At 65.2% G+C, this 55,517-nt stretch carries 55 protein-coding genes and 1 tRNA gene (1 of these 56 running past the window's edge); 41 read left to right on the plus strand and 15 right to left on the minus strand.

Going from position 1 to position 55,517, the window contains the following annotated elements; all coding sequences use genetic code 11:
- From AC0QTX_RS18830 to AC0QTX_RS18850, 5 genes are all read right to left on the minus strand, one after another.
- On the minus strand, positions 1–761 hold a 761-nt coding region (locus AC0QTX_RS18830; protein WP_474605351.1), incomplete at its 3' end, for an MCP four helix bundle domain-containing protein.
- A 216-nt stretch (positions 762–977) separates the two neighbouring features.
- Positions 978–1,865: a cation diffusion facilitator family transporter gene (locus tag AC0QTX_RS18835; protein ID WP_474605352.1), complete on the minus strand. Its 888-nt coding sequence runs from the start codon at positions 1,863–1,865 to the stop codon at positions 978–980.
- A 212-nt stretch (positions 1,866–2,077) separates the two neighbouring features.
- Complete coding sequence (locus AC0QTX_RS18840; RefSeq protein ID WP_474605353.1) at positions 2,078–4,057, minus strand: CHASE2 domain-containing protein; 1,980 nt, start codon at positions 4,055–4,057, stop codon at positions 2,078–2,080.
- Position 4,058: 1 nt separating this feature from the next.
- Positions 4,059–7,700: a FecR domain-containing protein gene (locus AC0QTX_RS18845; RefSeq protein WP_474605354.1), complete on the minus strand. Its 3,642-nt coding sequence runs from the start codon at positions 7,698–7,700 to the stop codon at positions 4,059–4,061.
- 171 nt (positions 7,701–7,871) lie between these two features.
- Positions 7,872–8,246, minus strand: coding sequence for a response regulator (locus tag AC0QTX_RS18850; protein WP_474605407.1), 375 nt, complete (start codon positions 8,244–8,246; stop codon positions 7,872–7,874).
- 251 nt (positions 8,247–8,497) lie between these two features.
- On the opposite strand from AC0QTX_RS18850, the gene AC0QTX_RS18855 reads away from it, so the two are divergent.
- The 3 genes from AC0QTX_RS18855 (at position 8,498) to AC0QTX_RS18865 (ending at position 10,794) form a co-directional block, all read left to right on the plus strand.
- Entirely contained in the window at positions 8,498–9,445 is a 948-nt protein-coding gene (locus AC0QTX_RS18855) for a glycine betaine ABC transporter substrate-binding protein (protein ID WP_474605355.1), read from the plus strand.
- Between the two features lie 104 nt (positions 9,446–9,549).
- Positions 9,550–10,272, plus strand: a complete 723-nt coding sequence (locus AC0QTX_RS18860) for a glutamine amidotransferase (protein WP_474605356.1) — start codon at positions 9,550–9,552, stop codon at positions 10,270–10,272.
- A 9-nt stretch (positions 10,273–10,281) separates the two neighbouring features.
- Entirely contained in the window at positions 10,282–10,794 is a 513-nt protein-coding gene (locus tag AC0QTX_RS18865) for a GNAT family N-acetyltransferase (protein ID WP_474605357.1), read from the plus strand.
- A 4-nt stretch (positions 10,795–10,798) separates the two neighbouring features.
- On the opposite strand, the gene AC0QTX_RS18870 is transcribed toward AC0QTX_RS18865, so the two are convergent.
- Positions 10,799–12,232, minus strand: a complete 1,434-nt coding sequence (locus AC0QTX_RS18870; RefSeq protein WP_474605358.1) for a helix-turn-helix domain-containing protein — start codon at positions 12,230–12,232, stop codon at positions 10,799–10,801.
- Positions 12,233–12,458: 226 nt separating this feature from the next.
- On the opposite strand from AC0QTX_RS18870, the gene AC0QTX_RS18875 reads away from it, so the two are divergent.
- The 11 genes from AC0QTX_RS18875 (at position 12,459) to AC0QTX_RS18925 (ending at position 24,710) form a co-directional block, all read left to right on the plus strand.
- The gene (locus tag AC0QTX_RS18875; RefSeq protein ID WP_474605359.1) at positions 12,459–12,668 is read left to right on the plus strand and encodes a DUF4170 domain-containing protein; all 210 of its coding nucleotides are present in this window, start codon (positions 12,459–12,461) and stop codon (positions 12,666–12,668) included.
- Between the two features lie 325 nt (positions 12,669–12,993).
- Positions 12,994–13,908 carry a glycine betaine ABC transporter substrate-binding protein OsmF gene (gene osmF, locus AC0QTX_RS18880; protein WP_474605360.1) on the plus strand — a complete coding sequence of 305 codons (915 nt, stop codon included), beginning with the start codon at positions 12,994–12,996 and terminating at the stop codon, positions 13,906–13,908.
- 87 nt (positions 13,909–13,995) lie between these two features.
- Positions 13,996–15,162, plus strand: coding sequence for an ABC transporter permease (locus tag AC0QTX_RS18885; protein WP_474605408.1), 1,167 nt, complete (start codon positions 13,996–13,998; stop codon positions 15,160–15,162).
- Complete coding sequence (locus tag AC0QTX_RS18890) at positions 15,159–16,097, plus strand: ABC transporter ATP-binding protein (protein WP_474605361.1); 939 nt, start codon at positions 15,159–15,161, stop codon at positions 16,095–16,097. The genes AC0QTX_RS18885 and AC0QTX_RS18890 overlap by 4 nt, the downstream gene beginning before the upstream one ends.
- Positions 16,094–16,849 (plus strand): ABC transporter permease, encoded by a 756-nt coding sequence (locus tag AC0QTX_RS18895; protein WP_474605362.1) that lies wholly within the window; start codon positions 16,094–16,096, stop codon positions 16,847–16,849. Before AC0QTX_RS18890 ends, AC0QTX_RS18895 begins: the two co-directional genes overlap by 4 nt.
- Positions 16,846–17,412: a biliverdin-producing heme oxygenase gene (locus tag AC0QTX_RS18900; protein ID WP_474605363.1), complete on the plus strand. Its 567-nt coding sequence runs from the start codon at positions 16,846–16,848 to the stop codon at positions 17,410–17,412. The genes AC0QTX_RS18895 and AC0QTX_RS18900 overlap by 4 nt, the downstream gene beginning before the upstream one ends.
- On the plus strand, positions 17,409–19,673 hold the full coding sequence (locus AC0QTX_RS18905) for an ATP-binding protein (protein WP_474605364.1): 2,265 nt from the start codon (positions 17,409–17,411) through the stop codon (positions 19,671–19,673). The genes AC0QTX_RS18900 and AC0QTX_RS18905 overlap by 4 nt, the downstream gene beginning before the upstream one ends.
- Positions 19,674–20,123, plus strand: a complete 450-nt coding sequence (locus AC0QTX_RS18910) for a response regulator (RefSeq protein ID WP_474605365.1) — start codon at positions 19,674–19,676, stop codon at positions 20,121–20,123.
- An 8-nt stretch (positions 20,124–20,131) separates the two neighbouring features.
- Positions 20,132–21,181 (plus strand): sensor histidine kinase, encoded by a 1,050-nt coding sequence (locus tag AC0QTX_RS18915; RefSeq protein WP_474605366.1) that lies wholly within the window; start codon positions 20,132–20,134, stop codon positions 21,179–21,181.
- Positions 21,182–21,185: 4 nt separating this feature from the next.
- Positions 21,186–23,333, plus strand: a complete 2,148-nt coding sequence (locus AC0QTX_RS18920) for a sensor histidine kinase (protein ID WP_474605367.1) — start codon at positions 21,186–21,188, stop codon at positions 23,331–23,333.
- Between the two features lie 81 nt (positions 23,334–23,414).
- The gene (locus AC0QTX_RS18925; RefSeq protein WP_474605368.1) at positions 23,415–24,710 is read left to right on the plus strand and encodes an amidase; all 1,296 of its coding nucleotides are present in this window, start codon (positions 23,415–23,417) and stop codon (positions 24,708–24,710) included.
- Between the two features lie 12 nt (positions 24,711–24,722).
- Here the strand turns inward: AC0QTX_RS18925 and AC0QTX_RS18930 are convergent, their stop codons facing one another.
- Complete coding sequence (locus AC0QTX_RS18930) at positions 24,723–25,310, minus strand: TetR/AcrR family transcriptional regulator (protein ID WP_474605369.1); 588 nt, start codon at positions 25,308–25,310, stop codon at positions 24,723–24,725.
- Positions 25,311–25,700: 390 nt separating this feature from the next.
- On the opposite strand from AC0QTX_RS18930, the gene AC0QTX_RS18935 reads away from it, so the two are divergent.
- Both AC0QTX_RS18935 and AC0QTX_RS18940 read left to right on the plus strand, forming a co-directional pair.
- A complete protein-coding gene (locus tag AC0QTX_RS18935; protein WP_474605370.1) occupies positions 25,701–25,970 on the plus strand; it encodes a hypothetical protein in 270 nt (89 codons plus the stop codon).
- Positions 25,971–26,240: 270 nt separating this feature from the next.
- Entirely contained in the window at positions 26,241–26,630 is a 390-nt protein-coding gene (locus AC0QTX_RS18940) for a YbaN family protein (protein ID WP_474605371.1), read from the plus strand.
- Positions 26,631–26,969: 339 nt separating this feature from the next.
- On the opposite strand, the gene AC0QTX_RS18945 is transcribed toward AC0QTX_RS18940, so the two are convergent.
- Entirely contained in the window at positions 26,970–27,236 is a 267-nt protein-coding gene (locus AC0QTX_RS18945; protein WP_474605372.1) for a hypothetical protein, read from the minus strand.
- A 226-nt stretch (positions 27,237–27,462) separates the two neighbouring features.
- Here AC0QTX_RS18945 and AC0QTX_RS18950 point away from each other — a divergent pair, with 226 nt between their 5' ends.
- Positions 27,463–28,035: a PRC-barrel domain-containing protein gene (locus AC0QTX_RS18950; protein ID WP_474605373.1), complete on the plus strand. Its 573-nt coding sequence runs from the start codon at positions 27,463–27,465 to the stop codon at positions 28,033–28,035.
- 34 nt (positions 28,036–28,069) lie between these two features.
- A complete protein-coding gene (locus AC0QTX_RS18955; protein ID WP_474605374.1) occupies positions 28,070–28,267 on the plus strand; it encodes a hypothetical protein in 198 nt (65 codons plus the stop codon).
- A 153-nt stretch (positions 28,268–28,420) separates the two neighbouring features.
- On the opposite strand, the gene AC0QTX_RS18960 is transcribed toward AC0QTX_RS18955, so the two are convergent.
- Both AC0QTX_RS18960 and AC0QTX_RS18965 read right to left on the minus strand, forming a co-directional pair.
- Positions 28,421–28,651: an aldehyde dehydrogenase family protein gene (locus tag AC0QTX_RS18960; RefSeq protein WP_474605375.1), complete on the minus strand. Its 231-nt coding sequence runs from the start codon at positions 28,649–28,651 to the stop codon at positions 28,421–28,423.
- A 55-nt stretch (positions 28,652–28,706) separates the two neighbouring features.
- Complete coding sequence (locus tag AC0QTX_RS18965) at positions 28,707–29,420, minus strand: hypothetical protein (protein ID WP_474605376.1); 714 nt, start codon at positions 29,418–29,420, stop codon at positions 28,707–28,709.
- A 460-nt stretch (positions 29,421–29,880) separates the two neighbouring features.
- Here AC0QTX_RS18965 and AC0QTX_RS18970 point away from each other — a divergent pair, with 460 nt between their 5' ends.
- Positions 29,881–30,423: a hypothetical protein gene (locus tag AC0QTX_RS18970; RefSeq protein ID WP_474605377.1), complete on the plus strand. Its 543-nt coding sequence runs from the start codon at positions 29,881–29,883 to the stop codon at positions 30,421–30,423.
- Positions 30,424–31,536: 1,113 nt separating this feature from the next.
- The gene (locus tag AC0QTX_RS18975; RefSeq protein WP_474605378.1) at positions 31,537–31,842 is read left to right on the plus strand and encodes a hypothetical protein; all 306 of its coding nucleotides are present in this window, start codon (positions 31,537–31,539) and stop codon (positions 31,840–31,842) included.
- A 55-nt stretch (positions 31,843–31,897) separates the two neighbouring features.
- On the opposite strand, the gene AC0QTX_RS18980 is transcribed toward AC0QTX_RS18975, so the two are convergent.
- Complete coding sequence (locus AC0QTX_RS18980) at positions 31,898–32,695, minus strand: DeoR/GlpR family DNA-binding transcription regulator (protein WP_474605379.1); 798 nt, start codon at positions 32,693–32,695, stop codon at positions 31,898–31,900.
- A gap of 196 nt (positions 32,696–32,891) precedes the next feature.
- Between AC0QTX_RS18980 and AC0QTX_RS18985 the strand changes: the two genes are divergently transcribed.
- The 6 genes from AC0QTX_RS18985 (at position 32,892) to AC0QTX_RS19010 (ending at position 38,762) form a co-directional block, all read left to right on the plus strand.
- Positions 32,892–33,701 (plus strand): HAD family hydrolase, encoded by an 810-nt coding sequence (locus tag AC0QTX_RS18985; protein ID WP_474605409.1) that lies wholly within the window; start codon positions 32,892–32,894, stop codon positions 33,699–33,701.
- 46 nt (positions 33,702–33,747) lie between these two features.
- Positions 33,748–34,746: an ABC transporter ATP-binding protein gene (locus tag AC0QTX_RS18990; protein ID WP_474605380.1), complete on the plus strand. Its 999-nt coding sequence runs from the start codon at positions 33,748–33,750 to the stop codon at positions 34,744–34,746.
- 82 nt (positions 34,747–34,828) lie between these two features.
- Positions 34,829–36,112 (plus strand): ABC transporter substrate-binding protein, encoded by a 1,284-nt coding sequence (locus tag AC0QTX_RS18995; protein WP_474605381.1) that lies wholly within the window; start codon positions 34,829–34,831, stop codon positions 36,110–36,112.
- A gap of 66 nt (positions 36,113–36,178) precedes the next feature.
- Entirely contained in the window at positions 36,179–37,096 is a 918-nt protein-coding gene (locus tag AC0QTX_RS19000; protein WP_474605382.1) for a carbohydrate ABC transporter permease, read from the plus strand.
- Positions 37,093–37,902 (plus strand): carbohydrate ABC transporter permease, encoded by an 810-nt coding sequence (locus AC0QTX_RS19005; protein WP_474605383.1) that lies wholly within the window; start codon positions 37,093–37,095, stop codon positions 37,900–37,902. Before AC0QTX_RS19000 ends, AC0QTX_RS19005 begins: the two co-directional genes overlap by 4 nt.
- The gene (locus AC0QTX_RS19010) at positions 37,902–38,762 is read left to right on the plus strand and encodes an endonuclease/exonuclease/phosphatase family protein (protein WP_474605384.1); all 861 of its coding nucleotides are present in this window, start codon (positions 37,902–37,904) and stop codon (positions 38,760–38,762) included. Before AC0QTX_RS19005 ends, AC0QTX_RS19010 begins: the two co-directional genes overlap by 1 nt.
- On the opposite strand, the gene AC0QTX_RS19015 is transcribed toward AC0QTX_RS19010, so the two are convergent.
- Together AC0QTX_RS19015 and AC0QTX_RS19020 are read right to left on the minus strand one after the other, a co-directional pair.
- On the minus strand, positions 38,741–40,171 hold the full coding sequence (locus AC0QTX_RS19015; protein ID WP_474605385.1) for a phospholipase D-like domain-containing protein: 1,431 nt from the start codon (positions 40,169–40,171) through the stop codon (positions 38,741–38,743). The two genes, AC0QTX_RS19010 and AC0QTX_RS19015, sit on opposite strands and share 22 nt — an antisense overlap.
- A gap of 291 nt (positions 40,172–40,462) precedes the next feature.
- Positions 40,463–40,538: transfer RNA gene (locus tag AC0QTX_RS19020), tRNA-Ala, on the minus strand.
- A gap of 180 nt (positions 40,539–40,718) precedes the next feature.
- On the opposite strand from AC0QTX_RS19020, the gene AC0QTX_RS19025 reads away from it, so the two are divergent.
- From AC0QTX_RS19025 to folD, 3 genes are read left to right on the plus strand one after another with little or no spacing between them, the layout of a single operon-like run.
- A complete protein-coding gene (locus tag AC0QTX_RS19025) occupies positions 40,719–41,009 on the plus strand; it encodes a YggT family protein (protein ID WP_474605386.1) in 291 nt (96 codons plus the stop codon).
- Between the two features lie 21 nt (positions 41,010–41,030).
- Positions 41,031–41,348: a DUF167 family protein gene (locus AC0QTX_RS19030; RefSeq protein ID WP_474605387.1), complete on the plus strand. Its 318-nt coding sequence runs from the start codon at positions 41,031–41,033 to the stop codon at positions 41,346–41,348.
- Positions 41,345–42,247 (plus strand): bifunctional methylenetetrahydrofolate dehydrogenase/methenyltetrahydrofolate cyclohydrolase FolD, encoded by a 903-nt coding sequence (folD, locus tag AC0QTX_RS19035; RefSeq protein WP_474605388.1) that lies wholly within the window; start codon positions 41,345–41,347, stop codon positions 42,245–42,247. Before AC0QTX_RS19030 ends, folD begins: the two co-directional genes overlap by 4 nt.
- Before the next feature lie 196 nt (positions 42,248–42,443).
- Here folD and AC0QTX_RS19040 read toward each other — a convergent pair whose 3' ends face one another.
- Complete coding sequence (locus AC0QTX_RS19040) at positions 42,444–43,112, minus strand: hypothetical protein (protein ID WP_474605389.1); 669 nt, start codon at positions 43,110–43,112, stop codon at positions 42,444–42,446.
- Between the two features lie 126 nt (positions 43,113–43,238).
- Positions 43,239–44,126 (minus strand): LysR substrate-binding domain-containing protein, encoded by an 888-nt coding sequence (locus tag AC0QTX_RS19045; RefSeq protein WP_474605390.1) that lies wholly within the window; start codon positions 44,124–44,126, stop codon positions 43,239–43,241.
- A gap of 201 nt (positions 44,127–44,327) precedes the next feature.
- Here AC0QTX_RS19045 and sdhC point away from each other — a divergent pair, with 201 nt between their 5' ends.
- The 12 genes from sdhC to AC0QTX_RS19105 all read left to right on the plus strand — a co-directional run.
- Positions 44,328–44,723, plus strand: coding sequence for a succinate dehydrogenase, cytochrome b556 subunit (gene sdhC, locus AC0QTX_RS19050; protein ID WP_474605391.1), 396 nt, complete (start codon positions 44,328–44,330; stop codon positions 44,721–44,723).
- A 12-nt stretch (positions 44,724–44,735) separates the two neighbouring features.
- The gene (sdhD, locus tag AC0QTX_RS19055) at positions 44,736–45,155 is read left to right on the plus strand and encodes a succinate dehydrogenase, hydrophobic membrane anchor protein (RefSeq protein WP_474605392.1); all 420 of its coding nucleotides are present in this window, start codon (positions 44,736–44,738) and stop codon (positions 45,153–45,155) included.
- A 12-nt stretch (positions 45,156–45,167) separates the two neighbouring features.
- Positions 45,168–46,991: a succinate dehydrogenase flavoprotein subunit gene (gene sdhA / locus AC0QTX_RS19060; protein ID WP_474605393.1), complete on the plus strand. Its 1,824-nt coding sequence runs from the start codon at positions 45,168–45,170 to the stop codon at positions 46,989–46,991.
- An 18-nt stretch (positions 46,992–47,009) separates the two neighbouring features.
- Positions 47,010–47,321, plus strand: coding sequence for a hypothetical protein (locus tag AC0QTX_RS19065; protein ID WP_474605394.1), 312 nt, complete (start codon positions 47,010–47,012; stop codon positions 47,319–47,321).
- 30 nt (positions 47,322–47,351) lie between these two features.
- Positions 47,352–48,134, plus strand: a complete 783-nt coding sequence (locus AC0QTX_RS19070; RefSeq protein ID WP_474605395.1) for a succinate dehydrogenase iron-sulfur subunit — start codon at positions 47,352–47,354, stop codon at positions 48,132–48,134.
- A gap of 184 nt (positions 48,135–48,318) precedes the next feature.
- On the plus strand, positions 48,319–48,906 hold the full coding sequence (locus AC0QTX_RS19075) for an AprI/Inh family metalloprotease inhibitor (RefSeq protein WP_474605396.1): 588 nt from the start codon (positions 48,319–48,321) through the stop codon (positions 48,904–48,906).
- Positions 48,907–49,175: 269 nt separating this feature from the next.
- Positions 49,176–50,369: a cell division protein ZapE gene (zapE, locus tag AC0QTX_RS19080; protein ID WP_474605397.1), complete on the plus strand. Its 1,194-nt coding sequence runs from the start codon at positions 49,176–49,178 to the stop codon at positions 50,367–50,369.
- A complete protein-coding gene (locus AC0QTX_RS19085; RefSeq protein WP_474605398.1) occupies positions 50,366–50,995 on the plus strand; it encodes a TetR/AcrR family transcriptional regulator in 630 nt (209 codons plus the stop codon). Before zapE ends, AC0QTX_RS19085 begins: the two co-directional genes overlap by 4 nt.
- 224 nt (positions 50,996–51,219) lie before the next feature.
- Complete coding sequence (gene mdh / locus AC0QTX_RS19090) at positions 51,220–52,182, plus strand: malate dehydrogenase (protein WP_474605399.1); 963 nt, start codon at positions 51,220–51,222, stop codon at positions 52,180–52,182.
- A gap of 71 nt (positions 52,183–52,253) precedes the next feature.
- Positions 52,254–53,453 (plus strand): ADP-forming succinate--CoA ligase subunit beta, encoded by a 1,200-nt coding sequence (gene sucC, locus AC0QTX_RS19095; protein ID WP_474605400.1) that lies wholly within the window; start codon positions 52,254–52,256, stop codon positions 53,451–53,453.
- Positions 53,454–53,465: 12 nt separating this feature from the next.
- Positions 53,466–54,353 (plus strand): succinate--CoA ligase subunit alpha, encoded by an 888-nt coding sequence (sucD, locus tag AC0QTX_RS19100; protein ID WP_474605401.1) that lies wholly within the window; start codon positions 53,466–53,468, stop codon positions 54,351–54,353.
- Positions 54,354–54,412: 59 nt separating this feature from the next.
- A protein-coding gene (locus tag AC0QTX_RS19105) for a 2-oxoglutarate dehydrogenase E1 component (RefSeq protein ID WP_474605402.1) crosses the window boundary here: on the plus strand, positions 54,413–55,517 show its beginning. It continues 1,856 nt past the right edge of the window; only the first 1,105 of its 2,961 coding nucleotides appear in the window; the start codon lies at positions 54,413–54,415; its stop codon lies beyond the right edge, outside the window.

Here is a 55,517-nt window from a genome sequence, read left to right on the forward strand (position 1 = left end):
GAGCGGGCGAGCAGGCCCACCTCATCCCGGCGCTCCGTGCCCGTGACGCTCACGTCCAGATCGCCCTCGGCCAGACGACCCATCGCAGACGTCATCCCGTTCAGGGGACGCGTCACTCCGTAGATCGTGATCGCCGCGAGCAGGACGATCGCCAGGGTCAGGCCGACGCCGGAGGCAACCATCAGCTTGGTGGATGTGAAGGAGGCCAGATCGGCCGCACCGCGCTTCACATTCTCAAGAGCCGCGGCATTGGCGTCGGCACGCTCGTCGAGGGCCTGCGAGGCCTTCTGGCGCAGGGCCCGGCCCTCGCCGCTCGAAAGCTTGAAGGCTGCGTCGCTCTCGTTCAGCTGGGCATGGGCGATGGTCCGGCCCATGATGGCGAAGTAGTCTTCGACGGTCTTCTTCAGCTGCTCGTTGGTCGCGCGGCGCGCCGGCGTATCGGACAGCGCGATCAGCGCATCCAGATCCTTCAGGGCTTCCGCCTTGGCTTCCCGGAAGGCCTGCTCGTAGATGGCCATTTCCTGGAAGCGCGTTTCGATGATCAGGTTCTTCTCCTGGACCGCCGCCTCGTTGACGTGGGCTTTGATGTCCAGGGCCATGCTGCGCCGCGCCGCATGCACATCGACGATCTGCTGGGTTTCCTCGGCAAGGGTGTCGAGACCTGACTTGGCAAAAAGGATAAGGCCAATGGTGACGGCGACCATCACGATGACTGGGATGGCCAGCTTTGTAATGATTTTGAGATTGTTCAAAGCACGCATTGAATTTCAGTGGCCCGCCCGCATCGCCGCGGGAGGCGCGCGCCCCCACGACGCGCTTATCCAGGCTGCCTGTTTGTAGCCCGTAGGACTTGCATGGGCTATTGCGGTTAATACTTATGACTGAAGTAATGATTTGTTAGCTTATTTGCTGATCATAGCAGAGACAAAGATCATTCAGACTTTGTTAATAGATCACTTCCTGAATTTGTCTTCTGGCTAGAGGACTACGATGCCGGAATGCTTGGCCTTGTTGTCCGGCTCCACGTGGATCGTGATGAGCGCATCCTCCACATCGGCCTTGAGGGCGCGTTCCAGCCGGTCGCAGATGTCATGCGCTTCGGTGACGCTCATGGCGCCCGGCACCACGAGATGGAAGTCGATGAAGGTCATCCGGCCCGCATGGCGCGTGCGCAGGTCGTGCGCTTCGATGGCACCTTCCGCATTCAGGGCGATGATCTCGCGCACGCGGACAAGGGTTGTTTCGGGCAGCGCCTCGTCCATGAGGCCGCCGACGCTCTCCTTGATCAGCCCCCAGCCCGACCAGAGAATGTTGACGGCCACCATGGCCGCGAGGGCGGAGTCGAGCCAAGCCCATCCGGTGAGCGGGACGAGCAGGAGACCGACGATGACGCCGGCGGAGGTGAACACATCCGTCAGGAGATGACGCCCGTCGGCCACCAGCGCGGGAGAGCGGAGGCGCCGTCCGCGACGGATCAGAAGCCAGGACCAGACCGCGTTGATCACCCCGGCAACCGCATTGATGGCAAGCCCCTGCATCGGGGCGTCGATCACCTTCGGCGACAGGATCCCGAAATAGGCTTCCCGCAGGATCGCAAGGGCCGCCACGATGATCAGCACGCCTTCGAGAACGGCTGAGAAATACTCCACCTTGTGGTGGCCGTAGGGGTGATTGGCATCCGCCGGTGCGGCGCTCAAGCGAACGGCCATGAAGGCCGCCATCGCGGTTACCACGTTGATGACGCTCTCGAGCGCGTCGGAATAGAGCGCAATGCTTCCCGTGATGTAATAGGCGGCATATTTCAGGACGAAAACAAGGGTTCCGACGAATATGCTGCCGATGGCAAGTTTTTGAATCTTGTCCATGGCACGTCACTTGAAAAGCTGGCTCGGGGGGAAACGACGCGACCTTATAGAGCTTGTGTCTTCAAGCGCAAGAACTCGTTTTTACTTGCTATTCGTTCGCAGGATCACGACGGACGTCGGAACTGTCGAGAGAATGTCAAGACTCATCCGGGTTCCCGAGGCTTCGATTCTCCAGATTGCGCCGTGACTGGACGCGGCTTTCCGACAGGCCATCACTCGGGAATGGCCGCCGCCTTCGCCATCAGCTTCCTGTAATAGTTCGACAGGGAGGGAGAGAGCGTCTGGCAGTGCTGAACGAGGGCCAGGGCTTCCACCCGCTTTCCTGCGCTGATGGTGTCGAGAAGCGTGGGATGCAGCTCCGTCAGTTGCGCAAGCGCCGGGTCCTGCCGCCGCTGCTCGGCCGGAGCCACGATGGTGAAGATCGCGGATTTCTCGCTGCGGCCTTTGACGGCGATGCGGTCGAGTTCGATGAGCACGAAACGCTCCTGCAGGGCCTTTGCCGTGGCAGGGCCCAGCACGATCGAAACGCCGTATTCCTTCGACAGGCTTTCCAGGCGCGAGGCGAGGTTCACCGTGTCGCCGAGCACGGAATAATCGTAGCGCCAGCGCGATCCCACATTGCCGACCACGCAGTCGCCTGTGTTGATGCCGACCCCGATGGCGAAGACCGGCGCGTCCTCGCCCTGCTCCTGCCGCAGCTCCGCATTGAGGGCTTTGACCGCCTCCAGCATGCGCAGGGCGGCGCGTGCGGCCCGCAAGGGGTGATCCGGGCTGGGCAAGGGGGCGTTCCAGAACGCCATCACGCAGTCGCCGATATACTTGTCGATGGTGCCGCCCTCTGCGAGGACCGCTTCCGAGAGCGGATCGAGCAGGCGGTTGATGAGCGTGGTCAGCCGCTCCGGCTCATCCTTCAGCTTCTCCGACAGGGTGGTGAAGCCGCGCACGTCGCAGAACAGGATGGAGAGGTTGCGCCGTTCGCCGCCGAGCTTCAACGCGCTGGGGTCGCGGGCGAGCTGCGCCACGAGATCCGGCGACAGGTAGCGCGAGAAGGCCTCCGACACGGTGCGGCGCAGATGCCGCTCGCGGGCATAGTCGAGGCCGAACCGCGCTCCGAACACCGCCAACGCGGCGGCTGCCGGCAGGGCGGGCGGTGCCCAGACCCGTCCGAAGCGCAGCAGCACCCAGGCTCCGACGATGAAGAAGGCGAGTAGAAAGGTGGCCGCAAGCCCCGTCCTCCATGTGACGCCGCGGGTGGAGAAGGCGGCCGCGAGGAACGCTCCGGCGATCACGAGCAGCACCATGACCAGGCTGGGGAGCGGGAGCGCGTAGAGGTTATGGCGGAGGTTGTCGAGGATCGTAGCCTGGACCTCCACACCGGCCGTGAGCGTGCCCTCGGTCAGCGTATAGGGGGTCGGGAAGGTATCGGGGGCTCCCGCATCGGCAGTCGTGGCGGCCTGGAGGCTCAAGCCCACCATAACAACCTTGTCCTTAAAATAATCAGGGCGAAGGAAAGTCTTTGGATCGAGAGCCTGGTAATAGGATGCGGTCGGATAGGAGCGACGGGGTCCGAAGTACTGGATCAGCGCCCCATCAGGAGCGGCAGCCTGCGGCTCTCCTTTCAGCCGCAGCGCCTCTGCGGCAAAACTGCTCTGGATGGGCGGCATGCGCCGCAGGTAGGCATCGCCGTCGAGATGCATCGAGGCAATGCCGGGCACGGCACCGGCATCCAGGAACTGATCGAGCGGATTGACCCGTGTGACCTGCGTGCCCTGTTCCAGCGGCGTCGTGACATCGTCGGCTGCGAGCACCACATCCGGGCCGAGCGCCCTGGCGAGGGCCGTATCGGCTTCCTCCGTGGAGGGATCGGCGAAGATGACGTCAATGGCAATGACCTTCGCGCCGGCCGCGCGCAAGCTCTCGATCAGTTTCGCGTGGATGTCCCGGGGCCAGGGCCAGCGCTGACCGATCTCGCCGATGGATGGCTCGTCGATGGCGACGATCACGGCTCCGGGCTCCGCTGGCAGCGGCGGCGCGATCACCGAGAGAAGATCGTAGAGCCGCGCCTCGATGAGGCGGATGGGCGGGAAGAACACGAAGGGAATCAGCAGCGCTGCAATGATCCCGGCCATGCCGAAATGGCGCCAGAGAGGCTCTCCGCCGCTTTGGTCTCGCGTCGGCTCGTGCCCCTTCACCTCAGAACCTGGCTTTCACGCTCGCCTCGAAGGTGCGCCCCGGCCCGCGGATGTCGGGGGCCAGTTCGTAATCCTCGTCGAGCATGTTGAGCACGCTGAAGCCGAAGAGGAGGCGGCGATCCGGTGTCTCCCAGCTCAATGCCGCATCGGCCGTCCAGTAGTCGTCGATCTCGCGGCCCTGCAGGTTGCCCGTGATGTCGCCGACGAAGGTGCCGGCAAGGGTGAACTTGAGGCGGCTCGGATGAACGAAGGTGACGCCGGCGCGGGCGAACCTGCCGGCGACGAACGGCACCTCTGCACCCCTGGCCTCCTCCGAGCGCACCTCCGACGAGATCGTCCCGATGGTGCCGAACACGCCGATGCCGTGGGTCAGCCAGAGGTTGGCCGTTGCGGCGAACCGCTCGATGCGGGCCTTGCCGATGCCGATGTCGTCGAAGCTGTAGGCAATCGGAAGGTTCAGGTTCTCCGCATCCTGGCGCTGATACTCGACCGAGGTGAAGACGTGAGGGGACCATTCCGCGTCCCAGCGCAGGGCCAGGGTCTTGGTTTCCGCGCCCAGCTGCGTCGGCAGGGCATTCGGCACCAGGCTGACGGTGGTCACCGGCGCCAGGGTGAAGGCGATGGGAGATCCCGTGTCCTGGCGGTAGGCCGCACGGAGCCATTGTCCCTCGAAGGGCGAGACGCCGACTCCGACCCGGGGCGAAATCTCATCATCGGCCGGCCGGTCCTCGACCTTGACGGTGCTGCGCTCGATGCCCGCCTGCGCCTCGAACCAGTCATAGGGGCGCCAGAAGACATCCGCGTAGAGGCGGGTCGTGCGGAACGTCGCGCTCGACCGCTCGTCGATGTCGGTGAAGTCGAATGTGTCCGTAGCCGTGTTGTAGAGAAACGCACGGCCGATCTCGCGGGTGATCGTGCGGCCCCTTTGCGCCTCGAGCCCGTAATGCAGGGTCAGGTCTCCGAAGCCGATCTTATGGGACAGGGCGGCCGAGGCGCCTTCGGTGCGAGTCCGCTGCCAGTTGTTGCCCCCGATGATGAAACCGGGGACGGTTTCAGCATTCGCCGTGTTCGTGAAGCTACGCTCGATGGCGTTGATGCCGAAAACGGCGCCCGTCAGGACGTTCCGGTCGCTGAAGCTGTGGCTCCAGCCCGCCCCGCCCAGCACGGCCGCATTGTTCTGCGTCCCCTCGGCGAAGTTGGTCCTGGTGTTGGTCGTGGCGATGGCAGGATCGTTGTTCGCTCCGGCGCCGAACACGAGGAAGCGGTCGGCGGCCGAGGGCGCCATGCCGACGAAGAAGGCGCCGCTGTCCGCGTCCTCCCGGTCGATGAGGTCGCGTCCGTTGGTCCTCGTGCGGCTTGCCGTGAGGTTGAAGGAGGTCGGAACCGGCTCGTTCGAGAAGCCCTGCACCGTCGCGTCCGCTCCCCAGCCGATGCGGCCGTTGTGGTGCAGGAGCGAGCCGCCGACCTCCGCGTCCAGGAAGGGGCGGCGGAGCAGGTCGATGCGGCCGATGCGCCCGGAGACGGCGAGCGGATCGAAGAACAGGCCCTGGACCGTGAGGTTGAGCGACGTGAGATCGCTTCCGACACCGCTCTCGATGTTGGAGATGTCGGGCCTGCCGGTCACGAGGTTGGGGCGCTCCACGGCCGCCTGATCGAAATAGGTCGAGGCGCTGAAGGGATCGAAAACCCGATCGCCGTAGAAGCGCGACCACTCGTTGAGGTTCAGGAAGCGGTAGGCCTGGGCCGGATAGGAGCCGCCCTCCTTGTTGATGGCCAGACCGGCGAAATCGCCGCCCCGCTGGCGGTAGCGGCGCACGGCTTCGCGGGCGGCCAGGACGGCCTGGTCGGCCTGATACTGGTCGATGGCAATGGCCGTGCGGAAGCTTGCGACGACGGGATCGTTCGGATCGAGCCGATCCGCGTTGTCGAGGGCTTGGTCGGCCAGTTCCTCGTCGCCGTTCTGGTAATAGGCGATGGCGGCCATGAGCAGGCCCTGCGACAGGCCGGGATTGGCCGCAGAACCGGCCAGGATGGCTTCGAGCCCCTTGGCGGCCTCGCCCTTCTGCAGCAGATAGCGGCCGCGGGCGATGTAGCCTACGGAGAAGGCCGGATCGAGGGACAGGGCCTTGTCGATCAGGGCTCCGGCCTCGTCGACGCGGTTCTGGTCCAGCAGCAGGATCGCCAGGTTGGCATAGGAGACGGGACTGCCCGGATCCGCCTCGATGGCGCGGCGCAGAGCGTCTTCGGCCGCGAGCGGCCGGTCCCGGTCCGACTCGAACAGGCCGAGGCTGTTCCAGACATTGGAATTGCCCGGCGCGATGGCTGCGGCGCGGCGCAGGGACTCGACGGCCGCGTTGACCTCGCCGTCGATATCCCCGCGGATGTTGCTGTCGGCGGCGATCACCTCCGGATCGTCCGGATCGAGGGCCTTGGCGCGCGCGATGGCATCGCGCATCTCCTCGCGCCGGTTGAGCGCATAGGCGATCTGTGCCGCCGTCACGGCGAGGCGGGCATCGTTCGGGAAGCGCCTCTGCCCATCCTTCAGGACCTCGGCGGCGGCCTGCAGATCCTGCCGGAAGGCCACGACATAGGCGTGGGCGAGAACCGCGAAGGGGTCGTTGAGGGCGATCCTGGGTTCCGCATAGACCCGCTTCGGGTCAGCCAGGGACTGGGCGATGTAGCGCCCGTAAGAGGCGAAGATGCGCCGCTTCGGATCGACCCCCCGTTCGGCTCTGGCAAACAGGGCGGCGGCTTCGGGCCAGCGGTGCTGCGAGCCGAGCAGGGCGGCCTCCACCAGATCGGCGCGGGCGCGCTGCCCGGCGCTCAGGGGGCGGCTTCTCGCCTGGGCCAGGGCCTCGGCCGCGGCCGTCCGTCCATCGAGGGACGGAGCCACCTCGGCGAGCCTGAGCCAGTCTTCGGCGCTGCGGGCTTCCGGTGGGACCGCGGCGATCCGGGCGCGTTCGCCCCGCAGGGCAGGGCCCGTCAGGGGCGAGGTGGAGATGGAGGCGAACGTATCGCGCAGGCTCATGTAGAAGAGCATCTGCTCGCGGTCGTTCGAATTCGTGAGGATGAACTTGGTCGGGGCCTGTCCGATGGACACGACGGCGCCTTCGCCCTGACGGACCGTCACCGAGCCCTGGGCGTTGGACAGCTCCACCACGCCCTCGAGGACGATCAGGGACGTGCGGCCGCCCTCGACCGAGAGGGACCAGTCGGTACCGCGGATGGCCGCGACGGCTGCGGGCGTCTTGACGTCGACGCCGGAGCCGCCGCGGGCCGCGCGGGCCCAGATGTTGCCGCCCTGGAGGCTGAGCTGGGTGTTGCCGGCCTGGCCGCCGGCCACGTCATTGACGGTCAGGGTCGAGTTGCGTCCGACTCGGATCTGGGTCTGGTCGGAGAACAGGATCGCAAGATTGCCGATCTCGTTGGTCCGCAGGGTGTCGCCGCCGACCACGTTCTGCTGAATGGCGGCCGAGCGCCACATATCCTCGCGCACGAAGCGCATTTCCTCGCCGCCCTTGGCGGCCACGATGGCGCCCGCCGCCGGGATCGGACGCGGCACGGGAGACTGGGCCTGAGCATGGACGAGACTCAGGGCGAGGGCGCTTGTTGCGGCCAAAAGGCGAAAGGATCGTACAGACATGAAGACCAGCTTGATCGGAAGCTACCTGCTCTAACGTTACCGGAGCTTAGCAGCAAGTGCCTAGGATCAAAGCCGATTCACATCTCGTGCGGTGTGTTTTGGGACACAGGGTGAATCATTGCGGCATATAGGCCACAGATCGGTCCCGTGTTCGCAGGGTGATCGCCGAAGTCAGACCGTCTTGGTCCGAGCCATGAGGAGCTTCTGCTTCAGGTCGTGCTGGGCAAAAGGCTTCTGCAGGACGGGGCGGTCGCGGAAGGCATCGCGGATGCCGGCGCTGCCGTAACCCGTGGAAAACACGAAGGGGATCGAGCGCTGCGCCAGGGCCTCCGCCACCGGATAGATCGGCTCGCCGGCCACGTTCACGTCGAGAATGGCCAGATCGACCTGCTCGCGGGACACGGCTTCGAGGGCCGCAGACAGCCGGGCGGCCGGGCCGATCACTTCGCAGCCGAAGTCGAGGAGCATGTCTTCCAGCAGCAGGGAAATCGCAGCCTCGTCCTCGACGACGAGGATTCGCAGGCCATTGAGATCGCCGTCGCTCATTACGCTATCGGTCACGGTTTTGCTTTCTTTCAGGCAAGGCGCTGGTAGATTATTCCCCAGAACATGGGACACATGCTCTGGATGTTTTGGACTTCAAGCCTTGAGACTCAGACGCTTCTATCACTTTTGCGCCTCCATGCAAAAGGGCCTGGAACGGCCCTGATCCATGATATCATTATAGAACAAGATCTTAGGGCCGGACAGGCTCATTTCCGAGATCAGGAATCTGTTGAGGCAGTTGGCTGACGAGCATGGGAATAACCAGATTGTCCGGCATCCTAAAGCTTTTTGCGCCCCTCGGCGTTCTTCTGACGCTGTCGAGCGCGCCAGGCCTCGCGCACGGGCATCATCCCATCGTCGTCGCCTCGAAGGCGGATACGGAAGGCGCCCTGCTGGGCAGCATGATCGCCCTTGTGCTGGAGCGCGAAGGGGTCCCGGTCCAGACCCGCCTTCAACTGGGGCCGACCCAGCAGGTGCGGACGGCGATCCTTCAGGGGGAAGTCGACATCTATCCCGAATACACGGGCAACGGCGCGTTGTTCCACGGCCTTGAAGGCGATCCGGCCTGGAAGGCGCCGGCCTCAGCCTATGAACGGGTCAAGCGCCTTGATGCGGAGCGGCACCGGCTGGCCTGGCTCGAGCGGGCGCCTGCCAACAACACATGGCTGATCGCCGTCCGGGGCGATCTCGCCCGACGGTCCAACCTCACGACCATGGAGGATTTTGCCCGAGCCGTCGGGGCACCCATGAGCCTGCGGCTGGCCGCTTCCGCCGAGTTCGTCGAGAGCCCGGCGGCGCTTGCGTCCTTCGAGAAGACCTATGGCTTCCACTTTCCCCGGAACGGGATCGCGGTCCAGCCCGGCGGCGACACCATGACCACCATGCGCGCGGCGGCGCAGGGCATCGGCGGGGTCAATGCCGCGATGGTTTACGGCACCGACGGTGCCATCGCCACCCTCGACCTCGTTGTCATGAAGGACACGAGGGGCGCCCAGATCGTCTACGAGCCCGCTCCGGTCGTGCGGATTGAGGCGCTGGAGCGCTTTCCGAAAATCTCAAGAGCGCTCGCCGGCGTCTTCGCCTCCCTCAGCACGGCCAAGCTCCAGGCTCTCAATGCCGAAATCGTGGTCGACGAACGGCCGGCCCGGGATGTGGCCGAGCGCTATCTGAACCAGCTTCATCGCCGTCCGGGAGGCTAGGGCCTCGTCTGCCCCCTTGCGAAAGACAAGGCTTGTCCTGAATAATCCGCCGATGTGCTCGCGTCCTTCCGCCCATCCTCCCGCTTCCGCCTGGAATCGCAACCATGCCTAGGCGGCCGCCAAAGGCACCGGTTCTCATCGTCCTGCACCAGGAGCATTCGACCCCGGGGCGGGTCGGCCGTCTGCTCGTGGAGCGCGGCTATCCCCTCGACATCCGTCGCCCCCGCTTCGGCGACCCGCTGCCGGACACCCTCGCGGAGCACAGCGGCGCCATTGTCTTCGGCGGTCCCATGAGCGCCAATGATCCGGACGACTTCATCAAGCAGGAGATCGACTGGATCGAAGTGCCCCTCAGGGAGAGCAAGCCCTATCTCGGCCTCTGCCTCGGGGCGCAGATGATGGCCAAGCACCTGGGTGCCGGCGTCTGGGCGCATCCGGAGGGCAGGGCCGAGATCGGCTATTACCCGCTCCTGCCGACGCGGGCCGGCGAGGCCCTGAGCGAGAGCTGGGGCGTTCCCTGGCCGAGCCATGTCTATCACTGGCACCGGGAAGGATTCGACTGCCCCTCGGGCGCCGAGACGCTGGCTACCGGCGACGACTTCCCCACCCAGGCGATCCGGGTGGGCGAGAAGGCCTTCGGGCTTCAGTTCCATCCGGAGGTCACGCACGCCATGCTCTGCCGCTGGACGGTGGTCGCCGAGGAGCGCTTGCGCATGCCGGGCGCCCAGGACCGGGTGCGCCAGCTCGAGGGCCGCTATCAGCATGACCCGCACGTGTCACGCTGGCTCGACCGGTTCCTGGATCACTGGCTGTCCGAGAAGCGCTGAGAGCCGCAATTGAAACCTCCCGTTCTGGCGAGCGAGCGTTTGCGCTTTCACCCTTGGGATGCCGAGGACTTTCCGCTGTTTGCATCGCTTCACGGCGATCCCGAGGTGCAGCATTTCCTGCAGATGGGCGACCCGCCCTGGGACGAAGCGTTCCTTCGGGCCAAGTTCGAGGGTTTCCTGGCCGATTATGCCGCCCATGGCTGGACGAAGTTCAAGGTCACCGATCAACATGGGGCCTTTCTGGGCCGTGCGGGCTTCGGATGGTTTTCGGCAACCGGCGAAGTCGAGCTCGGCTACAGCTTCATGCGCGCCTTCTGGGGGCATGGCTATGCCACCGAGGCCGCTTGCGCGCTGCTGAACTGGATCTATAGCGCCAAGCCCATCGATCATGTCATCGGGTTCGCAGTGGCCGAACATGCAGCCTCCCGCCGCGTCCTCGAAAAGGCCGGGATGTCGTTTGCAGGCATCAGGGATGTGGACGGAATTCCCAACGCCTTCTACCGGCACGACCGATCGTCGTAGGAACTCACGTCGCGTCGAACTCGAACGGCGAGATGCCGCGCTTCATCTCGTCCACGATCAGCGCATGCATCAGGGGAGGAGCGGCGCGCTGCGGGCAGGCGACGCGGTCGCACAGGCGGCAGTTGATCCCGATGGGTGTGGCTTCTGTGGACGACAGGTCGAAGCCGCGCGCATAGACCAGGCGGTGTGCGTATTTCAGCTCGCAGCCGAGGCCCACCACGAAGCGCGGATCGGGAGCTCCCCAGGGGTTGAAGGCGCGCTTGACCGTACGGGCCATGGAGAACCAGCGCGATGAATCCGGCAGCTCGATCACTTGCGTCGCCACCTGGCCGGGGGTGCGGAAGGTGGAATGCAGGTTCCACAAGGGGCAGGTGCCGCCGAACTGCGAGAACGGGAAGCGGCCGGACGAGAAGCGCTTCGACACGTTGCCGGCCGAATCCACCCGCACCAGGAAGAAGGGGATGCCGCGCGCGCCGGGGCGGGCCAGGGTGGTCAGCCGATGCGCCACCTGCTCGAAGCTCGCGCCGAAACGGGCGCCGAGCACCTCCACGTCGTAGCCCAGCGCCTCCGCGGCCGCGTGGAACTTCGCATAGGGCATCATCAGGGCGCCGGCAAAGTAATTGCCGAACGAGACCCGAAGCAGGCGCCGGGCCGGGCCGTCGACCGGCTCGAGTCGTGCGGCCAGCGCATCGACGGTCTCGCGCATCTCGGCAAAGCCCAGCTGATAGGCGGCCTGGAAGGTCCTGCCGGAGGGGTCCACCAGCTCCGAGATCAGGAGCTGGCGGCGGTGATGGTCGTAGCGGCGGAGTGCATCCGGCATCACGTCGATGGGCATCACGCGCACCCGGATGCCGTGCTTGGCATGCAGGCGCTCGCTGATCGCGAAGAACAGGTCGTGCCCCGTCAGGGCGAGTTCCGAGGCCAGCGCTTCCGCGGCCTCGTCCAGCTCCGGAAAATGGTTCTTCGCCTCGTGGATCAGTTCCCGCACCCGGTCAACCGGGTTGACCTGCGGCGCGTCCTCGGCCCGGTCGCGGTCGTTGAGGCTGGGCGTCACAGCCTCCCTGGCGCCGCGCATGGCTTGATAGGCCCGGTAGAGGCGGTTGATGGCGTCGACCATGGAGGGTGCGCTCTCGACGGTCTCGCGCAGCTCGAGCCGGGCCACAGGCGTTGAGCGGAACAGCGGATCGGCAAAGACCTCCTCCAGCTCGGAGATGGTGCGCTCGTGATCGTCGTTGGCGAATTCGCGCGGGTCGAGCGAATAGGCATGGGCGAGGCGGATGAGCACCTGCGCGGTGATCGGGCGCTGGTTGCGCTCCATGAGGTTGAGATAGCTCGGCGACAGCCCGAGCTCCTCGGCCATGCGGGCCTGGCTCAGGTTGAGGTCACGCCGCAGGCGCTTGAGGCGCGGGCCGACGAAGAGTTTTCTGCTCTCATCCATGTGTAAATCTTTTTACAACTTTACCCGCTTGTGGCTGTCGGAGATTTACAAGGCTACTTTTCTTCCCAAATCAGCCGTTGAAACAAAAGCTTCTTCTGGAATTATATCTTTCAGACGCCCCGCCGATGCACAGAGTTTGTGGGTCCCAAGGGTCCTTTGTCAACGGATGTAAACTTTATGATGAGGCCTGACGGCAGGTCCATCGCCTCTCGAATGGAGATCGATCATGTTGAAGTCACGTTTCTGGGTGGTTGGCGGCGAGTACACCTCCTGCGAGTGCGAGACCATCGTCCGAGGCACTGAGCGGGTCATCGGACCCTTCGAGAGCCGCACGGAAGCCGAGCGCACCTGGCGCACCCTGTCCGAGGATCACCGGCCGCAGGCGCAGGTCCGCTTCACCATCGCCCAGGAGCCCCCGTCGACCTTGAGCGCCTAGCGCATCGTGCGGACCCGAAGGGCCGCGCCAGCGAAAAGTGGACCCGGTTTTCGCTGGCGCGGCCCCCTGGGTCCGGTCACACGATGCGATCTTCTAAGAAGGAGCATCGGACCCAAAAGTGGGTTCCACTTTTGGGTCCGATGCTTCTGAGGCCATCGGGCATGCTCGTAGGTCGCCCGCCGAAGGACGTAAGTGCCTTCGGCGGGATCTTTTTGTCCGCGCACGAAGTTTTTCTCCTCCGGCCCAACTCTTCTTGAGCCCCCCTCTGCCTAAACCGCCGAACTGTCCTAAAACCAGCGGGGCAAGGTTTCATAAGGGGTTTTAAATGAAGACCGTCCTCCAGTCGCTCGCATTCGCCGCCGCCCTCGGGCTGGCCGCGACGGGCGCCGCCAGGGCCGATGTGGTCGTCTCGTCCAAGATCGACACGGAAGGCTCCGTTCTCGGCAACATCATCCTGCTCACCCTCGATGCCAACGGCATCAAGACCCAGGACCGTGTCCAGCTCGGTGCGACCCCGGTGGTGCGCAAGGCTCTCACCGCAGGCGAGATTGACATCTACCCCGAATACACCGGCAACGCGGGCTTCTTCTTCAACAAGGCGGACGATCCCGTGTGGAAGGACGCCGCCAAGGGCTTCGAGACCGCCAAGAAGCTGGACTACGACGCCAACAAGATCGTCTGGCTCGATCCCTCCCCGGCCAACAACACCTGGGCCATCGCCGTGCGCAAGGAGGTAGCAGACGCCAACAAGCTGAAGACCATGTCCGATTTCGGTCAATGGATCGCGAAGGGCGGCAAGGTGGTGCTCGCCGCCTCCGCCGAGTTCGTGAACTCGGAAGCCGCTCTGCCGGCCTTCCAGAAGACCTATGATTTCCGCATGAAGCCGGAGCAGCTCATCGTGCTCTCCGGCGGCGACACGGCGGCCACCATCAAGGCGGCGGCCGAGCAGACCAACGGCGCCAACGCCGCCATGGTCTACGGCACCGACGGCGGCATCGCCCCCTCGGGCCTCGTGGTGCTGACGGATGACAAGGGCGTCCAGCCCGTCTATGCGCCCGCCCCCATCGTGCGCGAGGCGGCCTTGAAGGAGAACCCGAAGATCGCCGAGCTTCTGAAGCCCGTCTTCGCCTCCCTCGATCTCGCAACCCTCCAGGGGCTGAATGCCCGGGTGCAGGTCGGCGGCGAGCCGGCAAAGGCGGTGGCGATGGATTACCTGAAGTCCAAGGGCTTCCTGAAGTAACCCGACGGCTCGATTCGAAGTCCGAACTGCACGACGAAGGCCGGACGCTTTGTGAATACGATCTCCTCCCGAACCACTGCGGCCGGCATGCCCACCCTGCGCCCCACCTTGCACCTGGACCGGCTCGGGAGCGTGATTGCCGGGCTCATAGGAATCGCGCTGTTCGCGAGCCCCTTCGTCACGTACCGGGCGAACCGCATCGTCTCGGGCGAAGGGCGTCCGCTCTTCGATGCCCTGCCGCCGGCAGGCGTTCTCATCACCATCGCCGTGGTGCTCGGCGTCGCGCTCTGCGCGGTGCTGGTGCACAGGCCTCTCGTCCGGCTGGCGGCGGCCTCCATCGGGCTCGGCGCGGTCTTTCCCGCGGTCGGCTTCTCCGCAGGCTTCGTCACCCCGGCCGGCAACACCTTCGCCCGCGTGTCGCCCTCCGTCGGCTTCTGGCTTCTCGCCCTGGCCTTCGCGCTGCTTGCCGCCGACGCCCTGACGCGCCTGCGCCTCGGACCCGGGGCGAGGCTTGCGGCCTTGGGGATCGCGGCGGGCGCATTGGCGCTTCTGCTCCTCTCGGGAGCCTGGAACGATCTTTCCCTGATGAAGGAATATGCGAACCGGGCGGACAGCTTCTGGCGCGAGGCGCGCCAGCACCTGTGGCTCGCCCTCGGCTCTATGCTGGCTGCCTGTCTCGTCGGTTTGCCGCTCGGCATGGCAAGCCATCGCGTTCCCGCCCTGCGAGCAGCCGTCCTGCAGGGGCTCAGCATCGTGCAGACGATCCCGAGCATCGCGCTCTTCGGAATCCTGATCGCGCCGCTCGGGTACCTCGCCGCCAACGTGCCGCTCGCCGCCGCGCTCGGCATCCGCGGCATCGGATCAGCGCCCGCCTTCATCGCGCTGTTCCTTTATTCCCTGCTGCCGCTGGTGGCCAACACGATGGCAGGCTTGAGCCAGGTGCCGGCCGAAGTCACCGAGGCCGCGCGGGGCATGGGCATGTCGCGGCGGCAGCGCCTGGTGCAGATCGAGCTGCCTCTGGCGCTTCCCCTCATTCTGGCGGGCATCCGCATCGTGCTGGTCCAGAATTTAGGGTTGGCCACGATCGCCGCGCTGATCGGGGGAGGGGGCTTCGGCACCTTCGTGTTCCAGGGCATCGGCCAGACGGCCATCGACCTGGTGCTCCTCGGGGCCTTTCCGACGGTGGCCCTGTCCTTCGCCGCGGCCGTCATCCTCGACGCGATCATCGACCTGACGCGGGGGGGCGCGGCATGATCGAGATCGAGCATCTCAGCAAGCGCTATGGCGACAGCATCGTCGTCGACGATGTGTCCTTCACGGTGGGGGAGGGCGAGATCGCGGTCGTGGTCGGCACCTCGGGGGCCGGCAAGTCGACCCTGCTGCGCATGATCAACCGGCTCGTCGTTCCCAATACGGGCCGCGTTCTCGTGGACGGACAGGACACGGCAACCATTCCCGAGGACGAGCTCCGGCATCGCATCGGCTATGTCATCCAGGGCTACGGCCTGTTCCCTCACCGCAATGTGGCGGACAACATCGCCACGGTGCCGCGCCTTCTCGGCTGGGACAGGCGGCGGGTCGCGGCACGCGTCGAGGAGCTGCTCGATCTGTTCCAGCTCGAACCGGGGGAGTTCGCGCAGAAATTTCCGCATCAGCTGTCGGGCGGCCAGCAGCAGCGCGTGGGCGTCGCCCGGGCGCTCGCGGCAAGACCTGCGCTTCTCTTGATGGACGAGCCTTTCGGGTCGCTCGATCCCGTCATCCGCGGCAAGGCGCAGGACGATCTCCTGACGATCCAGCGACGGCTCGGCACCACCATCGTGCTCGTGACGCACGACATGAATGAAGCCTTCCATCTGGGCAACCGGATTGCCGTCATGGATCAGGCCCGCCTCCTGCAATATGCCACGCCGGCGGATCTGCTGACGCATCCGGCGGAAGCCTTCGTGGAGCAGCTTGTCGGCACGGCGGAGCGCCCCTTCCGTCTCCTGTCCCTCGTGACGGTGCAGGATGCGATGGAGCCGGGTCACGCCGAGGGAGAACCGATATCCGTCTTGGCCAGCCTGCGCGATGCGCTGTCGCAGCTGATGTGGCGCGGCAGGCAGGTTCTGCCCGTGGCCGATGCGTCGGGCGCCTCCGTCGGGCGGATCAGCATCGACGGCATCCTCAGGCACGGGCGGTCCCTCCCATGAGCACCCGTGCCGTCATCCTGCGCGCCGCGGCGCTGCTCCTGCTCGTGGCCTTCGTGACAGTGCCGCAGCTCTTCGCCTTCGCGTTCGAGCCGCTGACCGTCAACAACGCGCCGGCGATCTACAATCAGGGCAGTCTGCTCGCACTCACCCTGGCGCATCTGCGCATCGTGTTCCTGGCGACCCTCGCCAGCACGATCCTGGCGGTCGCGCTGGGCATCTTCGTCACCCGGCCATCGGGGCGCGAGTTCCTGCCGCTCTCGCGCAGCCTCGTGAATATCGGCCAGACCTTCCCGCCCATCGCCGTGCTGGCGATCGCCGTGCCGCTCGTGGGTTTCGGGGAGAAGCCCACCTTCATCGCACTGTTTCTCTACGGTCTCCTGCCCATCTTCGAGAACACGCTGGCCGGCCTGACGGAGGTGTCGCCCCGTACGCTCGAGGCCGCCAAGGGCATGGGCATGAATGCCCGCCAGCGCCTGTGGCAGGTGGAGCTGCCGCTTGCCCTGCCGGTGATCCTCGCCGGCATCCGCCTCTCGGTCATCATCAGCTTAGGGACGGCCACCATCGGATCGACCGTGGCGGCCAAGGGCCTGGGCGAGGTCATCATCGCAGGCCTTCAGTCGAACAACGTGGCGTTCATCCTTCAGGGCGGATTGGTGGTTGCCTTGCTGGCGGTTCTCATCCACGACGGATTGGGACTGGCCGAACGAATGGCCGCCAGGCGGCTTGGCCGCCCCAATGACGAGGCCGCATGACGATCTTGGCGCGTCTCAAGTCGGAAACCCGGGCGGCGCACGACCGCATCGAGGCGGCCATGGATCTCGACCGCCGCATCGCCTCGCGCGACGCCTACCGGGACCTGCTGATCCGCTTCTACGGGTTCCACAAGGCCTGGGAGGACCAGGCGGTCTGCAAGGCGCCTGACCGAACCTTCTTCGAGCGCCGGCGCAAGACGCAGCACCTGGTGAAGGACCTCGACGCCCTAGGACTAAAATCGGAAGACATCATGCGTTTGCCACAATGCCAGCCTCTGATGCCGCTCCCTGCGCCGGAGGCCGTGCTGGGGAGCATGTACGTGGTCGAGGGCTCCACCCTCGGCGGCGCCATCATCGCCCGCGAGGTGGAGCGGCGGCTCGGCTATACCGCGGAGACGGGCTGCGCCTATTTCCGCAGCTACGGACGTGATATTGCGGCCATGTGGAAATCGTTCGGCGCGGTGCTTCTGGAAGCGTCGTCGCCGGAGGCCGACGATCTGATTGTCGAGTCCGCACAAAAGACCTTCACCGTGATGCACGACTGGCTGTGCGAGAACCCATGACCCTGCAGACGCCGCAAGAAACCGACCCGAAGGACATCGACCTCACCGCCTGCGACCGGGAGCCGATCCACATTCCAGGCAGCATCCAGCCGCACGGGATCCTGCTGGCGCTTAGCCTCTCGGACCGGACGCTGGCCTATGCCAGCGCCAACATCGCCGAGGCCTTTGGGCTCGATCCGTCTGCCGCCCTGGGCCGGCCCTTCGCCGAGGTTCTGCCGATCTTACGCCGGGAGTTCGAGGCGCAGCTCGCCGATCCGCCGCCCGCCGGAACCACGCGCTATCTCCGCACGATTGTCGTGTCCACCACGAGCGGCGAGCGCGCCTACGAGGCCGCGATCTCCCGCTCAGGTGAATGCGCCGTCCTGGAGCTCGAGGAAACGCCCCTGGAGGCCGTCTCCAGCCTCGATTCCCTCTATCCCACCCTGCGCCGCTTCGTGGAGCAGCTGCAGGGGGCCTCCAGCGTCGACATTCTCTGCAGTCTCGCGGCGAAGGACATCCGCCGCATGACCGGGTTCGACCGGGTGCTGATCTATCGCTTCGACGAGCTCTGGAACGGCACCGTCATTGCCGAGGACCGCAACGAGGTCCTGCCGTCCTATCTCGATCTGCGCTTTCCGGCCTCCGACATTCCGGCCCAGGCGCGGGAGCTTTACCGGCGCAACCGTCTTCGCATTATTTCCGATGCCGACTACACCCCGGTCCCGATCCAGTCGCGGAACCCTGAGCCCCTGGACCTGAGCGACTCCGTCCTGCGCAGCGTCTCGCCGGTGCATCTCGAATACATGCGCAACATGGGGACGCTCGCCTCCATGTCGATCTCGATCCTGCGCGACGGCAGGCTGTGGGGCCTGATCTCCTGCCACAGCAGGGAGCCGAAGCGGGTCTCGCTCCAGGTGCGCAACGCCTGCGATTTTCTCACCCAGATCTTCTCGCTCCAGCTCGAGGCGCGGGAGAACACGACGCTCGCCGAAAACCGGGTGCGTCTCGGCACCGTGCAGACACGGCTCCTCGCCCATATGGCGGCGGAGGATCATTTCATCGCGGGCCTCGTGAACCACCCGGACGACCTCATGCTCCTGGCCGGGGCGAAAGGCGCGGCCGTCCTCACGCAGGACCATTGCTGGTGTCTCGGCCAGACCCCCGACGAGGAGGAGGTCAAGGCCCTGTTCGCCTGGCTCTCGCGGCATAACCAGGAGGACGTCTTCGCGACGGACCACCTGTCTCAGGCCTACCCGGCGGCAAAGGCCTATACGGACCGGGCCAGCGGCCTTCTGGCGATCTCGATCTCGAAGGCGCATTCGAGCTATGTGCTCTGGTTCCGCCCCGAGGTGGTCCAGACCGTCAAATGGGGCGGCAACCCGCAGAAGCCGGTGCAGGAAGAAGCCGGCACCCTGCGGCTCCATCCCCGCCGCTCCTTCGAGATCTGGAGGGAGACGGTGCGGGAGCGGTCCCTGCCTTGGGACCAGAGCGAGATCGAGGCGGTCAGGGAACTGCGCCACGCCATCGTGAGCGTCGTGCTGCGCCGGGCCGAGGAGCTGGCGGCCATCTCAGAGGAGCTGCGCCGCAGCAACAAGGAGCTGGAGGCCTTCTCCTATTCGGTGTCCCACGACCTGCGCGCGCCGTTCCGGCACATCGTGGGCTTTTCCGAGCTCCTGAAGAAGCAGGAATCGAGCGGGCTCTCGGAGAGAGGCAAGCGCTACATCGACACCATCATCGATTCGGCCTACACGGCCGGAACCCTCGTGGACAACCTGCTGCGCTTCTCTCAGATGGGCCGCACGGCCCTCAGGCCGCGGCGGGTCGACATGCATCGCCTGATCGACGAGATCCGGCAGCAGCTCGCCGTGCATTTGGCCGATCGCCGGATCGAATGGGTGATCGGCGACCTGCCCGATGTGACGGCCGATCCGGTGCTGATCCGGCTGGTGTTTGAAAATCTTCTCGACAATGCCGTCAAATACACCCGCCCCCGGGAGAGGGCCCGCATCGAGATCGGCTCCACCCGCAACGAAGGGGAGAAGGTGTTTTTCGTGCGGGACAACGGCGTCGGATTCGATATGAAGTACAGCGACAAGCTGTTCGGCGTCTTCCAGCGGCTGCACCGGATGGAGGATTTCGAAGGCACCGGCATCGGGCTGGCCAATGTCCGCCGCATCGTCGAAAGACATGGGGGCCGGACCTGGGCCGAAGGCGCTCTCGACCGGGGAGCGACCTTCTCCCTTGCCCTGCCGGATCAAACAACGACTGAAGGAGCGGCGTGAATGCCGGATTTGAAACCGATCCTGCTGGTTGAGGACAACCCGAAGGATCTTGAACTGACGCTGGCGGCCCTGGAGCAGAGCCAGCTCGCCAACGAGGTCGTCATCGTGCGCGATGGTGCCGAGGCCCTCGATTTCCTCTACCGCCGCGGCGCGCATGAAAGCCGCAACACCAGCGATCCCGCCGTGGTCCTGCTCGATCTCAAGCTGCCGAAGGTCGATGGGCTCGAGGTGCTGGAGAAGGTGAAGGCCGATCCGCATCTGAAGCAGACGCCGGTTGTGATGCTCACCTCCTCGCGGGAGGAGACCGACCTCGTGCGCAGCTATGAGCTCGGGGTGAATGCCTTCGTGGTGAAGCCGGTGGGCTTCCGCGAGTTCTTCGATGCGATCCAGGACCTCGGGGTGTTCTGGGCCATCCTCAACGAGCCGCCGCCGCGGCGCAACGGAGCATAGCGCCACCGATGAGCGTGCAGACCCGTCCGCAGTCCGGCCCGTTGCTGCGCATCCTCCTCCTGGAGGACAGCGCGCTCGATGCTGAGCTGGTGACTGAGGCTCTGGCCTCCGCCGACCTCTCCGTGGCCATGGAGCGGGTCGACACGGCGGACGATTTCACGAGAGCGGTGCAGGACGGGCGCTGGGACATCATCCTGGCCGATTACCGGCTTCCTGCCTTCGACGGGCTGAGCGCCCTGGAGATCGTGCAGGCGCGGGCTCCCGGCACGCCCTTCGTGTTCGTGTCCGGGGCGCTCGGCGAAGAGGTGGCGGTCGAAGCGCTCAAGCGCGGTGCCACGGATTACGTGCTCAAGCACAGCCTCGACCGGCTTCCCGGCACCGTCCTGCGGGCGCTTGCGGAAGCGCGCGAACGGGCCGGCAAGCTGCATGCGCAGGAGGCCCTTCAGGCGCTTCTGGATCGGCAGACGGCGCTTCTGCACGAGCTCGACCATCGGGTGAAGAACAATCTCCAGCTTCTCCTGTCCCTGATCGGGATCGAGATCCGCCAGGCCGGGGACGATAAGGTCCGGCAGGTCCTCAGCCGCATGAGGGAGCGCCTGCAGGCGCTCGGCGCGGCGCATCGGGATCTCTACGACGGCAAGGGCGCGGCGCGCTTCGATGCGTCCAGCTTCGCCAAGGGGCTCTGCCAGGAGCTTACCGCCGCGTTGCCCGAGGTGAGGATCATACCGGAATTCGAGGTCGAGAACGTGGAAGTCGAGGCCGCCAAGGCAGCTCCCATCGCGCTCCTGTTCAACGAAGTCGTCGTCAATGCCCTCAGCCATGCCTACCGGGAGCGCCATGGGAAGCTGAAGCTCACCTTACGCATCCGCGATGGCGTGCTGCTGTTCCAGCTGTCGGACGACGCCTTCAGCCCCGAGGAGAAGCAGGCGGCACAGAACAGCGCGTCCGGCACGGTCCTGAAGGCTTTGTCGCGCCAGCTCGATGCCCAAGTGGAATGGCCGCCGGGCGAGCCCGCGACCCTCGTGCGCATCACCATGCCGGCGCAGGACGTGAGCTAGCACGATGGCGCGGGAACCCAGGGCCGGAACGAAGACTGCGCAAGCGGCTATGGGTCTTCCAGGAAGAGCCAGAACATCCCTGCGGCAGGTCTTGTGGGGGCTGGTGCTCGCCATCTCGCTGCCGATCATCCTCGTGGCGACCGGCGGCTTCTATTCGGGCTACAGGGCCGAGCAGCAGGCCATCGATCAGCGCATGCAGGAGACCGCCCGCGCCCTGAGCCTGCTGCTGGATCGGGAAATCGATAAATCGGTTTTGGCGATGCGGGTCCTGTCCCAATCGCCAACCCTTGCCAAGGGCGACTTCGAAAGCTTCTACAATCGGGTGAGGGACGTCCGCCTCGCGGATCCTTCCTGGATCGCTCTTTTCGAGCCGGGCGGCCGCGCCATCTTCAACACCCGCGTGCCTTACGGCGTTCGCCTGCCGGACAGCAACCGCCCGGATGTTCTTCGGCAGGTTCAGGAGACGCGCAGACCGCACGTGTCGGACCTCTATACCGGCTCCCTGACGGGGGAGCGCCTCATCACCATCAATGTTCCCGTCATCCTGGACGCGCAGGTGGGCTACATCCTGTCGCTCGCCATTACTCCCGAGGCGTTTCAGAACATCATCCGCGATCAGAGGATCGCCGATGGCTGGAACGCCGCCGTGCTCGACGGCAGCAAGCGGATCGTGGCCCGGTCCCGCGCGCCGGAGCGGTTCGTCGGCCAGCTGGCCAGCACCAACGTGCAGGAGGCGCTTGCTGGGTCCTCCGAGGGCCTTCTCCAGAGCGTCACGCTCGACGGCATCGCGGTTCGCACCTATTTCAGCCTCTCGCCAGCCTATGGCTGGTCCTTTGTCATCAGCATCCCGACCTCGGAGCTGGCGCAGTCGATCGAGCGCTCGCTCTTCTGGGTCATGATCCTGGCCGGGGTCGTCCTCTTGGGTCTGCTCCTGGCGGCCCTCCTGTCGCGCGCCATCGCCAGGCCGGTCGACCAGCTCGTCGCGGCGGCCCAGGCCCTCGGCCGCGGCGAGGATGTCTCGGGACCGGATACGACCCGGGTTCTGGAATTCGACACGATCAGGAAGGCTCTTGCGGAGGCATCGGCGGACATCCGCAAGCACGAGCGCGATCGGGAGGATGTTCTCGCGCAGATCGCGGAGAGCGAGGCCCGCCTGCGCCTGGCGCTCAATGCCGGGCATTTCGGCTCCTGGGAGCTCACGCCGGAGACAGGCTCCTTCATCACCTCGGCAACCTGCCGGGCGAATTTCGGCCGCAGCCGCGACGAGCCGTTCTCCTACGCGGATCTGGTCTCCTCCATCCATCCCGACGACCGCGCCATGCAGGCCGAGGCCGTGGCGCGGGCGATTGCGAACAACACGGATCTCCTTGTGGAGTATCGCGCGATCTGGCCCGACGGCAGCGAGCACTGGATCCGCGTCAGCGGCCGGACGCGGGCCGGGGAAAACGGCCAGCTGTCCATGGTTGGCGTCACGCAGGAGATCACGGAGCGCAAGCTTGCAGACGAACGGCAGGCGCTTCTGCTGCACGAGTTGAACCATCGCGTGAAGAACACGCTGGCGACCGTGCAGTCGGTGGCCTCGCTCACCCGGCGTTCGGCCCAGAACGCCGACCCTGCGGCATGGAACGCCTTCATGGATCGCCTGCACGGACTCGCCAAGACTCACGATCTTCTGACGACCACCCATTGGCAGGGCGCGCTTCTGGAGGATGTGCTGAAGAACGAGCTCGATCCCTACCAGGATGTCCTGCGTCAGCGCATCCGCCTGAAGGGGCCGAAGATCAACCTCCAGCCGAGCGCCGTGCTGGCCTTGGGACTTGCCATCCACGAGATGGCGACGAACGCGGTCAAATACGGCAGCCTCTCGGTGCCGGAGGGAAAGGTTCACGTGATGTGGGCCGTCACGTCCGGAAGCGCTCCGCCCTCCCTGCTTGTCGAGTGGGTCGAAAGCGGCGGTCCGACCGTGAGGAAGCCGGAGCGCCAGGGCTTTGGAACCAAGCTCATCCAGCGCGGCCTGGCGCAGCAGCTCGGGGGCGAGATCAAGCTCGATTTCGCGCCGGCAGGCATTCGCTGCGTGATCACCTTCCCGATCACCACCATGGTCGCCGACGCCGACGATGCCGACGGGACCAGGCAGCGCTACGCGTCCTGAGGCGGCGGCATCGTCCTGCTTGACAGAAGACCGTCGTTCCGATGCAAGCTTGAACAGCCCTGTCCCCCATCCGGTGCCTCGATGACGACCGTCCGCGACAAGCTCGAAACCATCCTGGAGCGTCTGGCCGCACGGGCTGCCGACGAGCGGGTGTTCCTGCGGGTCTATCATGATGCCGCCCGCGCCGCAGCGGAGGCCGCCGATGCGCGCCGGCGTGCGGGCGTCTCCCTGGGCCCGCTCGATGGCGCGATCGTGTCGATCAAGGATCTGTTCGATGTGGCGGGCGAGACCACGCTCGCGGGCTCCATCGCGTTGCGCGACAGGCCTCCGGCCACGAGGGACGCGACGATCGTCCGACGCCTGCGCTGGGCCGGAGCCGTCATCCTCGGAAAGACCAACATGGTCGAGTTCGCCTATTCGGGGCTCGGCCTCAACCCGCATTACGGCACGCCGGGCAATGCGGCCGATCCTCTGCGCATTCCGGGAGGCTCGTCGTCCGGCGCCGGCGTCACCGTCGCCGAAGGCACGAGCGAGATCTCCATCGGCAGCGACACGGGTGGTTCGGTGCGCATTCCGGCGGCGCTCAACGGCATCGTCGGGTTCAAGCCGACTGCGCATCGCATTCCCCTGGATGGAGTGTTCCCGCTCTCGCCCAGCCTTGATTCCGTCGGGCCGCTGGCCCGCTCCGTTCAGGATTGTGCCTTCACCGATGCGGTCATGGCGGGCGAAGAGCCTTCCATGCTCAAGCCCCGTCCCCTTTCAGGCTTGCGCATCGGCGTTCCCCGCGGGCGCCTGTTCTCGGACACGGAGCCTCTGGTGGAGCGCGCCTTCGAGGCGGCCTTGAGCCGCCTGTCGCAGGCTGGCGCAAGGATTGGCGAGCACGGCATCGAGGACCTGCTCGCGGCCATGACGGAGACCACCGCCGCAGCCTCGATCGCTTCCATCGAAGCCTCGGAGGTTCACGCGGACTGGCTTGAAGCGAAGGCCCACGAGATCGACCCGCGCGTGCGGTGGTCCATTGCGCGCAGCGGCACGGTTCCGGCGCCGGTCTATATCCGCATGGTCCGCCAGCGCTCGGCGCTGGCTGCCGCCATGGATGAACGCCTGGCTCCGATCGACGTGCTGGCGCTGCCGACGACGGCCATCTCGGCGCCCCTGACCGCGCCTCTGGAGGCGGACGACAGGCTCTACAACAAAACGGACTGGCACATCCTGCGCAATCCGATGTTCTGCAACCAGTTCGATCTCACCGCCATCTCGCTGCCGCTTCCCGGCTGCGAGCGCCCGACAGGGTTCATGCTGGTGGCGCGCCACGGGCAGGATCGTCGGCTGCTGGACATCGCAGCCGGCGTGGAGCGGGAACTGGAACGGTGGTGAGAGACGCGATCGTCAGGAGCTGATGGCGCGGGCGAGGCTCAGGCAGGCGGCGACCCCATCTTCCAGGATCCTGTCCGACAGCTCCTCGTCATCGACGGCGCGCGCGAGCTGCATCATGCCGATCGTGCCGGAGATGATGGCCGTGGCGACGGAGCGCCGGGCTTCCGGGGTTGCACTGGCGGGCAGCAGGCTGGCGAGCATCTCGATATGCTCGACGATGCTTTCCGTGAACATCTCGCGCACCGCCGGGTGACGCCGGGCGATCTCCGGGGCAATGGCTGCTGCCACGCATCCGGTCTCCGGGTTGTCGCGGTGGTGCGGGCTCAGGTACGCGCGGCACACGGCTTCGAACTTGTCCTCGTTCGAGGCCGCGACCGAACCGATCCAGGACTTGACCTGATCGATGGCTTCCGCCAGCGCCTCCTCGATCAGAGCATCCTTGGACGGGAAATGGCTGTAGAAGCCGCCATGGGTGAGACCCGCGCTGGCCATGAGGCTCGCGACGCCGCAGGATTCCACCCCGTCCTGACGGAGCTTCTTCGCTGCGACCTCGACGATCCGCCTGCGCGTCGCATCCTTGTGGCCTTTTTCATAGCGCATGGTGTCTCACTCTCCCGAAGGGGATGCAGGCTGATCTGACAATCGGGCTGAATTCATACTCTGCTGGCGCAATATAATACTACTGCGCAGCCGGGGTGTCCACAGGTCCGCCCGCATGACCTCAGCTCCTTTTTCATGTCTTCAAGCCTGTTCCGCCAGGGGGTCCATACCGGCCTGCCAGCGGCCCTGAAAGCCTTGCCTGACAAGATTTCCCGGCAGGAGATCTTGCATCGGGAACGATGTTTATATTATGATCATCATGCAAAACAAAGAGCGGCCGAAATCCGCCCCTCGGTTTCCGTAACGGAATAAGCCCTTAGTCGGGAATGAACCCCATCCGATTCCAGGTTTGCGTACTCACGAGGACAGCTGGTCAAGGGAGCCCTCAAGATGATGGATTTTCACAACGTCTTTTCGAGAAACGTGCCCCCGTCTCCAGCTGCCTCGATGGACATCCCTCGGAACTGGCGCAGCGAGCTTGGGACCTTCTGGAAGGATATCGAAGAGGCGGGATCCGTCACGAAGGCCATCCGCCTCCGGACCCCGGCAGCGGCTATGCGCACGAACATCGACGCCGTAGAGGGGCCGGGAGAGAGCGCGGGCTCCAGCAAGGCGGATCGCTGGGGTCTGTTTCGCACTCTGTGCTTCAGCATCCTTTAGCCGATCGTGCGAGGTCTCGGGGGGGTTCAGCCATTCACTCGTCAAAGACGCGCGTTGATCCGGTGCTTTACCGGCCGACAAGCGCGTAGGGTCTGCGACGATCCAGGCGACTGTTTCGCGCAACCTGCCGCATCCGAACGCCGTCATTCCACATCATACAGAGATCCTGCCTGTCCGAGACGGGAAAGATCGCGTACATCGGGGCGCTGACACCGATCATCCCGACGGGCGTCATGATCCCTCCTGTCAGCCTGGGAGAACCCGAGCCGGATGATGCGCCACCTCTATCTCTGCCTGGGCTATGGCAGCCTCGCCCTCGGGGTGATCGGGATCTTTCTGCCGGTTCTGCCGACGACGCCGTTCGTTCTCCTGGCGGTCTGGTTCTTCGCCAGGTCCAATCCGGCTCTGGCCGAGCGGCTCTACACCCATCCCCGCTTCGGCCATCTCCTGATCACGTGGCGCGATGAAAGGGCGATTCCGCGGCGCGCCAAGGTCTATGCCCTGAGCATGCTTGCGGTGTCCTATGGTCTCATTCTGTGGCTGACGGAGAGCGACACCCTTCTTGTCGGCCTTGCGATCATCATGGGGAGCGTCGCTCTCTACATCGCAACACGCCCCGCGCCGCGAGCGAGATCGGAGAGCCGGATCCCGGAAGCATGATACGCGGATCGCGGACAATGCTGCTGCCCCATGGGTGTGTCCGCGGCAGACGCTCCGCATCCAGGTTGTCGAAGAACCTCGAAATCCGTCCCGTTTCGGGTTTGGCCAAGGTTGCGCCATGTTGCGGTCATGGTTCCGGCTAGGCTGCAGACATCTCACGGAGGAGCGGTGTCATGCGCAGTCTCAGCCTGTCCATCTTCCTGCTTGCCTCTGCCGCGATGGTCGCACCGCTTCTGATCGCCATGGCCTATGCGGCCAGCATCGTGACCTCAGCCCTGATGTTTCCGTGAAGGCTCACGTTATTTTCGGCACGGCCCTCGCCATCGCGGAGCATGCTGTTCAAGTCCTGGGGTTTGCGATCTCCGCGGTCAGCTTCGGCAACTCCTTGGTCATCCAATCCACCATTTGATCGCTTGTCTTCAGATGAGCCGGCATGGGGATGAAGGGGCCGTGCGATTCGTAGATGGCCGTGGGATCCTTAGGGCCCAGAATCGGATCGAGATCGTCCTCGATCTCGGGCGTGATGCTTCTGCTGCCGAACCAGGTCAGGAGCAGAAGGAGCATTCCGACTGCGCCCGCAAGGACGACCAGCAAGGATATCGCCAAGTCTGCCACCGGTTCTTTCCCCGCAATGAGAGGCCCACTTCGCTCGCCTCCGAGCTTACCATCGAACGATCTTTCCTCCAACGATGCAAGCCGCTGCCTTGCGACATGATGTTCTCTGTTTGATGTCGGGCGATTGAGGTCTACAATCGTCGCATGAGCAGGCTTCGATCCCGCTCATGCGTAAGAAGGGGGCGGTGCGGTCGATCCTGCTGCAGGGGAGGCGCTCATGAGAACCTACTACGTGTTTCAGTCCAAGGCGTCTCCCGATCTCCGCGGATTTGCCGAAAGCGCCACGGGCGAGGCCCTGCCGGACGACCTGGGGCCATGGGCCCTGACGCAGCAGATAGGCCCCGACGAGGAGTGGAATCTCGGCATCAGCCGCGCCATCGTGGCGGCGGGCATCCTTGAGAACGGCTTCTATCTCTGGGGCCCCATCAACCGCGCGGCCTCATCCCATCCGGTGATCGAAAGCGACCGGGTGGAAGGAACCGCCGTCTACGATCTGCACGGGACGCAGATCGGCACGATCAAGCGTCTCCTGATCGAGAAGGTGAGCGGCCGCGTCCTCTATGTCGACGTCACCTTCGGGGGGTTCTTCGGTCTGGGTGTCCATCACCACACGATCCCGTGGGACAAGCTGTCCTACGACAAGGCCTTCGAAGGCTACCGCACCGACGTCACCGAGGCTCAGGTTCAGGGAGCGCCCGCCTTCTATGGCGACGATACGGTCTGGCCCGACCGCAGACGCGAGCAGGAGATGCGGGATTACTGGCATGACATTCCCCGCGGGCCGATCTGACAATCGCAGCTCCGTCACATCCGGGAGGATCGCCATGATCGCGCACCTGTTCAAAGGCGGCCAGGCCGTCAGGCCCCACCCATCCTGTCGTCATCTCCCTCATGATGTCTTCAGGGTTCTGCGCCTGCTTCCGATGACGGCAGGCGGCGTGCCGCTCTACTGCATCAAGGGCCAGGCGGAGTTGATCGAACGAGTCGTCGAGCAGAACGAGATCGAGGCTGTGCCACGGTGATCTGCCGTGGGCAGGATGCCCAGCCATCCGTATCGGCCGGGAACAAGCCCTGAGGCTTGGCCGTTGTCTCCCCGAATACCTTCGTTCCCTCTGGCAACTCGACGGCCTGACGGTTTGTCCGCTCAGGCCTTTTCTTTGTCGCGCCGGCTCGTTTCAGATCTCCACGAGCACGGATCTGATGGTGGTGAACTCGCGGATGCCGAAATGCGAGCCTTCGCGGCCATAGCCCGATTCCTTCACGCCGCCGAACGGCATGGGCGGATCCGAGCGTCCGTTGGCGTGGACGAAGCTGATGCCGGCTTCCAACTCGTCGGCGGCAATCCGCTCGCCGTGCTCCGGATCCTGGACGCGTTCCGGTGCACTGCGACTGATGCGCTCATCCACGATTGGAGCATCGGGTGGATTTCAAAAGGGCAAAGCCGCTGCCGGGTCCGATGCCTCAGGCGGCCGTGGCCTGGTGGGTGATCGCCGGCGTCATCATGCGCCCGCGATTGATGAGAGTGGCCGCGCAGGTCGCGAGCGCGAGGGCAGCCCGGTCCGATCGCCTCGTCTGCAGGCAGATCACATAAAGCCGCATCACTTCGACCGTGACATAGTGGAACGCCACATCCAAGCCCCGGGCGAGCTTCATCCGCCTTGAGGCCGTATCGAGCTTGTCAAGATAGAGCGCCTGTTCGGTCTGCGTCTCCGCGAGGAAGCCGCTCAAGCCCCCGAAGGTGTCTTCGAAGTGTGCCCACAGGAGCGCCAGGTTCTTGGCGGCCTTGTCCTGCTGGTCCGGCGCGAGGGTCTTGAACTCTCCCAGGAGTGCCCAGATCGGGTCCTGCTCCAGGGCCTCCTCCGCTGCGGTCTTCACCAGCGGAACGAACGGAAGCAGGGTCCGCGCATTCGAGATCAGGGCGGGACGGAGCCTGTCCCATTCGGCAAAAACTCTCGGAAGCACGATCAGCGCGCTGGCCAGAGCCGTCTGGTCCAGGGTCTTGCCGATGCGGCGAAGCACCGGACGCGCCGCTTCTCCGTACTGCTCCAGGATCCGCCAGCGCAGGTGGCAGAATCTGTAGACCTGTTCGAGTTTCTCGATGAGCTCGTTGCGTGATTGATCGTCGGCGGACCAGGGAAAGGTGAAGTTGTTTCGAGACTGGGGTGAGGAACTCATGAGGCTGACGATTCGATCCGCAAATCACTTCTGTGCGCAGCCCTGGTCATACAGGGCCAATCGCGGCAACTTTGAGGCTGTAGATCACGGGGAAGACGTCCGCGTGAACCGCACGGGACTGTCTCGGGCGCGAAGGATATAATGCAACAAAGAACCGAAGAATCCTGTAGCTGTCGCTTCATCCCTTCGCCAGAAGACGCCTGCATCATCACACCTTCCGTCATGCTGCAGTTTCACGCCGATCGTATGTCGGCGAGGATGTGAACGGCGCTGAGAGAGCGCGGACTTCGCAGCCCGCCTGAGGCGTTCCCGGGGTTCAGCAGCCTGGCCGATTGGAAAGGGCGCTCCGGCGCCCTTTCCGTGAATTCGATCGGCCGTCAGGTTAGCGCTTGCCGCCTCCTTTGCCGCCGTCCCGATCGCCGCCGCGATTGCCGCCGCGGTCGTCGCCATCGCGACCGCTGTGGTTGCCGCCCCGGTCATCATCCTTGCCGCCGTCGCGGCCTTTACCGTCGTCGGACCCCTTGCCGCCATGGCCCTTGCTGTCATCGCGACCGCCACCCTCATGGCCCTTGCCGCCGTGGCCGCCACCATGCCCCCCGCCGGACGAACCACCGCCATGATGGCCGCCGCCATCATAGCCGCCGTGGTGCCCACCGCCGTGGTGTCCACCTCCATGGTGACCTCCCCCGTGGTGTCCACCGCCTCCATGGTGACCGCCTCCGTGGTGACCTCCTCCCTTGCCGCCGCCGCTATGGCCACCTCCGGGATTGGTCCCACCACCCGGATTCGTGCCGCCACCAGGATTGGTGCCGCCACCTGGATTGGTGCCGCCACCTGGATTGGTTCCACCACCCGGGTTCGTGCCACCTCCAGGATTCGTGCCGCCACCGGGATTCGTCCCGCCTCCAGGATTCGTGCCGCCTCCGGGATTCGTGCCGCCGCCAGGACTAGTCCCTCCGCCCGGGTTCGCCGGGCCATCCTGATCAGGCGTCTGACCTCCTGAACTCGGTGGGCCGCCGGCGACCGGGCCGGTGCCGCCGCTCTGCGGTGGGTTGTTGCTTCCGCCCGTTCCCCCGCCGGAATTGGGAGGGTTGCTCGGGCCTCCAGTGACGGGGCCGGGCGCCGAAGGCGAGGCGAGCCCGGCGCTGGCCACCGGGCCGTCGCTTGTCCGATCCGTGTTGATGACGCCTCTTGCTAGTGGCTCGCGCGGATATGTGGGGCATTCCCACACCTGACGCGGCCCGAACAGGCCACGGACCACGACGGGCTGGCAGTAGCGCTGGAACGATGCGTCCACGTTCTCGGTATAGACCGGTTGTGCTGCCGCCCTCTGACCGGCAACCGACGCCGGACCCGTCGCGAGAGCACGGTTTCGCGGTGAGCGGGACGGCGTCCTGACGATCTTGGATCGTCTGACGTCCTGATTTCGTGTGACAGGAGCTTTTCCTACAACAACGGCAGACGACTTCTGCGTAGTATATCGGTTGGAATTTCTGACCGATAAGTCTGCAGCGAATGCACTTGTTGAAGACAAAAGGGCAATTGCCCCGACAAGAAGCCGAAGTTGCATGAATACTCCATTATAACTGAGGTAGTATTTGAGAGTTATACTTAGACAGTATTGTTTTTGTAGGAATATTTCTACGTTTTGTTGGATCTCTCAAGGGGTACCGCTGAAGTACTAGGACTTCGTCTCTTGTGATACGGACTAAAGTCTTGGACTTTAGCCCTACATCCCACCCTCACCCTCGGCCCTTTGGATAGGCGGCCGGGATCCGGGGCCCGATCTGAGTTGAAGCGCGATGGTCGCCCCGGGTCGAGAACGTCAACCGCCATGGGTGACGGTCCGCCTCGGACCTTTCCGCTCCGCCGGAGCATGAATTCGAACCGTGGAGGATGAAGAATCTCGCGCTGGACCCGGCCTCATCCGGACAGCGACGCCCGCACCGGCGCGGCCGCGGCATCGCGCCTTCCCGGAGCGGGCCGGCCTTGAATGGCGTCCTCTCATGCTTACGTTTCAAACAGACCCCTGATCCGGGCCCCTCTGACGCAGGAAGCGGTGGCGCCTGCGTGATGTCGGATCGTTTCCGATCCGTCCGCCGGCAAGAAGGCAATCATGTTTCAGGAACTTCTGGCTTCCCTCGTCGGCCTGCTGATCGTCGATCCGCTCCAGGCGGAGATGAGCGAGCGCCTGGCGAAGGTGCAGGCGCCTCAGGCCGTCATTGCGGATGTGAGAACCTGCGCCGAAGCCTCGCTGCCGGGACTGGCCGATCGCGCCATGGCCGAGCCCCTATGGGTTGTGACGACGGCCCTGAGCGTCTGGACCGGTCAGACCGCTCCCGAAAGCATCCTCGGCAGCACCCCTCAATGCGCGTCGACCCTCAAGGCGGCGCGAGTCTACCTGGACAGCCGCGGGGCGTGAGCGAGCGCGGGCCGGGCCGTCAGCGCCCTGCCGCATCTCGGCGGAATCCGCCGGGCTACGCTTTCGCAGAATGATGGGTTGGGCTGACGTGCAGGGCAACGCCGCCTGCATGAAAGGCATCGACAAGAGGGCCGGCCGGAAGCGCCTCCGTCACCACGTCCGAGAGATGCCCGAGCGGGCACACGAGCTCGAGATGGCGCCGGTTGAACTTGCTGGAGGTGACGAGGAGCGCCCGTCGCTCGGCCCGTTCCAGCATCTTGCGCTTGACCCAGCAGGCATCCGACTCCACGTCGTTCGGTCCGTCGAGGGTCAGGCCGCTGGCCCCGATGAACGTGATGTCCGCGTTGAACCGGCCCAGGAAGGCGCAGGTCTCGGGGCCGTATACGCCGCCCTCGTGCGCCGAGAACTCGCCGGGGCAGAACACGACCCGGGTTTTCTTCTGAGGTGCCAGCGCCTGGGCCACGGCCAGACAGTTGGTGATCACCGTCAGGCTGTCCACCGAGTAGGCGAGGGCGCGGGCGAAATGAGCCGTCGTCGATCCTGAATCGATCATCAGCACATCGCCCGGTTTCACCATCTGAACGGCCATGCGGGCAATGGCGTCGCGCTCCTGGACTGCCGTTGCGTCACGATCCTGAAACCCGGGCTGCAGCCCGAGCTGGAGCCCTGTCGCCCCGCCATAGGTGCGGCTGACGAGCCCGCGCCGCGTCAGCTCCTCGATGTCGCGCCGGACCGTTTCGGCCGATACGCCGAGCTGCATGGCCAGCTCGGACGTCCTGACGCTGGGACTGAGCGCCAGTTCGGTCATGATCACGCGTTGGCGGGTCGCCTTTTTCCCCTCTGAGAAGGACATGTGGTCAATCCTGGAACAGCCTGGATGCTTGTCCTGAATTCCTCTCACAAAAATTTTGGACATTCCACATTATTATGCTTGATCTCCCAAGTTTCTGTTCCTAAGCTCCACAAAAAATACCTGATGAGCTCATCCGGGGAGAGAAATGGACCCAGAGCCGACGCACGGCCTTGCCTCGCCTGAACAAGGCGGCAGCATGAAGCCCCTGTCGACGCTTCCCCTGGAGGCGGCGCGGGCCGTCCGCGTGGTTCTGACCGACATCGATGACACGGTGACGACGGAGGGCGTGCTGACGGCGAAGGCCTATGGCGCCCTCGAAGAGCTGCATCGTGCGGGCTTCATCGTCATCCCGGTGACGGGCCGTCCCGCCGGCTGGTGCGATCACATCGCCCGCATGTGGCCGGTCGACGCGGTGGTGGGGGAGAACGGCGCCTTGTACTTCCGCTACGATCGCGAGCGGAAGACCATGCAGCAGCATTTCTGGGCGAGCCTCGACGAGCTGAAGCAGAACCGGATCAGGCTCGATGCCGTCGAGAAGGACGTGCTGGCGGCGGTGCCGGGCTCGGCGCTGGCGAGCGACCAGCCCTATCGCCTGGCGGATCTCGCCATCGATTTCTGCGAGGACGTGCCGGCTCTGCCCGAAACCGAGATCGACCGGATCGTGTCGATCTTCGAGACGGCCGGCGCGCAGGCGAAGGTCAGCTCGATCCACGTGAACGGCTGGTTCGGCGAGTACGACAAGCTCAGCATGGCCAGGACCCTGCTGGCGGACGTGTTCGGGATCGGTTGGGACGAGGCGAAGAACGCCGTGATCTATGCGGGCGATTCGCCCAACGACGAGCCCATGTTCGCGGCCTTCCCGCTGAGCGTCGGCGTCGCCAACATCCAGGCCTTCGCGCACCGGCTGACGCACAAGCCCGCCTACATCACAAAAGGACATTCGGGAGACGGCTTCGCGGAGCTCGCAAGCCTGCTGCTCAGGGCCAAAAGCCAGGAGATCGTCTGATATGAAAAGAGATCGTCTGATATGAAAAGCCACAGGGTCGACGCTCATGTCTGAAATCATCGTCAATGCCGTGTCGAAAACCTGGGGCGGCGTCGGAGGTGTCGAGCGGATCAGCTTCAAGGCCGAGGCTGGAACGCTCCTGGTTCTTCTTGGTCCTTCCGGATGCGGCAAGTCCACGACCCTTCGGCTGATCGCGGGACTCGAGGAGGTCGATTCCGGCACCATCACCATCGGCGGACGCGACGTGACGCATCTCTCTCCCGCCGAGCGCCGCATCTCCATGGTGTTCCAGTCCTATGCGCTCTTTCCCCACCTCAACGTCGCCGAAAACATCATCTTCGGTCTGAAGGTACGCGGCGTCGGGCGCGCCGAGCGGGACGAGAGGCTGAAGAAGGTGGCCGATATCGTCGGACTCAGCCAATTGCTCGAGAGAAAACCCTCCCAGCTCTCCGGCGGCCAGCGCCAGCGCGTCGCCCTCGGGCGCGCGATCATTGCGGAAGCTGCCGTCTGCCTGATGGACGAGCCCCTGTCGAACCTCGACGCCAAGCTGCGTCACGAGATGCGGACCGAGATCCGCAGCCTGCAGCAGAGGCTCGGCATGACCATGGTCTACGTCACCCATGACCAGACCGAGGCCATGACCATGGCCGACCGGGTGATCCTCATGCGCGACGGCCATATCGAGCAGAACGGCGCCCCGCACGAGCTCTACAACGAGCCGGCGAGCGACTTCACGGCCCGCTTCATCGGAACTCCTCCCATGAACATCATCTCCTGGCAGGGCGACGCCATGCTCGGCGTGCGGCCCGAGCACATCTCCGTGGTCGAACGGGACGGGATACCGGCGACCGTCAGGGCCGTCGAGTACCTGGGGGCGGACAGCATCATTCTCTGCGATGTGAAGGGTGAAACCGTCTCCGTGCGCCAGACCGGCTATTGCTCCCTGCCGGCCGGCACGCAGGTCGGGCTCGAATGGCAAAACCGTCACATACATCTGTTTGAGAGGGACAGCGGGAAGCGCCGTGCGAATCGTGCTTCGGCCTGACGGTCGCTTCTTTCTGAAGGGGACGCAGGCGGCTCTAGCCGCAGGCGTATGGTTTCCAAGAAAATCGAAGAGGGAGGATACCATGAAGTTCAAGACGAAGGCCCTGCTCACGGCAGGTTTCATGACGCTCGCCAGCCTCGGCGCGACCGCCGCTCAAGCGGTCGACCTGACCATGTACTATCCGGTCGCGGTCGGCGGCCCGGTCACGAAGATCATCGACGACATGGTGCAGCGGTTCCAGAAGGAGAACCCGGACATCAAGATCGAGGCGGTGTATGCGGGCAACTACACCGACACCATGACCAAGGCCATGACGGCCATGAAGGGCGGCCAGCCGCCGCAGCTGTCGGTGCTGTTCTCCACCGATCTGTTCACGCTGATGGACGAGAAGGCCATCGTGCCGATCGACGAGCTTGCGGGAGCCGACGGCAAGGAATGGCTCAACAGCTTCTATCCCGCCTTCATGGAAAACGGCCAGGTCGACGGCAAGACCTGGAGCGTGCCGTTCCAGCGCTCCACCATCGTCCTCTACTACAACAAGGACGCGTTCAAGGAAGCCGGTCTCGACCCTGAGAAGCCCCCGACGACCTGGGCCGAGATGGCCGAGATGTCGAAGAAGCTCGTGAAGAAGGACGCCTCCGGCAACGTCACCCGCTGGGGCGTCGAGATCCCGTCGACGGGCTACGGCTACTGGATGCTGCAGGCGCTCGCCATCGAGAACGGCCAGAAGCTCATGAACGAGGCCGGCAACAAGACCTTCTTCAACGAGAAGAAGACCGTCGAGGCTCTTCAATACTGGGTCGATCTCTCCGCCAAGGACGGGGTGATGCCGAAGGGCGCCGTGGAGTGGGGCACCCTTCGCACGGACTTCCTCGAAGGCAAGACCGCCATGATGTGGCACACCACGGGCAACCTGACCGCCGTGAAGGAAGGCGCCAAGTTCAACTTCGGCGTTGCCATGCTGCCGGCCAAGGAGCAGCGCGGATCCCCCACGGGCGGCGGCAACTTCTACGTCTTCAAGAGCGCGAGCCCTGAGCAGCAGAAGGCCGCCGTGAAGTTCATCCGCTGGGCGACGGCTCCCGAGCGCGCCGCCGAGTGGAGCATCAAGACCGGTTACGTGGCCGTGACTCCGGCGGCCTACGAAACCGAGACGATGAAGGCCTATGTCAAGGACTTCCCGCAGGCCGTCGTGGCGCGCGACCAGCTCAAGCACGCGGTGGCCGAGCTGTCGGTGCATGACAACGGACGCATCTACAAGATCGTCAACGATGCCGTGCAGGCGGCGGTGACGGGCACCCAGAGCCCGCAGGAAGCCCTCGAGAGCGCCCAGAAGCAATCCGAGCGCGTGCTGAGCCGCTACAAGTAGGAAGCTTTGAGTGTGCCGCGGCGGTGCTCCGCCGCGGCGCATTTTTCCATGATCGAGGAGAGGTCCATGGTCGCCGCCGTGATGAGCGCCACCGAGCCGAAAGCCGCCAGGCGCAGAAACTGGGCAACGAGCGTCAACGCCTGGCTGCTGCTGCTGCCGGCGATCGTTCTTCTTGCGACCTTCACCCACTATCCCATCCTGGCCACGCTCTATCACAGCTTCTTCTCCCTCGGCCGCAGCGGCCCGGCGGAGTTCGTGGGGCTGGAAAACTACCGGTACATGCTGGACGACGACGTCTTCTGGCAGGTGCTGCGCAACAATTTCATCTTCGCCCTCGCCACGGTCCCGACCAGCATTGCGCTCGCGCTCCTCATGGCCGTCTGGGTCGACAAGAAGATCGTCGGCCGGTCGTTCCTGCGCCTTGCGTTCTTCACCCCGACGGTTCTGCCGATGATCGCGGTGGCCAATATCTGGCTGTTCTTCTACACGCCGGATTACGGGCTCCTCGACCAGTTCCTGAAGTCCCTCGGCTTTGCCGGCCACAACTGGCTCGGCGATCCCTCCACCGTCATGACCTGCCTTGCCGTCATGGTGGTCTGGAAGGAAGCGGGCTTCTTCATGATCTTCTATCTCGCGGCGTTGCAGGCCATTCCGCCGGAGCTGAAGGAGGCGGCCTCCGTCGAGGGAGCGAGCCGCTGGTACTTCTTCCGCCGCGTGACGTTCCCGCTCCTCATGCCGACGACCCTGTTCATCTCGATCAATGCCCTGATCAACTCGTTCAAGCTCGTCGACCAGCTCGTCATCATGACCAAGGGCGGGCCGAACAACGCCAGCTCCCTGCTGCTCTACTACATCTACGAGGTGGCCTTCAATTTCTGGGACACGACCTACGCCGCGACCCTGACCGTGACGCTCATCGCCATCCTGGCGGCCGTGGCCTTGACCAAGTTCGTCTATCTCGATCGCAGGATCCACTACCAATGAGAAAAGACAGCCACTCGATCGAGACCTTTGCAGCCTGGGCGCTGGCCCTTCTGTGGCTGCTGCCGCTGGCCTACAGCTTTTGGAGCGCGTTCCACCCGTCCGAATACGCGACGCGCTTCGACATCACCGCGCCGCTCACCCTGGACAATTTCGCGAAGGCCTGGAGTCAGGCTCCGTTCGCCCGCTACTACCTCAACACGGTGATGCTCGTTACCCTGGTTCTGGCCGGCCAGCTCGTCATCGCGACGCTCGCGGCCTATGCCTTTGCGCGATTCCGCTTCGTGGGCAGGGAGGTGCTGTTCGGGCTCGTTCTCGTGCAGCTCATGATCATGCCGGACGTGCTGATCGTGGAGAACTACCGGGTGATCAGCAGCCTCAACCTGCTCGACACGATCCCGGCGATCGCCCTGCCTTACATGGCCTCCGCCTTCGGCATCTTCCTGCTGCGCCAGACCTTCAAGAGCGTGCCGAACGAGCTGGTCGAAGCGGCGCGTGTGGAGGGAGCCTCATCCTTCGGCGTGTTGTGGCGGGTGTTCGTGCCGCTGGGCAAGACCACCTATATCGCCTTCGGCCTCGTCTCCGTGAGCTATCACTGGAACAACTTCCTCTGGCCGCTCATCGTCACGAACTCCGTGGAGAGCCGCCCGCTCACGGTTGGCCTTGCGGTCTTCGGCGCTCCTGAGACGGGGGTGGACTGGTCGGTCATCACGGCCGCCACCGTCATGACCATGGCGCCGCTGCTCCTCGCGTTCCTGCTGTTCCAGCGCCAGTTCGTGCAATCCTTCATGCGTGCCGGAATCCGCTGATGAAGCTCGTCACGTGGAACATCCAGTGGGGGCAGGGCTGCGACGGCCGGATCGATCTCAGGCGCATCGTCAAGACGGCGAAGGATCTGTGCGACGCGGACGTGTTCTGCTTCCAGGAGGTCTCCCACGGCTTTGCGGCGCATGACGGCGGTCAGGATCAGCCGGCCGTCCTGGCGTTTCTTCTCCCCGGCTACAGGGCCGTCTTCCGCCCGGCTGTCGAGAAGGTCGATGAAGACGGCAGGCTGCAGGTTTTCGGCAACATGGTCCTGTCCCGCCTGCCGGTGCTGGAGATCACCAGCCACATGCTGCCCTGGCCGGCAACCGATTGCCGCAGCATGCAGCGCCAGGCCCTGGAGGTTCTCGTTCAAGCCCCGACGGGGGCCGTGCGCGTGATCACCACGCACCTGGAATATCACTCCGAGATCCACCGGAAGGCGCAGATCGAGCGCCTGCGCGCCATCCACGAGGAAGGCGAGAGGCGTGGAGCAATCGCGTTCGAGGATCGCTCCAACGGAGCCTATCGCACATCCCCCCAGCCGGTGGGGACGATTCTGTGCGGCGACTTCAACCTCGAGCCGGACGAGCCGCTCTATCGGGCAATCCTGGAGCCCCTCTCGCCGGGGATCCCGTCCTTCCTCGATGCTTGGAGAATTGCCCGGGGCTCGGCGCCGCATCCGCCCACCACCGGGGTGGCGGACTTCAAGCAATGGCCCCAAGGACCCCATTGCCGGGACTACATCTTCGTGAGCGAGAATCTGGCCGACCGCGTTGCGGGCGTGGAAGTCGACGTCGAGACTGCTGCATCCGACCACCAGCCCTTGGCCCTCGAACTCAGCGATCACCTGAAGATGGGCAGATGAGGCCGGGACAGGGCATGCCAGAGGGAACGCGGGCGCTCCGGATCAAGGAGTTCATGATCCGCCAGGGCCTTCTCCGCATCGTTGATTTCGGGCGGATCGAACGCCCGAAGAGAGCGTCCGGGCCCTGAGAGCACCTCGATCGCCGCAATCAGCGACCGACGCTCAGCCACGGCGGCAGAGACCTGCTCCGGAGACGTGCCGAGATGCTCGGCCAGCAGCCTTGCCCGAAAGCTCCGGATCACGTGGGCGACATGCGTGTCGCCATCCGCCTCCAGCGCGAGGTCGCACTCCGTATCGTAGCCCATGGAGCGGTTGTTCAGGTTGGAGGACCCCACGCGCAGCAGCCAGTCGTCCACGATCATGATCTTGGCGTGCACATAGATCGGCTGCTCCCCGGCCGTGACGGGCGTATAAACCCGCAGGCGCCCGAAGCGGTCCCTGCGTCTGAGCATCGCCAGAAGACGGGCCCGGGCCGAGCCCATGGCCTCCTCCTCAAGCCAGCCCTCGGCCGATTCAGGGTTGATGATCACGAACTCGGGTCCGTCCGGCTCAGCCAGGCGCCGGGCAATGGCTTCCGCAACGGCACGCGAGGCGAAGTACTGGCTCTCGAGGTAAACGCTCCGGCGGGCCGCGGCGATCGCGGTCACGGACAGCGCTTCGATCTCGCGCACCTCTGTCTGGGACTCGTAGGCCGGGATGGTCCGGGCGATCGCGACCGCCACGTTGGCCATGTCGACGGGCAGGCCGTCGGGCCAGGGGTCCGAGCCAGCAGGCGGTGGAGCCAGGACCTCTCCGGACGCTCGCTTCCAGCGCTCACGGGCATGATCGCCGAGAGCCTTGGCGGCCGGTCCGCTGACGGCCGTGGTGGCATCGTGCCACGGCCCGTAGGCACGGCGCGTGAAAGGGCGGCGGCGGCGGGGATCGTCGTCGCGGTGCTCCGGCGTATCCCAGCGATCGCCCGTCATGTCGATGCCGCCGCAGAAGGCGACGGCGTCGTCGATCACGACGATCTTGTGGTGGTGCGCCGCGCCGGGCGGATGCGCGCCATCCAGCTTGAAGGTGATGCGCTCATGCAGGGCCCACTGGGCCACCCGGAAGAGGGTTGTGCCCCGCCACAGGGCCTTCACCATGCCGAGGTCCCACTTCAGGATGTTGACGTGGAGGCCCGGCCTGGCTTCCACAAGCCACGTCAGGAACGCTCCCAGCCGAGCGGGATGCTCACCCGTCCCGTCGGTCGGGTCGAGTTCGATGCGGGTATCGAAATCCCACCCGATCATGAGGATGGAATGCTGCGCCTTGAGCATGGCCGACTGGGCAGCCCGGAAGTAGTCGGCGGCATCGACGATGAGAGCGACGCGATCGGCCTGCTCGATACGCCAGCATGTATGACCGGGCCGCAAGACTTGCACTGCTACTCTCTCCATCGCCCCGCCGCGCTGCATTGTCGGTCCTTCGGGACGAGCGTGGTCTTTTCAAAGGTGCCTTGGCTTTAAACCGGGAGCACTCACCCGAGGTTCCGGTGGAAACCCGTCAATACAGCACAGGTCCGGTTTGGGTCGGACTCAGCCTTGAAGCGCGAGGTGACAGGATTTGCTGGCGGGCCAGGGCCGGCGGCGGTCTTCCTCAGCGAGTGATCCAGCCTCACGCCCAGGGGCAGAAAACTGAATGGCTTTCAGGATACTGGACGGCCAGGGAGGGCTTGGTGGAGCTGAGGGGATTCGAACCCCTGACCTCTGCAGTGCGATTGCAGCGCTCTCCCATCTGAGCTACAGCCCCGGTCGCTTCATGACCAAGTGGCGCAAGTTTTAGGCCTGCCGGGTTTGGTCTGTCAATCGGCCGGAGGAGGGGCTTTCAGGCCGCCCGGGGCGGGATGTGGCTGTCCTGTTAAGCTGTTACGGGTTGTTCAGCCCCGCTTCAGTCGCTACATGAGCAACGCCGATCCCTGACAGGTTTCCCATGCGCGCGCTCCTCAATGTCATTCTGCTGGCTCTGCAGCTCTATACCTATCTCATCATCGCCTCGGCGATCCTGAGCTGGCTGGTGGCCTTCAACGTGGTCAACACCCGCAACAATTTCGTCCGCTCGATCTGGAACTTCCTCGATGCGGTGACAGAGCCGGTGTTGCGGCCGATCCGCAGCATCATGCCCAATCTCGGCGGGGTCGACATCTCGCCCATCATCCTGATCCTGTTGATCATTTTCATCCAGAACCTGATCATCGACTACCTGATGCCGATCGCCTTCTGAGGCGTCGCGGGGATAGAGGCCATGCCTTGGCGCATCCGTCCCGACGGCCTCGAGGTCCGGGTGCGCGTGACGCCCCGGGGCGGGCGGGACGCCGTCGAGGGAGTCGAGGCCCTGTCGGACGGACGGCCGGTGCTGAAGGTCCGGGTCAGAGCCGTGCCGGAGGACGGGGCGGCGAACGAGGGCGTCCGACGCCTGCTCGCCAAGGCCTTGAGGCTCCCGGCCTCGGCCGTGAGCCTGGAGGCGGGCGCCACCGCCCGGCTGAAAACCTTTGTGATTTCGGGCGACGGGGAGGCGCTGGTCTCCGCCCTTGCCGCCGTGACAGGACGACGAAACCCATGAGCGCCACGATCATCGACGGAAAAGCTTATGCCGAAGGCCTGCGCGGGCGCATCGCCGGAGCCGTGAAGACCTTGAGCCAGCAGGGCGTCACGCCGGGTCTGGCGGTGGTGATCGTCGGCGAGGATCCGGCAAGCCAGCTCTACGTGAAGAACAAGGCGCGCCAGACCGTCGAGGTGGGCATGCGCTCCTTCGAGCATGTGCTGCCCGCCTCCACCCCGGAAGCGGAGCTCCTCGATCTCGTGGCGAGCCTCAATGCCGATCCGGCGGTGGACGGCATTCTGGTGCAGCTGCCCCTGCCTGGGCAGATCGACGCCCAGAAGGTGATCGAGGCCATCGATCCGGCCAAGGATGTGGACGGCTTTCACCCGATCAATGCCGGAAAGCTCATGACGGGGGTGCCGGGCCTCGTCTCGTGCACGCCGCTCGGGTGCCTGCTGCTGGCGCAGTCGGTGCGGCGCGATCTCGCCGGGCTCAACGCCGTGGTGGTCGGGCGCTCCAACATCGTCGGCAAGCCCATGGCGCAACTGCTCATTGCCCGGAGCTGCACGGTCACCGTGGCCCATTCGAAGACCCGCGATCTGCCGGACGTCTGCCGCAGCGCCGACATTCTCGTTGCTGCGGTCGGGAGACCCGAGATGGTGCGCGGCGACTGGATCAAGCCGGGTGCCATCGTGATCGATGTGGGCATCAACCGGGTGCCGAACCCCGCCGCCGGCGAGGGCAGGACCCGGGTGGTGGGCGACGTAGCTTATGCGGAAGCGGCCGAAGTCGCTTCCGCCATCACGCCGGTTCCCGGCGGCGTCGGCCCCATGACTATCGCCTGCCTCCTGCGCAACACCTTGGAGGCGGCGTGCCTCCGGCGCGGGCTTGCGATGCCGGCCGTGGATTCTGCGGAATGAGAAACTAGCTTTAGCTACTGGCAGCAAAGAAGCAGCGGGATGTACCCCAAGCCCTCCTCCCCCTTGTGGGGAGGAGTTGGAGGTGGGGGTGTGAGCGATCACCTCAGAAGGTGTGGCGCCAGCACCCCCACCCGACCGCGCTGCCGCGGCCACCCTCCCCACAAGGGGGAGGGAAATATGCACCTTCGCAGCCTGATCAGTTCGCCGCGAAGCAGTAGAACAGGCCCGCGCCGCCCGTGCCGCGCAGGGCGTCCTGGCTGCAGCCGCCGCGGGTCGCGTGCGACGAGTTCCAGGATTTGGCCGGCGGCGACTCGTCGAGACCCATGCGGTCGTGATGGCCCGTCATGGCCGCGCCCTCGGTGCCGCTCTTCGTCCAGTTGCCGCAGGTCATGTCCTGGTTGCCTGCGAAAGCCGTGCCGTCGGGTTGCGATCCGGTGAGGATGTCGTGCTGGTTCGGCTGGTCGCCGCGCCCCTTCACGGGCTCGCCCTTCTCGGTCAGCGCCGTCTGCTTGGTGATGTTGTTGTTGGGCCCGTGCAGGTCCGCCACGTCCTTGGCGATCACGGTCCCCTTGGCGTTCTGCCACGGCCCGCGGCCGATGCGGTCCCGGGCGTTGACGCCGTTCGCGCCTTGCGTCGAGAGATAGGCCCGCCACATCTTGCCGCGAATGCCGGCGGCTTCGGCAAGCGTCTCGCAATGCCGGTCCGCGCCGTCCAGGCCGCCCAGATCGGCGCCCTTGCCGGATCCCACGCTGGTCACGAAGAAGGTGGTGTCGGCCGAGGCCGTCTGAGCCTGGGCGATCCCAGGGGAGCCCAGGGCCATGAGGCCGATGAGGGCCGTGAGCGCCATGCCGTCCGTTGAACGCATTGTTTCCTCCGAAGGAAGTGAAGTCCCCGGTCAGAATGACAGTTCTGACGCAGGAGTCATTCCCTCCTCACGGCGATGTGAGGATCGGTGCCTCGGCAATTTAGTGCCGCCCACACGATGCCTGTCTCAGGCACCCTGCCGCAAATGCTCCACCAGCTGCCGGGCCGAAGCCGGCAGCTCCTTCAGAGCCCGAATGCAGAGGGTCAGGTCGCGGGTGGCCCAGGGGTCTTCCAGGTCGACGGTCCCGATCGCCATGGTGCGGGCGGCGCGCCGGGCGGTGGTCTCAGGCACGATGCCGAGGCCCACGCCCGCCTCGACCATGCGGCAGACCGCATCGAAGCTGCGCAGCTGCACCCTGAGGCGAATGGGCTTGCCGGTGCGGCTGGCCTTGCCGGCCAGGAAGCGCTGAAGGGCGCTGGCCCGGTCGAGACCGACGAAATCGTGCTCCAGCACCTCCGCGAAGGAGATGCCCGGCCGGGCGGCGAGGACGTGGTCCTGCGGCACCACCAGCACGAAGCGGTCGCTGCGGAATGGGTAGGTCTCGAGCTGCCCGGTGTCGACGGTGCCGGCCACGATGCCGATATCGCCCACGCCCTCCGCGATCAGCCCGACGATCTCGTCGCTGAGTCGCTCCTCCAGGTCGATGGAGACCTGCGGGTGCCCGGCGAGAAAGGCGCTCAGCGCCTCCGGCAGGAACTCGGTCAGGGCGTTGGTGTTGGAGAGGATCCGGATCTGGCCCGTGAGGCCGCCGGTGTAGGAGCCCAGATCCTCCCGCAGGCGCTCGGCCTGGGCCAGGAGGGTGCGGGCGTGCTGGAGCAGGGTTCGGCCGGCCGGTGTCGGGGTGACGCCCGCCCGGGTCCGCAGGAGGAGGGGGGCCCCGAGGGACTTTTCCATGTTGCGGATGCGCGTGCTGGCGGCCGCAAGCGCCAGATGCGCCCGCTCCGCCCCGTGGGTGATGCTCCCGGCTTCGACCACATGGCGGAACAGGCTCAGGTCGGTTAAATCGAAATGCATCTCTTTCCTTCGTCTCTCGCGAAGGTAGATAAGAATAATTAAAGATTGCGCGATAGGCGAGCCTGAGCAATCTTCGCGGCTGACGAAGTATGCGCCTCTGTTACCGGATTGGGCGGAAGGCGCATTGCGGTGCCGCCGCGCATCTTATACGAACCGTTCCAAACGACGCGCGACCCCCGTCGCCGATCAGGAGTGAATTCCATGGCTGAGGCGAAAGTGGCTCCACGGCCCTTGTCCCCGCATCTTCAGATCTACCGGTGGAGCTGGACGATGGCGATGTCCGTCGTCCACCGCATCACGGGCATTGCGCTTTACGGCGGCATCGCGCTCTTCGCCATCTGGCTCGTGGCCCTGGCCTCCGGGCCTGACGCCTTCGACGATGTGCAGTGGTTCTTCGGCTCACCCGTCGGATACCTGATCCTGTTCGGCTATACCTGGATCCTCATGCACCACATGCTGGGCGGCGTGCGCCACCTCGTATGGGATTTCGGCTTCGGCATGGAAGCGGTTCAGCGCATCAACATGGCCCGCTTCACCCTTGTCGGCTCGGTCGCGCTCACGCTGGCGATCTGGGTCGTGGCCTTCATCGCGTTCTAAGGAGACCGGACCATGGCAGACAACAGGGCTGACACCCGCGTTTCCATGCGAACCCCGCTGGCCCGCGTGAAGGGCCTCGGCGCCTCCGGGCACGGGGTCGAGCATTGGTGGCTCCACCGCATGACGGCGGTGTCGAACGTACCGCTCATCATCGCCTTCGTGATCATCGTGGCGGCGCTCGCGGCCTCCCCGTCCTATCAGGAGGCGATCGGCATCATCTCGCATCCGCTCACGGCGATCATCCTGCTCCTCGCGGTCATCTCGGTGGTCAACCACATGCGGCTCGGCATGCAGATCGTCATCGAGGACTACGTGCACGACAAGGGCCTGAAGATCGCGGCCGTCATCGCGAATAACTTCTATACCGTGATCATCGGGGTGGCCTGCCTCTACGCCATTCTCAAGGTCAGCCTCGGCCGCATCCTGGTTTAAGGACAAGAACTCATGGCTCAAGCAACGAACGGCGCAGCCATCAACGGCAAGGCCTACGACATCATCGACCACACCTTCGACGTGGTGGTCGTGGGCGCGGGCGGCGCGGGTCTGCGCGCCACCGTCGGCTGCTCGCAGGCCGGTCTTCGCACCGCCTGCATCACCAAGGTGTTCCCGACCCGCTCGCACACGGTGGCGGCGCAGGGCGGCATCTCGGCTTCGCTCGGCAACATGGGTCCGGACGACTGGCGCTGGCACATGTACGACACGGTGAAGGGCTCCGACTGGCTCGGGGACCAGGACGCGATCGAGTATCTCGTCCGCAACGCGCCGGCCGCCGTCTACGAGCTGGAGCACTGGGGCGTGCCGTTCTCCCGCACGGCCGAGGGCAAGATCTACCAGCGTCCCTTCGGCGGCATGACCACGGAGTTCGGCAAGGGCACGGCGCAGCGCACCTGTGCCGCCGCCGACCGCACGGGCCACGCGATCCTGCACACGCTGTACGGCCAGGCGGTGCGCAACCAGACCAATTTCTTCATCGAGTATTTCGCCCTCGACCTGATGATGGATTCCGACGGCCGCTGCATCGGCGTCGTGGCCCTCAACCAGTCCACCGGCGAGATCCACCGCTTCCGCGCCCACATGACGATCCTGGCGACAGGCGGCTACGGACGCGCCTATTTCTCGGCCACTTCCGCCCATACCTGCACGGGCGACGGCAACGCCATGGTGCTGCGGGCAGGCCTGCCGCTGCAAGACATGGAGTTCGTGCAGTTCCACCCCACCGGCATCTACGGCTCCGGCTGCCTCATCACCGAGGGCGCGCGCGGCGAGGGCGGGTATCTTACGAACTCGGAAGGCGAGCGCTTCATGGAGCGCTATGCGCCCTCCGCCAAGGACCTGGCCTCCCGTGACGTGGTCTCGCGCGCCATGACCATGGAGATCCGCGCCGGGCGCGGCGTGGGCAAGAACAAGGACCACATCTACCTGCACCTCGACCACCTCGACCCGAAGATCCTGCACGAGCGCCTGCCGGGCATCTCGGAGAGCGCCAAGATCTTCGCCGGCGTCGACGTCACCAAGGAGCCGATCCCGGTCCTGCCGACCGTGCACTACAACATGGGCGGCATCCCGACGAACTATCACGGCGAGGTGCTGACGCTCAAGAACGGCAACCCCGACACGGTGGTGCCGGGCCTGATGGCGCTCGGCGAAGCGGCCTGCGTGTCCGTGCACGGCGCCAACCGCCTCGGCTCCAACTCGCTCATCGACCTCGTGGTGTTCGGCCGCGCGGCGGGGCTTCGCTGCGCCGAGATCCTGGAGCCGAACGCCCGTCATGCGGACCTGCCGAAGAGCGCCGACGAACTCGCGCTCTCGCGCCTGGACAAGTTCCGCCATGCCAATGGCTCGACCTCGACCGCGGAGCTGCGCCTTCAGATGCAGAAGACCATGCAGAACAACTGCGCGGTGTTCCGCACCGGCGAGGTGCTGGAGGAGGGCCGACAGCTCATCCACCAGGTCTGGAACGGGGCCGCCGACATCAAGGTCACGGACCGCTCGCTGATCTGGAACACCGACCTGCTCGAGACGCTCGAGTTCGACAACCTGATCGGACAGGCGGTCGTCACCATGGAGGGAGCGGCGAACCGCCAGGAATCCCGCGGCGCGCACGCCCGCGAGGACTTCTCCGAGCGCGACGACAAGAACTGGATGAAGCACACGCTCGCGTGGCTCGACGACACCTCCCACAAGGTGAATCTCGATTACCGTCCGGTGCACACCTACACCATGTCGAACGACATTCAGTACATCGAGCCGAAGGCTCGCGTGTACTGATCGGGGTGGAAGACGAGCATGAAGTGCCGCATCTGGCGTACCCAGGTCGTTCAGGGCCGGTTCGAGGAATACGAACGGTTCGCCCGCGATGTCTCGCTGCCGATGTTCCAGTCCCAAGCTGGCTATCGGGGGGTGATGATGGCGGGAGACGGCTCGGATCGGATCGTCATCACCCTTTGGGAGAATGACGATGCCATTGCGGCGCTCGATACATCGTCCACCTATCGCGACACGGTTTCCAAGATCATCGCCACAGGCTTCCTGACAGGCGATCAGTCTGTTGAAGTTTACGACACCCACCTGTCGGATCTCGACGCGATCCGCGCGTGAGTGATTCAAAGGATTAGTGAGAAGTCGCCCATGGCCCAGTTCACCCTCCCGAAAAACTCCCAGTACACCGAAGGCAAGACCTGGCCGAAGCCGGCAGGAGCTTCCAACGTCCAGGCGTTCCGCATCTACCGCTGGAACCCGGATGACGGGCAGAATCCGCGCATCGACACTTTCTATGTCGATCGGGACGATTGCGGCCCGATGGTTCTCGATGCGCTGCTGTGGATCAAGAACAACGTCGACTCGTCCCTGGTCTTCCGCCGCTCCTGCCGCGAGGGCATCTGCGGCTCCTGCTCCATGAACATCATGGGCGGCAACACGCTCGCCTGCACGCTCGGCATCGACGATTGCGCCAGCGACACCATCAAGATCTATCCGCTGCCGCACATGCCGGTGCTGAAGGATCTGGTGCCGGACCTCACAAGCTTCTTCGCCCAGCATGCGGCCATCGAGCCGTGGCTGCAGACGCAGACGGCGGAGCCCGAGACCGAGTGGCGCCAGACCCCGGAGGAGCGCTCCAAGCTCGACGGCCTCTACGAGTGCATTCTGTGCGCCTGCTGCACCACCTCGTGCCCGAGCTACTGGTGGAACGGCGACCGGTTCCTTGGACCCGCGGCCCTGCTCCAGGCCTATCGCTGGCTCATCGACAGCCGCGACGAGTCCACCGGCGAGCGCCTCGACAACCTGCACGATCCGTTCCGGCTCTACCGCTGCCACACGATCATGAACTGCGCGAACACCTGCCCGAAGGGCCTGAACCCGGCCAAGGCCATCGCCGAGATCAAGAAGATGATGATCGCCCGGGCCGTCTGAGGCGACCTTGGTGACGCCTCCTGGCAACACTTTTCTCAAAAGGCGCCGTGTGCGCCTTTTTTTGTGAACCGCGATCCCATATGTCGAAGCCGGAACGATGTTGGCCTAGGTTCATATTCCTCCGGATAACCTGAGCCGCACCATCTTCCGTCCGGGATGGACGGCCCTGCATGCGAGGACGACGATGACGAAGCCCCTCTGGCTGACGATAGCTGTGATCTGTTCCGCGCTGGCCCTCGGCGGGTGCTCCTCGACCCGTCTCGGAGGTCCGCCGGTCCGCAGCGCGAATGCTGCCCCGATTGTCGAGGCGCCTCCGGTCGAGGCGGTGCCGTCCGGCCCGGTCGAGGCCACCCCGCTGCCTCCGGTGGCCGGTGCGCCGCTCGCATCCGACCCCATGGCTCCTCCGGCCGGCGGCACCGACATCGCCGGCCTGCCGCCTGCGCCGCCACCACCAGCCGTGTCGGCGCCCGCGCCTGCCGCTGCCCCGGCTCCGACGAGCCGCACCGGGATGGTCGGCAGCTGGAGCGCCCAGACGTCTGGCGGCAGCTGCCGCATCCAACTCTCGAGCACGCCAGCGCTCGACCTCTACCGCGCCTCGGCCTCGGGCTGCTCCAACCAGGACCTGTCCCGGGTCAATGCCTGGGATTACCGCGACGGCGAGGTCTATCTCTACCAGACCGGCGGTGCGGTCGCGGCGCGTCTGCGCGGCTCGTCTGCCTCGCTCAGCGGCGTCCTCGCCAAGTCGGGCGCTCCATTGTCGCTCTCGCGGTGATGACTGAAAAGCTGTCCCATCGTTGAGTGGCGCAGTTTGAAGGGCAGACCCTTTTCCCTCCCCCTCGTGGGAAGGGGTAACCGCGGCAGCGGCCGGGGTGGCGGTGCCGGCGCCGCATTCTGAGATGAAGGCGCTCACACCCCCACCTCCAACTCCTCCCCACAAGGGGGAGGAGGGCTTCGGGACCAGATCCTGAGAATAGGTGTCTCCCAGAAAATCCCGCCCCAAGACGTTTGCGCTCAACGCCCCGGAGAGGTATCGATCATCCCGTGAACGACACCTCCTTCTCCTCGCCTCGCTCCATCACGGCCCGCTACAACGCCCTCGTCGCTTCGGGCTCCATCGAGCGCGACCCCGCGCAGGTGCTGCTGCTCAAGCGGCTGGAGGCGCTGGCCGAGGCCCTCGGTTCCTATCGCCTTGCCCGCAAGCCCAGCGCGCTGGGCTGGCTGTTCGGCAAGAAGAGCCCCGCGCCCCCCAAGGGCCTTTACGTCTGGGGCTCGGTCGGACGCGGCAAGACCATGCTCATGGACCTGTTCTTCGAGGCGCTCCCCGTGCGGCGCAAGCGCCGGGTCCACTTCCACGCCTTCATGGCGGATGTGCACGAGCGCATCCACGTCTATCGGCAGAAGCTCAAAAGCGGTGAGGTCTCGGGCGACGATCCCATCGCGCCCGTGGCGGCGGCCCTGGCCGAGGAGGCCTGGGTGCTCTGCTTCGACGAGTTCACCGTCACCGACATTGCCGATGCGATGATCCTCGGGCGCCTGTTCACGGCCCTCTTCGGCCATGGGGTCGTGGTGGTGGCGACCTCCAACGTGGAACCGGACCGGCTCTACGAAGGCGGCCTCAACCGCTCGCTCTTCCTGCCCTTCATCGCGCTCCTGCAGGAGCGCATGGGGGTGGTGAAGCTCGAATCCCGCACGGATTTCCGGCTCGAGAAGCTTGCCGGCAGCCCGGTCTTCTACACCCCGGCCGATGAGCACTCCCGTACGGCCCTGACCCGCGCCTTCCGGGGTCTCACGGGCCGCGAGCACGGCAAGCCCGTGACCCTGACCGTGAAGGGCCACCCGGTGGAGGTGCCGCAGGCGGCGGGCGGCGTGGCGCGCTTCTCCTTCGAGGATCTCTGCGCAAAGCCCCTGGGCGCCTCCGACTATCTCGCCGTTGCGGAGCAGTTCCATACGGTCATCCTGGAGAACATCCCCACGATGAGCCTGGAGCGGCGCAACGAGGCCAAGCGCTTCATCATGCTCATCGACGCGCTCTACGATGGCCGTGTGAAGCTCCTCGCTTCGGCCGAGTCCGAGGTGCATGAGCTTTATCATGCGGATTCCGGCCGCGAGGCCTTCGAGTTCGACCGCACGGTCTCCCGCCTCATCGAGATGCGCTCCGAGGAATACCTGTCACTGCCGCACGGCCGCTCGGATTCGGAAGCCTCGGGCAGCACCACGGGACTTGCCGAGACATGAAGCGGCCGACCGGCAGCCTGGGGAAGGGGCCGGACTCCGCCCCGGCCGACACCCGGCTCCTTGCCATCGCGGCCGACCAGCTCCGGGAGTTCGGGCCGAGGCACGTCACCGTGGTCGGCATTGCCGATGCGGCCGGCATGACCCATGCCAACGTCTACCGCTACTTCACCAACAAGGCGGCTCTCATCGATGCGGTCGCCGGCCAGTGGCTGCGGGAGATGGAGGCGACGATTGCCGATATCGCGGATTCCCCCGATCCCACCGACGACAAGCTCGAGCGCCTGATCCAGGCCTGGGCGCGGGTTCACCGGGATCTCCTGAAGGAGGACCGCCATCTCTTCGACGTCTACTGCACGGCAACCGAGACCTCGCGCCCCCTGGTGCGCAAGCACCGGGCCCGCATGCGCCAGCTCATCGAGCGGGTGCTGGACGAAGGGATCGTCACGGGCAAGTTCGAGCCCCGCGACCGGGAGAAGGCCCATGCCTTCATCAGCGACGCGGTCTATCGCTTCATCAACCCGCTGACCGTGCGCCTCGATGCGGAGGTGCCGCAGGACATTCTCGACCAGCGTCTTGCCACCATGATCCGGGTGGTTCTGAGGGCTCTGGCGAACGGGAGCGTCTAGATCCAGTTACAAATTTCAGAATTTGTAACTGGAAAATCCAGCCTGCCTTGCCCGGTGCAAGTTCCTGTAAATGCGAAGTATTTCAGTTTTGTTAAGCTTGCCATGACTTTCCCGAGGGCTGAAAGTCTAGCCTGTTAACCTTTTGATCGCTTGATGGCTGCCCATTTCTGGTGTCATACAGCGCCACCTCAAAAAGGCTCATGCCAACAATCCAAGGACAGACCATGGCCCGTAAAAAGATCGCGCTCATCGGTGCAGGCCAGATCGGCGGAACCCTCGCCCATCTCGTCGGCTTGAAGGAACTCGGCGACGTCGTTCTCTTCGATATCGCGGAAGGCATCCCCCAGGGCAAAGGTCTCGACATTGCGGAATCCGCGCCGGTCGACGGGTTTGACGCCAAGTACAAGGGCGCCAACGACTACGCCGATATTGCCGGCGCCGACGTGATCATCGTCACCGCCGGCGTGCCGCGCAAGCCCGGCATGAGCCGCGACGACCTCATCGGCATCAACCTGAAGGTCATGGAAGCGGTCGGAGGCGGCATCAAGCAATATGCCCCGAACGCCTTCGTCATCTGCATCACCAACCCCCTCGACGCCATGGTGTGGGCGCTCCAGAAGTTTTCAGGCGTGGCTCCTGAGAAGATCGTCGGCATGGCCGGCGTGCTGGATTCGGCCCGCTTCCGCCACTTCCTGGCCGAGGAGTTCAACGTCTCGGTCGAGGACGTGACCGCCTTCGTGCTCGGCGGCCACGGCGACGACATGGTGCCGCTGGTGCGCTATTCCACGGTCGCCGGCGTCCCGCTGCCCGATCTCGTGAAGATGGGCTGGACCTCCCAAGCTAAGCTCGACGCCATGGTCGAGCGCACCCGCAAAGGGGGCGGCGAGATCGTCAACCTGCTCAAGACCGGCTCCGCCTTCTATGCGCCGGCGGCTTCCGCCATCGCCATGGCCGAGAGCTACCTCAAGGACAAGAAGCGTGTCCTGCCCTGCGCGGCCTATCTCACCGGCCAGTACGGCGTGACCGACATGTTCGTGGGCGTTCCGATCGTGATCGGCGAGAACGGCGTCGAGCGCATCGTCGAGGTCGAGTTCTCGTCAGACGAGAAGGCCATGTTCGAGAAGTCGGTGGCGTCCGTGCAGGGCCTCGTCGACGCCTGCAAGCAGATCAACCCGGCCCTGGCTTAACCATCACGCGTCATGGCCGCACTTGGTTTACGGCCATCCACGTCTTCAACCGCTGCTGCGGAGAGAAACGAATGAACATCCATGAATATCAAGGCAAGGCGGTCCTGAAGGAGTTCGGCCTGCCCGTCTCCCGCGGCGTCGCCATCTTCTCCGCCGACGAGGCGGAAGCCGCGGCACGAGAACTCGGCGGCCCGCTCTGGGTCGTGAAGTCCCAGATCCACGCGGGCGGACGCGGCAAGGGCAAGTTCAAGGAATCCGACGCAGGCGAGAAGGGTGGCGTCCGCCTCGCCAAGTCCGTCGACGAGGTGAAGCAGTTCGCCCAGCAGATGCTCGGCAAGACGCTCGTGACGATCCAGACCGGCGAAGCCGGCAAGCAGGTCAACCGCCTCTATATCGAGGACGGCTCCGACATCGAGAAGGAGTTCTACCTCTCCATGCTCGTCGACCGCGAGACCGGCCGCGTGGCCTTCGTGGTCTCCACCGAAGGCGGCATGGACATCGAGCAGGTCGCCCACGATACCCCTGAGAAGATCCTGACCTTCTCGGTCGATCCCGCGACCGGCGTGATGCCCCATCACGGCCGCACCGTCGCCAAGGCGCTCGGCCTGACCGGCCCGCTCGCCAAGGAAGCCGAGGACGTGGTTGCAAAGCTCTACCGGGCCTTCATCGCGAAGGACATGGAGATGCTGGAGATCAACCCGCTCATCGTCACCAAGGACGGGCACCTGAAGTGCCTCGACGCCAAGATCTCCTTCGACGGCAACGCCCTTTATCGCCACCCCGACGTGGTTGCGCTTCGCGACATCACGGAAGAGGACGAGAAGGAAATCGAGGCCTCCAAGTACGACCTCGCCTATATCGCGCTCGACGGCACCATCGGCTGCATGGTCAACGGCGCCGGCCTTGCCATGGCGACGCTCGACATCATCAAGCTCTACGGCGAGGAGCCGGCGAACTTTTTGGATGTCGGCGGCGGCGCCTCTGAGGAAAAGGTGACGGCGGCGTTCAAGATCATCACGGCCGACCCGAACGTGAAGGGCATCCTGGTCAACATCTTCGGCGGCATCATGAAGTGCGACGTCATCGCCCGCGGCGTGATCGCCGCGGTGAAGACGGTCGGCCTGCAGGTTCCCCTGGTGGTGCGCCTCGAGGGCACCAACGTGGAAGAGGGCAAGCAGATCATCCGCGAGTCCGGCCTCAACGTGATCCCGGCGGACGACCTCGACGACGCCGCCCAGAAGATCGTGAACGCCGTGCGCGGCGGAAAGTAAGGTTTCGACCCGATGTCCATCCTCATCACCAAAGACACCAAGGTCATCTGCCAGGGCTTCACCGGCAAGAACGGGACCTTCCATTCCGAGCAGGCCATCGCCTACGGGACCAAGATGGTCGGCGGGACCTCGCCGGGCAAAGGCGGCTCCACCCATCTGGGCCTGCCCGTGTTCGACACGGTCATGGAAGCGCGCGAGAAGACCGGCGCCGACGCCTCGGTGGTGTACGTTCCGCCTCCGGGCGCGGCGGATGCCATCTGCGAGGCGATCCAGGCCGAGATCCCGCTCATCGTCTGCATCACGGAAGGCATTCCGGTGCAGGACATGGTGCGCGTGAAGCGCTCGCTCCAGGGCTCCAAGTCGCGCCTCATCGGCCCCAACTGCCCCGGCATCGTCACCGCAGGCGAGTCGAAGATCGGCATCATGCCGGCCAACATCTTCAAGCCCGGCTCGGTCGGCATCGTGTCGCGCTCCGGCACGCTCACCTACGAGGCCGTGTTCCAGACCACCAATGAAGGCCTCGGCCAGACCACCGCGGTGGGCATCGGCGGCGATCCGGTGAAGGGCACCGAGTTCATTGAGATGCTCGACATGTTCCTGTCCGACCCCAGAACTGAGTCGATCGTCATGATCGGCGAGATCGGCGGCTCGGCCGAGGAAGAGGCGGCCGAGTTCATTGCCCGCGAGGCCAAGAAGGGCCGCAAGAAGCCGATGGTCGGCTTCATCGCCGGCCGCACGGCGCCTCCCGGACGCCGCATGGGCCATGCGGGCGCCATCATCTCCGGCGGCAAGGGCGGGGCCGAGGACAAGATCGCCGCCATGGAGGCCGCGGGCATCCGCGTGTCGCCCTCGCCGGCTCGCCTCGGCAAGACCCTGGTCGAGGTTCTGAAAGGTCAGTAACCGATAAAGGCCGCTCCGAACCCGGGGCGGCCCACAGTCATTTTGGATCGAGTATTGTCATGGCACGCCAAGACGCCAACGAAAAGCTTCTCAACACCGCTTTCCTCTATGGGGCGAACGCCTCCTACATCGAGGATCTTCACGCCCGCTACGAGCAGGATCCCGCCTCGGTCGACGCCGAGTGGCAGGCCTTCTTCGGCGCCTTGAAGGACGACAAGCAGGCTGTCGAGAAGGCCGCCAAGGGCCCGTCCTGGGAAAAGCCCAACTGGCCGATCCACGCCAACGGCGACCTCGTCTCGGCCCTCGACGGCAACTGGGCCCAGGTCGAGAAGGCAATGGGCGACAAGATCAAGGCGAAGGCCCAAACGAAGGGCGCCGAGATCAGTCAGGCCGACGTGCAGCAGGCGACCCGCGACTCCGTGCGCGCCATCATGCTGATCCGCGCCTATCGCGTGCGCGGCCATCTGCACGCCAAGCTCGATCCGCTCGAGATCAACCCGCGCCCGAACGATCAGGAGCTGCACCCGTCCCATTACGGCTTCACGGAAGCCGACTGGGACCGCAAGATCTTCCTCGACAACGTGCTCGGCCTCGAGTTCGCGACGATCCGCGAGATCGTGGCGATCCTGGACCGCACCTATTGCCAGACGCTGGGCGTCGAGTTCATGCACATCTCCGATCCGGTCGAGAAGGCCTGGATCCAGGAGCGCATCGAGGGTCCCGACAAGGAGATCAGCTTTACCAAGGAAGGCAAGCGCGCCATCCTCAACAAGCTCGTCGAGGCGGAAGGCTTCGAAAAGTTTCTTGACGTCCGCTACACCGGCACCAAGCGCTTCGGTCTGGACGGCGGCGAGTCGCTCATTCCGGCACTCGAGCAGATCATCAAGCGCGGCGGCAATCTCGGCGTGAAGGAGATCGTGCTCGGCATGGCCCATCGCGGCCGCCTCAACGTGCTCACCCAGGTCATGGGCAAGCCGCACCGGGCGCTCTTCCACGAGTTCAAGGGCGGCTCCTTCGCGCCCGACGACGTGGAAGGCTCCGGCGACGTGAAGTACCATCTCGGCGCGTCCTCGGACCGCACCTTCGACGGCAACAACGTCCACCTGTCGCTCACCGCGAACCCCTCGCACCTGGAGATCGTCAATCCCGTGGTGCTCGGCAAGG

The sequence above is a fragment of the Microvirga sp. jy35 genome, assembly GCF_056148915.1.

Excerpts from the sequence above, each read along its gene's own strand:
- AC0QTX_RS18935 (WP_474605370.1), top strand. The coding sequence starts at position 25,701 with ATGATGGATTTTCACAACGTCTTTTCGAGAAACGTGCCCCCGTCTCCA.
- AC0QTX_RS18920 (WP_474605367.1), top strand. The coding sequence starts at position 21,186 with ATGGCGCGGGAACCCAGGGCCGGAACGAAGACTGCGCAAGCGGCTATG.
- AC0QTX_RS18875 (WP_474605359.1), top strand. The coding sequence starts at position 12,459 with ATGTTGAAGTCACGTTTCTGGGTGGTTGGCGGCGAGTACACCTCCTGC.
- AC0QTX_RS18925 (WP_474605368.1), top strand. The coding sequence starts at position 23,415 with ATGACGACCGTCCGCGACAAGCTCGAAACCATCCTGGAGCGTCTGGCC.
- AC0QTX_RS19000 (WP_474605382.1), top strand. The coding sequence starts at position 36,179 with ATGGTCGCCGCCGTGATGAGCGCCACCGAGCCGAAAGCCGCCAGGCGC.
- AC0QTX_RS18900 (WP_474605363.1), top strand. The coding sequence starts at position 16,846 with ATGACGATCTTGGCGCGTCTCAAGTCGGAAACCCGGGCGGCGCACGAC.
- AC0QTX_RS19070 (WP_474605395.1), top strand. The coding sequence starts at position 47,352 with ATGGCCCAGTTCACCCTCCCGAAAAACTCCCAGTACACCGAAGGCAAG.
- AC0QTX_RS18965 (WP_474605376.1), bottom strand. The coding sequence starts at position 29,420 with ATGAGTTCCTCACCCCAGTCTCGAAACAACTTCACCTTTCCCTGGTCC.
- AC0QTX_RS19040 (WP_474605389.1), bottom strand. The coding sequence starts at position 43,112 with ATGCGTTCAACGGACGGCATGGCGCTCACGGCCCTCATCGGCCTCATG.
- AC0QTX_RS18930 (WP_474605369.1), bottom strand. The coding sequence starts at position 25,310 with ATGCGCTATGAAAAAGGCCACAAGGATGCGACGCGCAGGCGGATCGTC.
- sucD (WP_474605401.1), top strand. The coding sequence starts at position 53,466 with ATGTCCATCCTCATCACCAAAGACACCAAGGTCATCTGCCAGGGCTTC.
- sdhC (WP_474605391.1), top strand. The coding sequence starts at position 44,328 with ATGGCTGAGGCGAAAGTGGCTCCACGGCCCTTGTCCCCGCATCTTCAG.
- AC0QTX_RS18980 (WP_474605379.1), bottom strand. The coding sequence starts at position 32,695 with ATGTCCTTCTCAGAGGGGAAAAAGGCGACCCGCCAACGCGTGATCATG.
- AC0QTX_RS18845 (WP_474605354.1), bottom strand. The coding sequence starts at position 7,700 with ATGTCTGTACGATCCTTTCGCCTTTTGGCCGCAACAAGCGCCCTCGCC.
- AC0QTX_RS18995 (WP_474605381.1), top strand. The coding sequence starts at position 34,829 with ATGAAGTTCAAGACGAAGGCCCTGCTCACGGCAGGTTTCATGACGCTC.
- AC0QTX_RS18955 (WP_474605374.1), top strand. The coding sequence starts at position 28,070 with ATGATCGCGCACCTGTTCAAAGGCGGCCAGGCCGTCAGGCCCCACCCA.
- AC0QTX_RS18910 (WP_474605365.1), top strand. The coding sequence starts at position 19,674 with ATGCCGGATTTGAAACCGATCCTGCTGGTTGAGGACAACCCGAAGGAT.
- folD (WP_474605388.1), top strand. The coding sequence starts at position 41,345 with ATGAGCGCCACGATCATCGACGGAAAAGCTTATGCCGAAGGCCTGCGC.
- AC0QTX_RS18835 (WP_474605352.1), bottom strand. The coding sequence starts at position 1,865 with ATGGACAAGATTCAAAAACTTGCCATCGGCAGCATATTCGTCGGAACC.
- AC0QTX_RS18870 (WP_474605358.1), bottom strand. The coding sequence starts at position 12,232 with ATGGATGAGAGCAGAAAACTCTTCGTCGGCCCGCGCCTCAAGCGCCTG.
- AC0QTX_RS18940 (WP_474605371.1), top strand. The coding sequence starts at position 26,241 with ATGATGCGCCACCTCTATCTCTGCCTGGGCTATGGCAGCCTCGCCCTC.
- sdhD (WP_474605392.1), top strand. The coding sequence starts at position 44,736 with ATGGCAGACAACAGGGCTGACACCCGCGTTTCCATGCGAACCCCGCTG.
- AC0QTX_RS18975 (WP_474605378.1), top strand. The coding sequence starts at position 31,537 with ATGTTTCAGGAACTTCTGGCTTCCCTCGTCGGCCTGCTGATCGTCGAT.
- AC0QTX_RS18885 (WP_474605408.1), top strand. The coding sequence starts at position 13,996 with ATGCCCACCCTGCGCCCCACCTTGCACCTGGACCGGCTCGGGAGCGTG.
- AC0QTX_RS18905 (WP_474605364.1), top strand. The coding sequence starts at position 17,409 with ATGACCCTGCAGACGCCGCAAGAAACCGACCCGAAGGACATCGACCTC.
- AC0QTX_RS19075 (WP_474605396.1), top strand. The coding sequence starts at position 48,319 with ATGACGAAGCCCCTCTGGCTGACGATAGCTGTGATCTGTTCCGCGCTG.
- AC0QTX_RS19010 (WP_474605384.1), top strand. The coding sequence starts at position 37,902 with ATGAAGCTCGTCACGTGGAACATCCAGTGGGGGCAGGGCTGCGACGGC.
- AC0QTX_RS19025 (WP_474605386.1), top strand. The coding sequence starts at position 40,719 with ATGCGCGCGCTCCTCAATGTCATTCTGCTGGCTCTGCAGCTCTATACC.
- sucC (WP_474605400.1), top strand. The coding sequence starts at position 52,254 with ATGAACATCCATGAATATCAAGGCAAGGCGGTCCTGAAGGAGTTCGGC.
- AC0QTX_RS18850 (WP_474605407.1), bottom strand. The coding sequence starts at position 8,246 with ATGAGCGACGGCGATCTCAATGGCCTGCGAATCCTCGTCGTCGAGGAC.
- AC0QTX_RS18855 (WP_474605355.1), top strand. The coding sequence starts at position 8,498 with ATGGGAATAACCAGATTGTCCGGCATCCTAAAGCTTTTTGCGCCCCTC.
- AC0QTX_RS19085 (WP_474605398.1), top strand. The coding sequence starts at position 50,366 with ATGAAGCGGCCGACCGGCAGCCTGGGGAAGGGGCCGGACTCCGCCCCG.
- AC0QTX_RS18990 (WP_474605380.1), top strand. The coding sequence starts at position 33,748 with ATGTCTGAAATCATCGTCAATGCCGTGTCGAAAACCTGGGGCGGCGTC.
- AC0QTX_RS18985 (WP_474605409.1), top strand. The coding sequence starts at position 32,892 with ATGAAGCCCCTGTCGACGCTTCCCCTGGAGGCGGCGCGGGCCGTCCGC.
- mdh (WP_474605399.1), top strand. The coding sequence starts at position 51,220 with ATGGCCCGTAAAAAGATCGCGCTCATCGGTGCAGGCCAGATCGGCGGA.
- AC0QTX_RS18895 (WP_474605362.1), top strand. The coding sequence starts at position 16,094 with ATGAGCACCCGTGCCGTCATCCTGCGCGCCGCGGCGCTGCTCCTGCTC.
- AC0QTX_RS18860 (WP_474605356.1), top strand. The coding sequence starts at position 9,550 with ATGCCTAGGCGGCCGCCAAAGGCACCGGTTCTCATCGTCCTGCACCAG.
- AC0QTX_RS18915 (WP_474605366.1), top strand. The coding sequence starts at position 20,132 with ATGAGCGTGCAGACCCGTCCGCAGTCCGGCCCGTTGCTGCGCATCCTC.
- AC0QTX_RS19065 (WP_474605394.1), top strand. The coding sequence starts at position 47,010 with ATGAAGTGCCGCATCTGGCGTACCCAGGTCGTTCAGGGCCGGTTCGAG.
- AC0QTX_RS19045 (WP_474605390.1), bottom strand. The coding sequence starts at position 44,126 with ATGCATTTCGATTTAACCGACCTGAGCCTGTTCCGCCATGTGGTCGAA.
- AC0QTX_RS19005 (WP_474605383.1), top strand. The coding sequence starts at position 37,093 with ATGAGAAAAGACAGCCACTCGATCGAGACCTTTGCAGCCTGGGCGCTG.
- AC0QTX_RS18890 (WP_474605361.1), top strand. The coding sequence starts at position 15,159 with ATGATCGAGATCGAGCATCTCAGCAAGCGCTATGGCGACAGCATCGTC.
- osmF (WP_474605360.1), top strand. The coding sequence starts at position 12,994 with ATGAAGACCGTCCTCCAGTCGCTCGCATTCGCCGCCGCCCTCGGGCTG.
- sdhA (WP_474605393.1), top strand. The coding sequence starts at position 45,168 with ATGGCTCAAGCAACGAACGGCGCAGCCATCAACGGCAAGGCCTACGAC.
- AC0QTX_RS18950 (WP_474605373.1), top strand. The coding sequence starts at position 27,463 with ATGAGAACCTACTACGTGTTTCAGTCCAAGGCGTCTCCCGATCTCCGC.
- AC0QTX_RS19030 (WP_474605387.1), top strand. The coding sequence starts at position 41,031 with ATGCCTTGGCGCATCCGTCCCGACGGCCTCGAGGTCCGGGTGCGCGTG.